Below are 57,671 nucleotides of genomic sequence, written 5' to 3'. Positions count from 1 at the left end.
GCCGTTCCTGCTGCGGGGCGACGACCGGTTCGTGCGGCTGTACGAGGCCTCGCCCGCGGCTGTGCTGCCGCGGCTCGGGGTGCCCGGGGCCGTGGCCTCGCTGGTGTCCGTGGTGGGGGCGGGGGTGGGGGTGTGGTGTGCGTGGTTGCGGTGGCGGGCCGGGGGGTCTGCTGCGGGGCGGGTCGTGGAGGCCTCGGTGGCGCTGATGCTGGCCGCGTTTCTCGTGTCGCGGCCTTCTTACGATCACTATCTGCTGGTCGTGCTGCCCCTGCTGGTGGCTGGAGGGCTGGGGGTGGAGGGCTCTGTGGTGCGGGTGCCGTGGTTCTGGGTGGCGCTGGTGCCGCAGGTGCCGGGGTTCGTGTGGGTGGGGGTGGAGGCGTTGCCTCAGCGGGCCTTCAAGGATGCGTTTACGCTCTGCTTGGTTGCGGGGGTTGTGTTCTGGGTGGCTGCCTCTCGCCTGCGGCGGGCTGGGGGTGCCCCTCCGTCCGCGACAGGGCCAGGCCGGCCGGGGCTGTGCCCACCCGTTCCGCCTCTGGCGGACCAGTTGCCCACAGCGGGGGCGGACCAGTTGCCCACAGCGGGTATGGGCCGGTCGGGGCAGCGTTTTGACCCGTACGGGGCGCGGCGGGTATTCTGCCTGTTCGTTATGTGTATTGGCTTTCTCATTCTCACGTGAGGGGCTCTTACACCGGCCCACCGGGCCGATGACCAGCGGCAGGACTCGGTTGCGTCACCGAGGTCCGCCAAGGCTGTCGTCCATCGTCCGAGGTGGCCTTGTCAGGACCCTTCCCGAGGTTCGAGCTGGACCGAGGGAAACCCCACCTCTGAAGAAGCGAAGGCTACGAACCGTGCGTACGTACAGCCCCAAGCCCGGCGATGTGACCCGCCAGTGGCACGTCATCGACGCCCAGGACGTCGTCCTGGGACGCCTGGCGACCACTGCAGCCAGCCTCTTGCGCGGCAAGCACAAGCCGATCTACGCGCCCCACGTTGACACCGGTGACTTCGTCATCATCATCAACGCCGACAAGGTGCACCTGTCCGGCAACAAGCGGACGCAGAAGATGGCGTACCGCCACTCCGGCTACCCGGGCGGCCTCCGCTCGGTCCGCTACGACGAGCTTCTCGACAAGAACCCCGAGAAGGCCGTCGAGAAGGCCGTCAAGGGCATGCTCCCCAAGAACTCGCTGGGCCGTCAGATGCTCTCGAAGCTGAAGGTCTACAAGGGTGACCAGCACCCGCACGGCGCGCAGCAGCCGCAGCCGTTCGAGATCACCCAGGTCGCGCAGTAATTCCGGCCACCCCCAAGACTGAAGAGAATCTGAGGAGCATCGTGGCCGAGACCACCCCTGAGCAGCCTGTCGACGAGACCGTCGACATCGAGCACTACACCACCGAGTCGGACGCGCCCGTCGAGGGCGAGTACACCTCGGAGTCCAACGCCGCGCGCTTCGGCGACCCGCAGCCGGCCGCCGGCCTCGGTCGTCGCAAGAACGCCATCGCCCGCGTCCGGATCGTCCCGGGCACCGGCAAGTGGAAGATCAACGGGCGCACGCTCGAGGACTACTTCCCGAACAAGGTCCACCAGCAGGAAGTCAACGAGCCCTTCAAGGTGCTCGAGCTCGACGACCGCTACGACGTCATCGCCCGCATCGCGGGTGGCGGCGTGTCCGGCCAGGCCGGCGCCCTGCGCCTCGGTGTGGCCCGCGCCCTGAACGAGGCCGACGTGGACAACAACCGCGGCGCCCTCAAGAAGGCCGGCTTCCTCAAGCGCGACGACCGTGCGGTCGAGCGCAAGAAGGCCGGTCTCAAGAAGGCCCGCAAGGCCCCGCAGTACAGCAAGCGCTAATCTTCGCTGCCTGCAGTACTTCCCGAACGCCCCGGCGGCACCCTCGTGTGCTGTCGGGGCGTTCGTTTATCAGCACCCCATGATCTGGGGTAGAAGTTCGACAGGCTGAGCGGCCGAGGGCCGCGCGGTGAGGCCGCACGGATCACAGATCGGACGTCACCGCGTCCGCAGGACCAGCCGACACTCAATGTTCGGAGGACACCAGTGGGACGACTCTTCGGCACGGACGGTGTGCGCGGTGTCGCCAACGCCGACCTGACGGCCGAGCTCGCGCTCGGGCTCTCGGTCGCCGCGGCGCATGTGCTAGCCGAAGCGGGCACCTTCGAGGGCCACCGTCCGACGGCGGTGGTAGGGCGTGACCCGCGGGCGTCCGGGGAGTTCCTGGAGGCCGCGGTCGTCGCGGGCCTCGCCAGCGCAGGCGTGGACGTCCTGCGCGTCGGTGTGCTGCCCACCCCCGCGGTGGCGCATCTCACCGGTGCGCTGGGCGCCGACCTCGGCGTGATGCTCTCCGCAAGCCACAACGCGATGCCCGACAACGGCATCAAGTTCTTCGCCCGCGGCGGCCACAAGCTCGCAGACGACCTCGAGGACCGCATCGAGTCCGTCTACGAGGAGCACCGCACCGGCGCGCCCTGGCAGCGCCCCACGGGTGCGGGCGTCGGCCGCGTCACCACGTACGACGAAGGCTTCGACCAGTACGTCGCGCACCTCATCGGCGTCCTGCCGGGCCGCCTCGACGGACTGAAGGTCGTCCTGGACGAGGCGCACGGCGCCGCCGCCCGGGTCTCGCCCGAGGCGTTCGCGCGGGCCGGTGCCGAGATCATCACGATCGGCGCCAAGCCGGACGGCCTCAACATCAACGACGGCTGCGGCTCCACCCACCTCGGCCTCCTCAAGGCCGCCGTCGTCGAGCACGGCGCCGACCTCGGCATCGCCCACGACGGCGACGCCGACCGCTGCCTCGCCGTGGACCACACCGGCGCCGAGGTCGACGGCGACCAGATCCTCGCCGTCCTCGCCCTCGCCCTGCGCGAGCGCGGCGCCCTGCGGCAGGACACCGTCGTCGCGACCGTCATGTCCAACCTGGGCTTCAAGCTGGCCATGGAGCGCGAGGGCCTCACCCTCGTCCAGACGGCCGTCGGTGACCGGTACGTCCTGGAGTCGATGAAGGAGCACGGCTACGCCCTCGGCGGCGAGCAGTCCGGACACGTCATCGTCCTCGACCACGCCACCACCGGCGACGGCACCCTGACCGGACTGCTGCTCGCGGCCCGCGTCGCCCAGACCGGCAAGCGACTCGCCGAGCTGGTCGCCGTCATGGAGCGCCTGCCGCAGGTCCTCGTCAACGTGCCCGACGTCGACAAGTCCCGGGTGCGGACCTCGCCCGAGCTGTCCGCCGCCGTCGCCGAGGCCGAGCGCGAGCTGGGCAGCACCGGCCGGGTACTGCTGCGGCCCTCCGGCACCGAGCCGCTGGTGCGCGTCATGGTGGAGGCCGCCGACATCGAGCAGGCCCGCTCGGTCGCGGGGCGCCTCGCGGACGTCGTGAAGTCCGCGCTCGGCTAGGGCAGCGCGCGTTTGCGCAGGGTGCGTTCGCGCTGCCACGCCCAGAGCAGCTTCTGGGCGAGCAGCGTGAGCGTACCGGCGACGACGATGCCGAGGAGATTGAGCAGCAGCTGCTCGGTGGAGCCCCACGCCTGCCGGTACTCGTCGTAGCTGAAGGCGACGGCCGCGTTCGCCGCGGCCGGGACCGTCGTCACCGAGATCGCCACGCCCACCAGGGCGCCCGACTTCGCGGACGTCAGCGAGAGGGTGCCCGCCGCGCCCGCGAGGACGGCCACGACGAAGGAGAACCAGTCGGGGTTGTAGATGAAGCTCGTGTTCGGCCGCTCGGCGCGCAGCTTGTCGTCGCTGAACAGGTCGACGGCGTCCATGAACTGGCTGAACCCCACCGTCACCACCATGGCGACGGCGAAGCCCACGAGCAGCGCGATCAGGGAACGCAGCGCGAGCCGCGGGGCGCGCTGTACAAGGGCCGTGCAGAACCCCGCGAGCGGTCCGAACTCCGGGCCCACCGCCATCGCGCCCACGACCAGGATCGCGTTGTCGAGGACGACACCGCACGCGGCGATCATCATGGCGAGCGTGATGAAGGCGACGTACGTGATGGAGAGCGTGGACTCCTCGTGCGTGGCGTCCTCCAGGTGCTCCCACAGGACCGCGTCGGCGCCCTCGCCCGGCGCCTCGTCCTCGGCCTTGTCGGCCCGCTCCGACAGCGACAGGTCGATGTTCTCCAGGGCGATCGAGCCCTGCTTGTCGATCTCCAGCTCCCGCAGCCGGTCGATCAGCTCGTCGCCCGCCTCCCGGGCGACGTCGCACATGACGATGTCGCCCGACGGGTTGCGGGCCGCACCCGGCACCACGGCGAGATGGGTGGCGCCGACCGTGCTCTCGATCACCCGCACCACGTCATCGGTCTTGTCGGCGGGGGTGATCAGGCGCAGATGCAGCATGCCCGCACCCTAACGCGGCCCTGACGTGCCCCTCAGAGCTTGCGCAGGCTCAGTCGCTGCACCTTGTGGTCGGGGCCCTTGCGGACGACGAGGGTGGCGCGGCCGCGCGTGGGGGCCACGTTCTCCAGGAGGTTGACCTTGTTGATCGTCCGCCAGGTCGTGCGCGCGTAGTCCAGGGCCTCCTCCTCGGAGACCTGCGTGTACTTGCGGAAGTACGAGGACGGGTCCTGGAACGCCGTGGCCCGCAGCTTGCGGAAGCGGTTCAGGTACCAGCGCTCGATGTCCTCGGCGCGCGCGTCCACGTACACGCTGAAGTCGAAGTAGTCGGCGAGACCCACGCGGGTGCGGCCGTCCTTGCCGGGCAGCGCGGGCTGAAGGACGTTCAGGCCCTCGACGATCAGGATGTCCGGGCGGCGGACGACGAGCCGCTCGCCGGGCACGATGTCGTAGATCAGGTGCGAGTAGACGGGGGCCGTCACCTCGTCCTTGCCGGCCTTGATGTCGGCGACGAAGCGGGTCAGGGCGCGCCGGTCGTACGACTCCGGGAAGCCCTTGCGCGACATCAGGCCGCGGGCCTGGAGCTCCTTGGTGGGCAGCAGGAAGCCGTCGGTGGTGACCCGCTCCACCCGCGGGTGCTCCGGCCAGCGCGACAGCAGGGCCTGGAGCAGGCGGGCGACCGTGGACTTGCCCACGGCCACCGAGCCCGCGACGCCTATGACGAAGGGCGTGCCCGTCTGGGCCGCCCGCTCGCCGGTGTTGCCGAGGAAGGTGTTCAGGGCGCCGCGCAGGCCGTCGGTCGCGCCCACGTACAGGTTCAGCAGGCGTGAGAGCGGCAGATAGATGTCGCGGACCTCGTCGAGGTCGATGACGTCGCCGAGACCGCGCACCTTCTCGACCTCGGCGGCGGTCAGGGGGAGCGGCGTCTTGTCCCGCAGCGCGCTCCACTCGGAGCGGGTGAGGTCGACGTAAGGGGTCGCCTCCGGCCGGTGCCGGTGGGCGCCCCGCGGCGGCGAGGAGACCGAAGAGATCACAGTCCATTGTTACGGCTGTTTGAACGCGGGGGCGGGTGGGGTGCGTCACGGTGCGGTGGTGGGCTGCGTCACGGTGCGGTGGTGGGGTGGGGTCGCTGCGCGGTGGTGGGGTTGGTTCGCGGCGCGCGTCGCACGCGTCGCGTGCCTGTGGTGTCACAGAGAGTCGTATTGTTCCTTTTATGTGTGGAATCGTCGGTTACGTCGGCTCGCAGTCGGCGCTCGAAGTGGTGCTGGCCGGGCTGAAGCGCCTGGAGTACCGGGGATACGACTCGGCCGGCGCGGCCGTGCTCGCGGACGGCGCCATCGCCGTCGCCAAGAAGTCCGGCAAGCTCGTCAATCTGGAGAAGGCGCTGGTCGACCGGCCGCTGCCGGCCGGTGCCACCGGTATCGGGCACACCCGGTGGGCCACCCACGGCGGGCCCACCGACGCCAATGCCCACCCCCACCTCGACGGTGCGCGGCGTGTCGCCGTCGTCCACAACGGGATCATCGAGAACTTCGCCGACCTGCGTCACGAGCTGGCCGCCCGCGGGCACGTCCTGCGCTCCGAGACCGACACCGAGGTCGTCGCCCATCTGCTCGCCGAGGAGTTCTCCGGCTGTGCCGACCTCGCCGAGGCGATGCGTCTCGTGTGCCGTCGGCTCCAGGGGGCGTTCACCCTGGTCGCCGTGCACGCCGACGTCCCCGACCTGGTCGTGGGCGCACGCCGCAACTCGCCGCTCGTCGTCGGCGTGGGCGAGGACGAGGCCTTCCTCGCCTCCGACGTGTCCGCGTTCATCGCCCACACCCGCTCCGCCGTGGAGCTCGGCCAGGACCAGGTCGTCCAGGTGCGGCGCGACGAGGTCGTCGTGACCGACTTCTACGGGCGGCCCGCCGATGTGCGGCACTACCGCGTCGACTGGGACGCCGCCGCCGCGGAGAAGGGCGGGTACGCCACGTTCATGCACAAGGAGATCGCCGAGCAGCCTCGCGCTGTGGCGGCGACCTTGCGCGGGTGGACCGGCGGTGACGATGCGCCGCGGTTCGATTCCCCGGGACTCGATGCGCCGCGGTTCGATTCCCCGGGACTCGATTCGCCGGGGATCGATTCCTCGGGACTCGATTCCCCGCGCTCCGGTTCCCTGCGGTTCGATTCCCCGTGCTCCGGTTCCCTCGGCATCTCCGACCAGGCGCTGCGCGACTTCGACAAGGTCGTCTTCGTCGCCTGCGGCACCGCCTTCCACGCCGGGCTCGTCGCCAAGCACGCCGTCGAGCAGTGGGCCCGGGTGCCCTGCGAGGTCGAGCTCGCCAGCGAGTTCCGTTATCGCGGGCCCCTCCTCGACGCCCGCACCCTCGTCGTCGCCGTCTCCCAGTCCGGCGAGACCATGGACACCCTGATGGCCCTGCGGCACGCCCGCGAACAGGGCTCATCGGTCCTCGCCATCTGCAACACCAACGGCTCCACCCTGCCCCGCGAGGCCGACGCCGTGCTCTACACCCACGCCGGGCCCGAGGTGGCCGTCGCCTCCACCAAGGCGTTCCTCACCCAGCTCGTCGCCTGCTATCTGGTCGCACTGCACCTGGCCCGGGTACGGGGCGCCGGGGCGCGCGCCGAGGTGGCCGAGGCCGCGCGGGACCTGGCGGCCATGCCCGGAGCGGTGGAGCGGGTACTCGCCGGTATGGAGCCCGTGCGCGAACTCGCCCGCTCCCTGGCCGGGGCAGGAACCGGGACCGTGCTGTTCCTCGGGCGGCACGTGGGGTACCCCGTGGCCCTGGAGGGCGCACTCAAGCTCAAGGAACTCGCCTACATGCACGCCGAGGGGTTCGCCGCGGGCGAGCTGAAGCACGGGCCCATCGCCCTCGTAGAGGAAGGGCTGCCCGTCGTCGTGGTCGTGCCCTCGCCCCGTGCGCAGCCCGTCCTGCACGACAAGATCGTCTCCAATATCCAGGAGATCCGGGCCCGCGGCGCCCGTACCGTCGTCATCGCCGAGGAAGGCGACGAGGCCGTCGTGCCGTACGCGGACCACGTCGTCCGCGTGCCCGTCGTCGCCCCGCTGCTCGCGCCCCTCGTCGCCACCGTGCCGCTCCAGGTCTTCGCCTGCGAGCTGGCCCTCGCCCGGGGCCACGAGGTGGATCAGCCGCGGAATTTGGCCAAGTCGGTGACCGTGGAGTGAGGTTCTCCGTAGGACGGGGTTCTTGTTTCATCGTGAGGAGTGGCCTTGATCATCGGGGTGGGCATCGACGTCGCCGAGATCGATCGGTTCGCCGAATCGCTCGAACGGCGGCCCGGCATGCGGCAACGGATCTTCGTCGAGGCGGAGTTGTACCTCCCCGACGGGGAGCGGCGCGGCATCGCCTCCCTCGCCGCGCGCTTCGCCGCCAAGGAGGCGCTCGCCAAGGCCCTCGGGGCGCCCGCCGGGCTGCGCTGGGTCGACGCGGAGGTGTACGTCGAGGAGAGCGGGCAGCCCCGGCTGCGGGTGCGGGGGACGGTGGCCGCCCGCGCGGAGGCGTTGGGGGTGCGGGGGTGGCATGTCTCCATGAGCCATGACGCGGGGGTCGCTTCCGCTGTGGTCATCGCGGAGGGGTAGGGCGGTCCTCGCGGGAGGGATTCCTGGCGGGGCGCGGGGCGCGGGGCGCGGTTGTCGATCCCGGGCGTCGGGTGTTGGGCGCCGGACGCCGGACGCCGGACGCCGGACGCCGGGTGTCGGGCCCCGGGCGCATGGGATGCCGGGCACGGGTGGCGGGCGCGGGTGCCTCGTGTTGAGGGGTGCGCGATCCTAGGAGGATGCGTACTGCGTACAGCGTGGACAGTGTCCGAGCCGCCGAGCGCGCGCTGATGGCCCGAGTGCCGGACGGCGCCCTGATGCAGCGGGCCGCAGCCGGGCTCGCCGTGGCCTGCGGGCAGTTGCTCGGCAGGGTGTACGGGGCGCGCGTCGTCCTTCTCGTCGGCAGCGGGGACAACGGTGGTGACGCCCTGTTCGCCGGGGCCCGGCTCGCTCGGCGCGGTGCCGGGGTGACCGCGGTGCTCCTCGCGCCCGACCGGGTGCACGGAGGTGGGCTCGCTGCTCTGCTGCGGGCTGGGGGGCGGGTTGTGGATGCCCCTGTGGGGGGCGGCGCCGATGGCTCCGCGGACGCCGATGGGTCCGCCGGTGTCTCCGAGCGGGCTCTGGCCGCGCTCGACGGGGCCCGGCTCGTCGTCGACGGGATCGTCGGCATCGGCGGCAAGGGCGGGCTGCGGGCCCCGGCAGCGCGGCTCGTGCGCGCCGCCGCCGCGTCCGGGGCCCTGATCGTCTCCGTCGACCTGCCGAGCGGAGTGGACGCCGACACCGGGCAGGTGCGCGGGGACGCCGTCCGCGCCGACGCCACCGTGACGTTCGGGACGTACAAGCCCGGCCTCCTCGTCGACCCCGGGCGGGAGTACGCCGGGGCCGTGCGGCTCGTCGACATCGGCCTCGACGGTGAACTCGGCGCGCACGACGCCGCCCTGGAGGCCCTCCAGTACGCCGACGTCGAGCGGTTGCTGCCCGTGCCCGGCGCCGAGAGCGACAAGTATCGGCGCGGGGTCGTCGGTGTCGTCGCCGGGTCCGCCCGCTATCCGGGGGCCGCCGTGCTCTGTGTCGCCGGGGCGCTGCGGGCCGGGGCCGGGGCCGTCCGGTACGTGGGGCCCGCCGCCGACGCCGTCGTCGCCCGCTTCCCGGAAGCCCTCGTCTCCGCCGGGCCGCCCGCCGCGGCCGGGCGGGTGCAGGCCTGGGTCGCCGGGCCGGGGCTCGGCGACGACGACGCGTTCCTGCGGGACGCCGTGGCCGCCGACGTGCCCGTCCTGATCGACGCCGACGGGCTGCGGCTCGTGGACGTCTCCGCCGTACGGGGGCGGGATGCCCCCACGTTGCTCACTCCGCACGCCGGGGAGGCCGCCGCCCTGCTCGGGGTCTCCCGGGAGGAGGTCGAGGGGGCCCGCCTCGAATCCGTACGGGAGTTGGCCGCGCGGTACTCGGCCACGGTGCTGCTCAAGGGGTCGACGACGGTGGTCGCCTCGCCCGGCGGGGGCGCGGTGCGGGTCAATCCGACGGGGACGTCGTGGCTCGCCACCGCGGGGAGCGGCGATGTGCTGTCGGGCCTTGCCGGGTCGCTGTTGGCGGCGGGGCTCGGGGCGGGGGACGCGGGGGCCGTCGGGGCGTTTCTGCACGGGCTCGCGGGGCGGCTTGCGGCGGAGGGGGCGCCCGTGGGGGCGCAGGATGTGGCGGAGGCCTTGCCACTGGCTTGGCGGGACGTGCGGGGGGCTTAGCACCCCTGGGGCTCAGCACCTTTGGGGCTCAGCACCCTTGAGCCCGCTCGGGCCACGCCCCTCCGCCCACGCGACGGTTGCCCGGCAGGTGGGCCGTGCCCACCCATCCCCGAGCTCTCGGCTCCGTTCGAGCAGGGGAGACCCCACTCGCCCCTGGCGGACCGGTTGCCCACGGAGGGGGCGGTTGATTCGGGGGCCATGGGCGGCTCTGAGAGACTTGGGGGCGATGACTGAGACTGCACCGCCGCGCGTCCGCGCCGAGATCGACCTCGCCGCCCTCCGGGCGAACGTACGGACCCTGCGCGCCCACGCCCCCACCGCCGCCTTCATGGCGGTCGTGAAGGCGGACGCCTACGGCCACGGGATGCTGCCGTGCGCCCGCGCGGCCCTGGAAGCCGGCGCCACCTGGGTGGGCACCGCCACCCCGGAAGAGGCCCTCGCGCTCCGCGCGGCCGGTATCGACGCCCCCGTGATGTGCTGGCTCTGGACCCCGGGCGGCCCCTGGCGCGAAGCCGTCGAGGCGGACCTGGACATCTCGGTCAGCGGCCTGTGGGCGCTGCGCGAGGTCACCGCCGCCGCCCGCGCGGCCACCCGCACCGCCCGCGTCCAGCTCAAGGCCGACACCGGCCTCGGCCGCAACGGCTGCATGCCGGACGACTGGCCCGAGCTGATCGCGGCGGCCCTGCGCGCCGAGGCCGAGGGACTGGTCCGCGTCACCGGACTCTGGTCCCACTTCGCGTGCGCCGACGAGCCGGGGCATCCCTCGATCCAGGCCCAGCTCGACGTCTTCCGGGAGATGGTGGCCCACGCTGAGGAGCAGGGCGTCCGGCCCGAGGTGCGGCACATCGCCAACTCCCCGGCCACCCTCACCCGTCCGGACACCCACTTCGACCTCGTCAGGCCCGGCATCGCCATGTACGGCATCTCGCCCAGCCCCGAGGTCGGCGCCCCGCAGGACTTCGGCCTGCGGCCCGTCATGACGCTCACCGCCTCCCTGGCCTCGGTCAAGCACGCCCCGGCCCAGCACGGCGTGAGCTACGGACACCACTACACGACCCCCGGCGCCACCACCCTCGGCCTGATCCCCGCCGGTTACGGCGACGGCGTCCCGCGCCACGCCTCCGGCACCGGACCCGTGCTCGTCGACGGCAAGCTGCGTACCGTCGCCGGACGGATCGCGATGGACCAGTTCGTCGTCGACCTCGGTGGCGACGAACCCGGCATCGGCTCGCAGGCCGTGCTCTTCGGACCCGGCGACCGTGGCGAGCCCACCGTCGAGGACTGGGCCCGTGCGGCGGGCACCATCGGGTACGAGATCGTCACGCGCATCGGTTCCCGCGTCCCGCGCGTCCATATGAACGTCGATCTGAACGTCGATCTGAACGTCGATATGAACGTCGATATGAACGTCGATATGAGCGTCGATGTGAACAAGGCCCCGAACAGCACCGACGACTGAAGAGGAGCGGTACGTGAGCGAGGGCAGCACGGGGGCGGCCGCCGCGGACGTGGTGACCGAAGTGGCCGGCGCGGCCGCCTCGGCGGCCACCACCTGGCGGCGGGCCGGGATCGCCGGCGCCGCGATAGGGGTCATCGCCGCGGGCGCCGCCGCCGGTGTCGCCCTGGAGCGGCTGACGGTCGGCCGCGGCATGCGCAAGAAGGCCCGCCTCGCCCTCGACGCCTCGGGGCCCTACGGCTCCCTGCGCGGCATGCCCGGCAAGGCCTACGCGGACGACGGCACCGAACTCGCGTACGAGGTCGAAGAGGTGGACGACCTCCACCTCCCGGCGGACGCGGAGGCGGACGCGGGTGCCGCCGGCCGGGGGCGCGGCCCGGAGGAAGGGGCCCGGGGCAGTCGGCAGTGGCGTCGGCTCTTCGGACGCAAGACACCCGCCCCCGTCACCGTCGTCTTCAGCCACGGCTACTGCCTCGGCCAGGACTCCTGGCACTTCCAGCGGGCCGCCCTGCGGGGCGCGGTGCGCTGCGTCTACTGGGACCAGCGCAGCCACGGCCGCTCCGGCCGCGGCGTGGACCAGCGCCAGGACGGCAGGCCCGTCTCCATCGACCAGCTGGGCCGTGACCTCAAGGCCGTCGTCGACGCGGCCGCCCCCGAAGGGCCCCTCGTGCTCGTCGGGCACTCCATGGGCGGCATGACCACCATGGCCCTCGCCGACCAGTTCCCGGACCTGATCCGCGAGCGCGTCGTGGGCGTCGTGCTCATCGGTACGTCCTCCGGGCGGCTCGGCGAAGTCAACTTCGGGTTGCCCGTGGCGGGGATGAACGCCGTCCGGCGCGTGCTGCCCGGCGTCCTGAAGGCGCTCGGCTCGCAGGCGGACCTGGTGGAGAAGGGGCGGCGCGCCACCGCCGACCTGTTCGCGGGCATCATCAAGCGCTACTCGTTCGCCTCCAGGGACATCGACCCGGCCGTGGCGCGGTTCGCGGAGCGGCTCATCGAGTCGACGCCGATCGACGTCGTCGCCGAGTTCTACCCGGCCTTCGCCGAGCACGACAAGACGGCGGCCCTGGAGCACTTCGCCGGGCTGCCCGTCCTCGTCCTCGCGGGCGACAAGGACCTGGTGACGCCGAGCGAGCACAGCGAGGCCATCGCCGACCTGCTGCCCGACGCCGAACTGGTGCTCGTCCCGGACGCCGGGCACCTGGTGATGATGGAGCACCCCGAGGTGGTCGTCGACCGCATCGCCGACCTGCTCGTCAGGGCCAAGGAGCAGGTGCGCGACGCCGCCATGTAGCGGTCCTGCCGCGGCCGGGCGCCGTGGCGGGGCGGCCGGAGCGCGCTCCGTGAGCGGCTAACGTGGCCGTCATGGAAGCACCGCACAGCCCGGCCCCCGCCACCACCCTCAAGATCACTGTCAGTTCGCCCGACGAGATGGGCGAGTTGGGCCGCCGCCTGGCCGAGATCCTGCGCCCCGGCGACCTCGTCATGCTCACCGGTGAGCTCGGCGCGGGCAAGACGACGCTGACCCGCGGCCTGGGCGCGGGCCTCGGCGTGCGCGGCGCCGTCACCTCGCCGACGTTCGTCATCGCCCGCGTGCACCCCTCCCTCGGCGACGGGCCGCCGCTGGTCCACGTCGACGCGTACCGCCTGGGCGGCGGCCTCGACGAGATGGAGGACCTGGACCTCGACGTCTCCCTGCCGGACTCCGTGATCGTCGTGGAGTGGGGGGAGGGGAAGGTCGAGGAGCTCTCGGACGACCGGCTGCACCTGGTCATCGACCGGGCCGTCGGCGACACCACGGACGAGGTCCGCGAGGTCACGCTGCACGGCATCGGCGGGCGCTGGGCCGCGGCCGACCTGACGGCGCTCACGGCCTGAGCGCCCCGCAGCGCGTTCCGGGGGTCCCGGAGGTCCCGGGGGTTCCGGGGGCCGCGGAGGTCCCGGGGTTTCGTAGAGTCGCCCGAACTTTCCGACAAGCCGTCGGCAAGATGTTGCGCGGCATGCGTCGCACGTGGTCACATGGATACCAGGTCCTGGTTAGGTCTACCTAACCACGTCTGCTCCCGGAGCCCCAGGAGGCGACCATGCCGGCTTCAGAACGCGATGCGCAGCCCCAGCCGTTCGCACGTCCCGAGGCGCCGTCGGCCTGGTCGATGAGCGATCTGCTGGCGTCGTGCGCCGCCGCGAGCGCGGTCTCCACGCCCCCGGCCGCGCCCCCGCACCACCCGGTGGCGGACACGGTCGACGAACGGCGGCGCGACGCGGCCTGAGAGCCGCCCGCCACGGGTGTCCCGGGGAGCAGCCCGCACCGGACTCAGGGAACGACGACGACCTTCGCGTCCATCAGCGCGAAGTCCCACATCGCGTTGCCGTCCGCGCGGGACGAGCGGATGCCGCCGGTCTTCTTCGCGGGGTCCGGCTTCTCCGTGGAGCCGTTGAGCGCGGCGCTGAACCCGATCCCTATGCCGTCGACGTCCGCGAACCGCACGACGTGCTCGATCTGCGTACCGTCGGAGCCGACGATCTGCCCGGAGCGCGAGGTGACGGTGTACGAACCGGCCGCGGGGTCCACGGTGCTCGGCGTCACCTTGTACGTGCGCTGCACCTTGTCGGAGTCGCCGACGAGCCAGACCCGGTCGCCCGCCAGGGAGTAGACGACGCGCTTGCCGGAGCCCGATCCCGCGGGCAGCGCGAGCGGGTCCTTCTTGCCCTTCTCGGGGGACGAGGGAGCCGTCGGGGACTTGTCCGGGCGGGCGCCGAGGTCGTCGGGGGCGCTGGCGGAGGCCTGGTAGGCGAGGAAGCCGACCACGGCCAGGGCTGCCGCGGTGAGGCCGGCCACGAATCCCGAGCTGCTCCTTGACACCTGCGCCACCTCCCGTGTGTACGGCTACGGGGTGACGGTAGCAGCAGGTGTGCTCATCGCCGGGGCGGCCGTGCGCGGGGCCCCGGAGCCGTAGGCTGTTTGTGTGCTCTTGCTCGCTCTGGATACCGCCACCCCCGCCGTGACCGTCGCCCTGCACGACGGCACGACCGTCATCGCCGCATCGAGCCAGGTCGACGCCCGCCGCCACGGTGAGCTGCTGCTCCCCGCCGTGGACCGCGTGCTCGCCGACGCGGGTCTGAGACTGGACGCGGTCACGGCCGTCGTCGCAGGCATCGGCCCCGGCCCGTACACCGGCCTGCGCGTCGGCCTGATGACGGCCGACACCTTCGGCCTCGCGCTCGACGTCCCGGTGCACGGCGTGTGCACCCTCGACGGCCTCGCGTACGCCTCGGGCATCGAGGAGGGCCCGTTCGTCGTGGCGACGGACGCCCGCCGCAAGGAGGTCTACTGGGCGCGGTACGAGAACGCGCGCACCCGGACGGAAGGACCCGCGGTGGACCGCCCCGCGGACATCGCGGCCGACGTCGCGGGCCTCCCCGCGGTCGGCGCGGGCGCCGCGCTCTACCCGGACACGTTCACGGACGTGCGCGGCCCCGAGCACGTGGCGGCGGCCGCCCTCGCGTCGCTCGCGGCGGAGCGCCTCGCCGCGGGCGAGGAACTCCCCGAACCGCGGCCGCTGTATCTGCGCCGCCCCGACGCGCAGGTCCCCAAGAACTACAAGGTGGTCACCCCCAAGTGACCACTGAGCCCACTGAGCCCGCAGAGCCTGCTGGACCTCCCGGAACGTTGCCCCGGGCCGTCGCCGCCGCGGTGCGCGAGATGCGCTGGTGGGACATCGACGCCGTGCTCGCCCTGGAGAAGGAGCTCTTCCCGGACGACGCGTGGTCGCGCGGCATGTTCTGGTCGGAGCTGGCGCACGCGCGCGGACCCGGCTCCACACGCCGCTACCTGGTGGCGTACGAGGGCGAGCGCCTCGTCGGCTACGGCGGCCTCGCGGTCGCGGGCAGCGACTCCGGTGACGGCGCGGCGGTGGCCGCCGACGTGCAGACGATCGCCGTCGCCCGGGACCACTGGGGCACCGGCCTCGGCGCGGGCCTGCTCACGGAGCTGCTCCGGCACGCCAGCGCCTTCGAGGCCACCGAGGTGATGCTGGAGGTGCGCGTGGACAACACCCGGGCGCAGAGGCTGTACGAGCGCTTCGGCTTCGAACCGATCGGCTTCCGCCGCGGCTACTACCAGCCCGGCAACGTGGACGCGCTGGTGATGCGCCTGTCCGACCCCTCCGCCGTCCCGGCCTCCGTGAACGGCACCCCCGAACCTCCGAGCGACGGCCAGGCGGACCCTGGCCCGCTGAACGGCGTACAAGGAACCGAGATCCATGGCTGACTCCCGTGACGAGCCCCTCGTCCTCGGCATCGAGACCTCCTGCGACGAGACGGGCGTAGGCGTCGTCCGCGGCACGACCCTGCTGGCGGACGCGGTGGCGTCCAGCGTCGACGAGCACGCGCGCTTCGGGGGCGTCGTCCCCGAGGTGGCGTCCCGCGCGCATCTGGAGGCGATGGTCCCGACCATCCAGCGCGCCCTGAAGGACGCCGGTGTCGCCGCCTCCGACCTGGACGGCGTCGCGGTGACGGCGGGCCCCGGCCTCGCGGGCGCGCTGCTCGTCGGGGTGTCGGCGGCGAAGGCGTACGCGTACGCGCTCGGCAAGCCGCTGTACGGCGTGAACCACCTGGCCTCGCACATCTGCGTGGACCAGCTGGAGCACGGCGCGCTCCCCGAGCCGACGATGGCCCTCCTGGTCTCCGGCGGCCACTCCTCGCTGCTCCTGTCCACCGACATCACCTCGGACGTGCGGCCCCTCGGCGCGACCATCGACGACGCCGCGGGCGAGGCCTTCGACAAGATCGCGCGCGTTCTGAACCTCGGCTTCCCGGGCGGCCCGGTGATCGACCGCTACGCACGCGAGGGCGACCCGGAGGCCATCGCGTTCCCGCGCGGTCTGACGGGCCCGCGGGACGCGGCGTACGACTTCTCCTTCTCCGGCCTCAAGACGGCGGTGGCGCGCTGGATCGAGGCGAAGCGGGCCGCGGGCGAGGAGGTTCCGGTGCGGGACGTGGCGGCGTCCTTCCAGGAGGCCGTCGTGGACGTGCTGACCCGCAAGGCGGTACGGGCCTGCAAGGACGAGGGGGTGGACCACCTGATGATCGGCGGCGGGGTGGCGGCGAACACGCGGCTGCGGGCCCTCGCGCAGGAGCGGTGCGAGCGGGCCGGGATCCGGCTCCGCGTCCCCCGGCCCAAGCTCTGCACGGACAACGGGGCGATGGTGGCGGCGCTCGGCGCGGAGATGGTGGCCCGCAACCGGGCGGCGTCCGACCTGGACCTGTCGGCGGACTCGTCCCTGCCGGTGACGGAACCCCACGTCCCCGGCGCCCACGCCCACACCCACACCCACTCGCACGATCACGTGCACGAGGTCGCGAAGGACAACCTGTACTCATGAGCGTCGCGCTGATGTGGGAGGCACGGGCGGAGGCCGGGCGGGGCCCCGAGCTGCTCGACTGGGCGCGGGCCCAGGCCCTGGAGCCGCCGCCGGTGCGCCGGGAGACCTTCCGGGCGCCCCAGGACCGCGTCCTGGTGATCACCTGGTGGGACGCCCCGTACGAGGCGGAGGTGCCGGAACTCCCCGCGCCGCCGCCCGAGCTGGTGTCCCGCCCTCCGCATCGCTGGCGTTTCGAGCCCGCGGACTGATTTCCGCGAGGTTGTCGATGAGGGGCCCTGCCGTTCGACGCAGAGGTAAAGGACGAGGCGAGGCACGAGAGCCCCGCCCGTCGACCACCGAAACGGAAGGCAGCACCATGCCGCGCTATCTGGCGATGATCCGCATCGACGAGAACGACACCCACGGGGGCGGCCCGAGCCCCGAACTTCAGCAGCGCATGGGTGAGCTGCTCGAAGGCATGGCCAAGGAGGGCGTGCTGCTCGACACCGCGGGCCTCGCGCCGACCTCCGAGGGCACCAGGGTGCACTGGCAGGGCGGCCGCCTGTCCGTCACGGACGGCCCGTTCACCGAGGCCAAGGAGGTCATCGGCGGCTACTCCATCCTCCAGGCCAGGGACAAGGCCGAAGCGGTCGAGTGGACCAAGCGGTTCCTGAAGACCCACGAGGACTACTGGACGCTCACCGTGGAGGTCAGGGAGATCGGCGAGGCAGGCATCCCCGGGGTGGGCCCGAACGCCTGATTCTTTGCGCAGAGAGGCCGGGGGTGCTCTGATGGATGGCTGTGGACCACGCGTCTGAGCACCCCCGCCGCACCGCGCACGGCGTCGAGCGCACCATCGAGCGGACCATCGAGACGGTCTTCCGCATGGAGGCCCCGCGAGTGATCGCCGGTGCCGCGCGGATCGTACGGGACGTGGGCATCGCCGAGGAGTTGGCGCAGGACGCCCTGGTGGCGGCCCTGGAGCAGTGGCCCGATTCGGGCGTTCCCGACAACCCGAGCGCCTGGCTCACGGCCGCGGCCAAGAACCGCGCGATCGACCTGGTGCGCCGGCGCGAGCGCTACGCGCGCAAGCTCGCGGAGATGGGCCGCGACCTGGAGACCGCTCCGCCGCACCTGGACGAGATCCCGGATCTCGTCGAGGACCCGGACGCCATCGACGACGACCTGCTGCGCCTGGTCTTCACGGCGTGCCACCCGGTGCTGTCGGCCGAGGCCAGGGTCGCCCTCACGCTCCGTCTCCTCGGCGGCCTCACCACGGCGGAGATCGCCCGCGCGGTCCTCGCCCCGGAATCGACGGTCGCCCAGCGCGTGGTCCGCGCCAAGCGCACGCTGGCCGCGAAGAACGTCCCGTTCGAAGTGCCCTACGGCCCGGACCGCGAGGCCCGCCTCGGCTCGGTCCTCGACGTCATCTACCTGATCTTCAACGAGGGGTACGCGGCGACGGCGGGCGACGACTACGTGCGTCCCGCCCTGTGCGAGGACGCGTTGCGCCTGGCCCGGCAGCTTGCCGCCCTGATGCCGAAGGAGCCCGAAGTGCACGGGCTCGCGGCCCTGTTGGAACTCCAGGCCTCGCGCACCGCCGCGCGGACGGGACCCGGCGGGGAGCCCGTGCTGCTCAAGGACCAGAGCCGGGGCCGCTGGAACCGGATGCTGATCCGGCGGGGCTTCGCCGCCCTCGAACGGGCGGAGGGGGCGTCCGGCGGAATGGCGCGCGGGCCGTACGTCCTCCAGGCGGCGATCGCCGCGTGCCATGCGCACGCGGGGTCGTACGAGGAGACGGACTGGGAGCGGATCACCGCACTCTACGGGCTGTTGGCGGCGCGGGCGCCGTCGCCGGTCGTCGAGTTGAACCGGGCGGTCGCGGTGTCCATGGCGCGGGGACCCGAGGCCGGGCTGGCGCTCGTGGACGCGCTGGCGGGCGAACCCGCCCTGCGGGGATACCACTTGCTGCCCAGCGTGCGCGGGGACCTCCTGGAGCGCCTGGGCCGCCACGCGGAGGCCCGCGGGGAGTTCGAGCGGGCGGCAGCACTGGCGCGGAACGCGCGGGAGCGCCAGCTGCTGCTGAGACGGGTGAAGGAGAGCCCGTCCGGCGTTTGAGAACGGGGCGCGGAGCGCCGTTTCGGTGGGGGCGCCCGACCAGTGCTGCTGAGGCGGGAAGAAAGCCCGTCCGGCGTTTGAGGACGAGGCGCGGAGCGCCGTTTCGGTGCGGGCAACCAACCACTGTCGCAGGAGGGAGTCGATTCAGCGCGGGTGCCCCACCAGCATGGTGGGCGCGCCCGCGACCCGGGTCAGGAAGACGGTCGCGGACCCGGCCCCCCGGGGCTTCACCTTGCGGCGGAGTTCTTCGGGCTCGACAGCCGACCCCCGCTTCTTGACGGTGAGGATGCCGACCTCTCGTTCCCGCAGCAGGGCCTTGAGCCTCTTGACGTTGAAGGGGAGCTGGTCGGTGATCTCGTAGGCGGTGGCGTACGGGGTGGAGACGGCGGTGTCGGAGGTGACGTAGGCGATGGTCTCGTCGATGAGGCCGCCCCCGACGCGGGCGGCGACCTCGGCGACGAGATGGGCGCGGATGACGGCGCCGTCGGGTTCGTAGAGGTAGCGGCCGACGGGCCGGACGGCGGGGTCGGGGAGCATGGCGGCGCGCGCGGAGACGAGGGAGTCGCCGCCGGGCAGGAGGGTGGCCCGGTGCGCGGCGGGGGTGTCGGTGCCGAACCACAGGACGGCTTCCTTGACGTCACCGCCGTCGGAGATCCACTCGGCCTCGGCCTCTTCGGGGACGACGTCGTGCGGAATGCCGGGGGCGATCTTCAGGGCGGCGCGCGGCGCCTTGCGGGCGGTCTCGACGGCCCAGGAGAGCGGCGGCGAGTAGGCCTCGGGGTCGAAGATCCGGCCGCGTCCACCGCGCCGGGCGGGGTCGACGAAGACGGCGTCGTACGGGGTGGTGTCCACGTCGGTCACATCGGCCTCGCGGACCTCGATCAGGTCGGCGAGACCGAGGGCCTCGGCGTTGGCGCGGGCGACGGCGCAGGTCAGCGGGTCACGGTCGACGGCGAGGACGGAGATCCCGGCGCGGGCGAAGGCGATCGCGTCGCCGCCGACGCCGCAGCAGAGGTCGGCGACGGACCGTACGCCGTCGGTGCCGAGGCCGCGCAGGCGCCGGGCGCGGTGGGTCGCGACGGAGGTGCGGGTGGACTGCTCGACGCCGCCGGGGGTGAAGAACATCCGGGCGGCGTCGGCGGCGCCGAACTTCACGACCGCCCGCTGCCGGAGCCGTGCCTGCGCGAGCGCGGCGGAGACGAGACCGGCGGGGTGGTCGCGGCGCAGCCGGGTGGCGACCGCCAGTTCCTGGCTCGGTTCGACGTCCCGTACGGAGGCGAGGAGGGCGCGGCCCTCGTCGGTGCGGAGCGCGGCGAAGGAGGCAAGCGGATCGTTCACGCCGCCCATTGTGGGCCAGTCGGAGGAAGGTGCGCGTGCGGTGGCGGTGTCGGTGCCGTACGGGGCGGCTGGACTGCGAGGATCCGGCGCCATGCGACTAGTACGACAAAAGGAACAATCAGGGCGCAAGTCCCGCAAGGGGACGCTCGCCGCCGGGGTCCTGAGCGCCACCATCGTGGCCACCACGATCGTCTCCGGCTGCTCCTTCGGCGGCGAGGGCGACGGCGTCGGCTGGGGCGGCTCCGGCGCGCACGGTCAGCAGCCGGAGCTCGGCCCGCCCGCCCGCGCGCTGCGCGAGTACGCCGACGGCCTGCGGGCACGGCAGGCGGCGCGGGCCGCCGCGGCCAAGCGCTGGGGGCTGAAGCGGACCCCGCTCGCGGCGCCGCCCGCGCCCGCCGTGAAGCCGCGCCTGACCACCCGCAAGGGCTTCGAGGTCAAGGGGCAGAAGAAGCTCCCGCCGGTGTTCACCACGATCCCGACCAAGGACAAGGTCGTCTTCCTGACGGTCGACGACGGCGCGGAGAAGAGCCCGGCGTTCCTGCGGATGATGAGCGATCTGAAGATCCCGTACACCGCGTTCCTCAGCGACTACCTGGTCAAGGAGGACTACGGCTACTTCAAGCGGATGCAGGACCGCGGCGTCGCACTGAACAACCACACGCTCAACCACCGCTATCTGCCGGGGCTCCCCTACAAGAAGCAGCGGCGGGAGATCTGCGGGATGCAGGACGTCATCCAGAAGCGGTTCGGCAAGCGGCCCGAACTGTTCCGGCCGCCGTACGGGAACTACAACCGGAACACCCTGCGCGCCGCCAAGTCCTGCGGCATCAAGGCGGTGCCGCTGTGGGCCTCCGAGGGATTCGCGGACCACATGGAGTGGCGGGAGTGGGACAAGGACCTGCACCGGGGCGACATCATCCTCACGCACTTCCGCGGGCGCGATGACTGGAAGGGCACCATGCCCGACATGGTCCGCACGGTCCTGAAGACGGCCACGGCCAAGGGGTACGCCATCGCGCGGCTGGAGGACTACTTGTGAGCAGCCCGGCGCGCGGCCGGGTGGCGGCAGCCGTCGCGGCGGGGGTCCTGGCCCCCGCCCTGCTGCTGACCGGTTGCGCGCAGTCGGTCGACCCGATCGAGCGGCTCGGCCGGAAAGCGGCCGAAAAGATGCCCTCGAAGCGGGCGGATCCGGACCGGTCCTGCGGCCGGACGACCGCGCCGCCGCGCACCGGGCGCCCCGGTGCCGTTCCGCCGCCCGCGAAATCCGGGCCCACGGACCCGGACCCGCACCCGGACCCGGACCCGGCCACGGACCCGTACGCGAGCCCGTACGCGAGCCCCGCGACCGGGGAACCCGAGGCCGGGCCCGGACGTTGTCGGGACGCACGGCCGGATAGGGGCACCGGTGCACCGGGTCCCGCCCCGGAGACGCGCGTGCCGAAGACGCGCGCACCGGAGGCGCCCGTGCCGAAGACGCGCGCACCGGAGGCGCCCGTGCCGAAGACGCGCGCACCGGAGACGCGCGCACCGGAGGGGCCCGCACGGGAAAATCCCCTCCCGGGGACCCGTCCCACTCGCCCGTAAGCCACGTCCATTGGCACTCCGCTTGACCGAGTGCTAATCGCCGTCCTAGTCTCGGGCCTGGCACTCCCCACTGGAGAGTGCCAACAGCGACGGGCAGGTCCGGCACCCGCGACGACGGATCGACCTGGTCGCCACCTCTAGATCAGTTAACCCCGCGAGATCTCCGAAGGGGGAGGTCGGATCGTGACGACCGCCAGCTCCAAGGTTGCCATCAAGCCGCTTGAGGACCGCATCGTGGTCCAGCCGCTCGACGCCGAGCAGACCACGGCCTCCGGCCTGGTCATTCCCGACACCGCGAAGGAGAAGCCCCAGGAGGGTGCTGTCCTCGCCGTGGGACCGGGCCGTTTCGAGAACGGTGAGCGCCTGCCGCTCGACGTGAAGGTCGGCGACGTCGTGCTCTACAGCAAGTACGGCGGCACCGAGGTGAAGTACAACGGCGACGAGTACCTCGTCCTCTCGGCCCGCGACGTGCTCGCGATCATCGAGAAGTAATTCACCTGCTTCACCAGTTTTTCTTTTGAGCTGCGCCCCTGGTCACCCCGCTGATTGCCGGGCGGCGAGGGGCGCAGCCCGTTGAACCCGAGTTTCCGAGAGGGCTGAACCGCTCCCATGGCGAAGATCCTGAAGTTCGACGAGGACGCCCGTCGCGCCCTCGAGCGCGGCGTCAACAAGCTTGCCGACACGGTCAAGGTGACGATCGGCCCCAAGGGCCGCAACGTCGTCATCGACAAGAAGTTCGGCGCCCCCACCATCACCAACGACGGTGTCACCATCGCCCGCGAGGTCGAGGTCGAGGACCCGTACGAGAACCTCGGCGCCCAGCTGGTGAAGGAGGTGGCGACCAAGACCAACGACATCGCTGGTGACGGCACCACCACCGCCACCGTGCTCGCCCAGGCCCTGGTCAAGGAAGGCCTGCGCAACGTCGCCGCCGGCGCCTCCCCGGCCGCCCTGAAGAAGGGCATCGACGCCGCGGTCAAGGCGGTCTCCGAGGACCTCCTCGCCACCGCCCGTCCGATCGACGACAAGTCCGACATCGCCGCCGTGGCCGGGCTCTCCGCCCAGGACCAGCAGGTCGGCGAGCTCATCGCCGAGGCGATGGACAAGGTCGGCAAGGACGGTGTCATCACCGTCGAGGAGTCCAACACCTTCGGTCTCGAGCTGGACTTCACCGAGGGCATGGCCTTCGACAAGGGCTACCTGTCGCCGTACTTCGTGACGGACCAGGAGCGCATGGAGGCGGTGCTCGAGGACCCGTACATCCTCATCCACCAGGGCAAGATCTCCTCCATCCAGGACCTGCTCCCGCTCCTGGAGAAGGTCATCCAGGGCGGCTCCTCCAAGCCGCTCCTGATCATCGCCGAGGATGTCGAGGGCGAGGCCCTGTCGACCCTGGTCGTGAACAAGATCCGCGGCACCTTCAACGCCGTCGCGGTGAAGGCCCCCGGCTTCGGCGACCGCCGCAAGGCGATGCTCGGCGACATGGCCACCCTCACCGGCGGCACCGTCGTCGCCGAGGAGGTCGGCCTCAAGCTCGACCAGGTCGGCCTGGACGTGCTCGGCAGCGCCCGCCGCGTGACGATCACCAAGGACGACACGACCATCGTCGACGGCGGCGGCAACGCCGGTGACGTCGAGGGCCGCGTCAACCAGATCAAGGCCGAGATCGAGGCCACGGACTCCGACTGGGACCGCGAGAAGCTCCAGGAGCGCCTCGCGAAGCTGGCCGGCGGCGTGTGCGTCATCCGTGTCGGCGCCGCCACCGAGGTGGAGCTGAAGGAGAAGAAGCACCGTCTGGAGGACGCCATCTCCGCGACCCGCGCCGCGGTCGAGGAGGGCATCGTCTCCGGTGGTGGCTCCGCCCTGGTGCACGCCGCGAAGGTCCTGGAGGGCAACCTCGACAAGTCCGGCGACGAGGCCACCGGTGTCGCGGTCGTCCGCAGCGCCGTCGTCGAGCCGCTGCGCTGGATCGCCGAGAACGCCGGCCTCGAGGGCTACGTCATCACCACCAAGGTGTCGGAGCTCGACAAGGGCTTCGGCTTCAACGCCGCGACCGGCGAGTACGTCGACCTGGTCAAGGCCGGCGTCATCGACCCGGTCAAGGTGACGCGCTCCGCCCTGGAGAACGCCGCCTCCATCGCCTCCCTGCTCCTCACGACCGAGACCCTGGTCGTCGAGAAGCCGGCCGAGGAGGAGCCCGAGGCGGGCCACGGTCACGGTCACTCGCACTGACCCGAGCCTGCGCCTGACCCGAGCGGTCGGCTGACCTGAGCGGTCGGTTGACCTGAGCGGTCGGCCGGCCCGAGTGGTCGCTGAGGCCCGACTTCCCGTCGCGGGGGGTCGGGCCTTTCGCGTGTGCTCCGCTTCGCGTCTGCCTGGTGCGCTCGCGTTGCCGGGCGCCGGTCGTGGTCCGTCCTCGCGCAGTTCCCCGCGCCCCTTTCGGGGCGGGCCCCGCGAGGACTACTGCGGGCCGTACTTGCGGCCCGTACGGGACGTCACGCCGCCCAGCAGGGCCCTCGGCGTCACCTTCACCACGCCCATCAGGGCCTTGTACCGCGGGTCCGGTACGGACAGGGACTTGCCGCGGGCCAGGTCGGCGAGGGCCGCTGCGACCAGTTTGTCGGCGTCGAGCCACATCCAGTTGGGGATGTTGTCGGTGCCCATGCCGGCCCGCTCGTGGAACTCCGTACGGACGAAGCCGGGGCACAGCGCCATCAGCCGCACCCCGGTGCCCGCCAGGTCCCGCGCGGCGCCCTGCGTGAACTGCACGACCCACGCCTTGGACGCGCCGTACGTGCCGCGCGGCACGAACGCGGCGACCGACGCGACGTTCACGACGCCGCCGCGGCCGCGCTCGCGCATGGCCTCCGTCGCCGCGGACGTCAGCCGGAGCACCGCCTCGCAGTGCACCTTCAGCATCGTCAGTTCGTCGGCGAGGGAGACCTCCAGATAGCGGCCCTTGTTGCCGAAGCCGGCGTTGTTGACGAGCAGGTCGACGCCGTCACGGCGACGGCCGAGCCGCTCCTCGACGGCCGCGATGCCGTCCTCCGTGGCGAGGTCGGCGGTGAGGACCTCCGCCTCGATGCCGTGCCGGTCGTGCAACTCGGTCGCCTGCTCCCGCAGCCGCTTCGTGTCGCGCGCGACCAGGACGAGGTTGTGCCCGTCGGCGGCGAGGCGGCGCGCGAAGGCAGCGCCGATGCCCGCGGTCGAACCCGTGATGAGAGCCGTAGTCATGGACCAAGGCTAGTGAGGCCCGGGGCGTGCGTCTGCCATCGGCCCGGCGCCGAGGAGCCCCCGTGGGCGGTGCGCCGGGCCGAGTGGTCGTCAGCTTCCTTGTGCCTGGCGCTGCTTGACGAACTTGAGCGCCTTCTCCCGGGACTCCGGATGCAGCGCGTCACCGGCGGCGAGCAACTCGGGCAGCAGGGTGCGCTCCGTGGTCACGGCCCGGAACTGCAGGGACACGGTGACCGTGTGGTCGGGGCGGTGCACGATCTCGACCGGGTCGCCCGCCTGGATCGTGCCCGGCTCGACGACCCGCAGATAGGCGCCGGGCAGCACGGCCTGCGTGAAACGCCGCACCCAGCCCCGCTCGCCCAGGTGCCCCTGGAACGTGCGGCACGGAATGCGGGAGGCGGTCACTTCGAGGAGCAGGTCGGGGCCGACCCGCCAGCGCTCGCCGATCAGCGCGCCGCTCACCTCGACGCCGGACGTCGTGAGGTTCTCGCCGAAGCCGCCGTTGGCGAGCGTCCGGCCGAGGCGGCGCTCCCACTCGTCGAGGTCCTCGCGGGCGAAGGCGTACACCGCCTGGTCGTTGCCGCCGTGGTGGCGCAGGTCGCAGACCGTGTCACCGGCGAGGCCGCTGCCCCCGGTGCCCTTCGGGCCGGGCGCGGTGACGCGGACGGGGCCTTCGGTGGGCTGTTTGTCGATTCCGGTGCGGCCTCCGGGGGAGTCGGTGTAGTCGACGGCCTTGGCCCGGCCCGCGTTCACGGAGAGAAGCTTCATCCGGTCAGGCTAAGCGAGCGGACACGAACTCCCCTCAAAGTTTCCGCGCGATATCGGGCTCCGCTCCCAAGAGTCCCTTATGCTCGACTTATGATCGAGGCCCGTCATCTCCGTGTCCTGCGCGCCGTGGCCGCCACCGGCTCCTTCTCGGCGGCGGCCCGCGAGCTCGGCTGCACCCAGCCCGCCGTCAGCCAGCAGATGAAGGCCCTCGAAGGGTCGGTGGGCACGCCGCTGCTCATCCGCACCGGCCGCGAGATGCGGCTCACACAGGCCGGGGAGTCCCTGGTCCGGCACGCCGCGGGCATCCTCGCGGGGCTGACCGCGGCCGAGGAGGAGGTCGCCGCCATCGCCGGGCTGCGCGCGGGCCGGGTCCGCCTCGTCTCCTTCCCGAGCGGTTCCTCCAGCCTCGTCCCGGGCGCGCTCGCCGCCCTGCGCGCCGCGCATCCCGGCACCCGCGTCTCCCTGGAGGAGGCCGAGCCGCCGCGCTCGGTGGAGATGCTGCGCGAGGGCGACTGCGACGTGGCGCTCGCCTTCCGGTACGCGGGGGCAGCGGGCGCGGAGGAGTGGGACGACCTCGTCGTGCGGCCCCTCCTCGACGACCGGCTCGTCGGCCTCGTACCGGAGGAGCACCCGCTGGCGAAGGCCGAGAGCGTCACCATCGGTGAGCTGGCCGACGACTCCTGGATCGCGGGCTGCCCGCGCTGCCGCCGTCAGCTCGTGGAGGTCTGCGAGAGCGCGGGCTTCGCGCCCCGGATCGACTTCGCCACGGACGACTACCCGGCGGTGGTCGGCCTGGTCGGGGCGGGTCTCGGCGTCGCCGTGCTGCCGGAGCTCGCCATCGAGTCGGTACGTCCCAAGGGTGCCCGCGCGATCACGGTGGAGCCCCCCGTGCGACGGGAGATCGTCGCGCTCACGCTGCCGGATCTGGCGCAGGTGCCTGCGGTGGCCGCCACTCTCGACCACCTGGCGCGGGCCGCCGCGCGCTGAGCGGCCGGCGCGGGCCGGGCGGCGCGCTCGGCCGTGCGGGCCGTCGCGGCCCGCCCAGGGAACCGTGTGCCTGTCCGAGCAGGCCTGCCACGGCCCTGAAGAAACGTTCCTTCAGAAGGTCAGGACGTGCCGCCGCTGCCCGCCGTCACCAGGCGGTTGCGGGCGCGGCCCATCAGCTCCTCACGTTCGTCCTCGGTGAGGCCGCCCCACACGCCGTACGGCTCGCGGACCGCGAGCGCGTGCGCTGCGCACTCCGCGCGCACGGGGCACCGCATGCAGACCTCTTTGGCCGAGTTCTCGCGCGCGCTCCGAGCCGCGCCGCGCTCGCCCTCCGGGTGGAAGAAGAGTGAGCTGTCCACCCCGCGACAGGCCGCGAGGAGCTGCCAGTCCCATAGATCTGCGTTCGGTCCGGGAAGGCGGGAGAAATCTGCCATTGCGTGTCTCCTGGTAGCCGTTCTGACGCGGATACGGTGCCCATGACAGTACATCTACTGTCTAAGGAGATGAAAATATGACTCATTGCGAATCTAGCCGCAGACACCAATAAATGGAAAGAAAAGCCGCTAAATGGGGCATAGGTCCTGGGGGCTGTACGTCACACCCGCCCCGCGCGTCGCGGCCGACGGCCTGTCGGTGACCGGCGGGAAGGCGCATTGGCACGCGCTGCCTGTGCCGTGTCCGCGCCCTCACGTAGAGTGCCGAAGGTGCCTGACTGCCCCGTAACTCTTTCGAGTGACCGTCGTTGAGAGTGCGGAAGCGGTTGAAAGAACAAGCGCTCGGGCAGGTGTCCGAGTGCGTCAATCGCACAGGTGACGACTTGTACCAGCCTGGAGGCTCAAGGTGACGCGCATCAGCTGCGGAGGACGGCCATGACATCCGTCCTCGTCTGCGACGACTCCCCGCTCGCCCGAGAGGCGCTGCGCCGCGCGGTCGCGACCGTGCCCGGCGTCGAGCGCGTGACGACAGCGGCCAACGGCGAGGAGGTTCTCCGCCGCTGGGGTGCCGACCGCTCGGACCTGATTCTGATGGACGTACGCATGCCCGGTCTCGGCGGTGTGGAGACCGTACGGAGACTGCTCTCGGCCGACCCCGGAGCGCGCATCATCATGCTCACGGTCGCCGAGGACCTCGACGGCGTCGCGCTCGCCGTCGCCGCGGGCGCCCGCGGATATCTGCACAAGGACGCCTCGCGCGCCGAGCTGCGCGCGACCGTCACACAGGCGCTCGCCGATCCGACCTGGCGCCTCGCCCCGCGCCGGCTGCGCTCGGCCGAGATGGGCGCGGCCCCGACGCTCACCGCGCGGGAGATCCAGGTCCTCGAAGGGATGAGCCACGGCCGGTCCAACGCCGAGATCGGCCGCGAGCTCTTCCTCTCCGAGGACACGGTGAAGACGCACGCCAGGCGCCTGTTCAAGAAGCTCGGTGCCTCGGACCGGGCGCACGCGGTGGCGCTCGGCTTCCGCTGGGGTCTGGTTCGCTGAGTGGGCCCCGGCGGGGGCATGGTGTCTCCCGCCCGCCGCGCGGCGGGCGGGGCCATGGAGTTCCGCCGGAGCCCTCCTGAGGAGCGGCTTGTGGCGCTTCGCCGCCGATGCCGCATCCTTGAGGTGTGGAGTTCCTTGGGGACGAGTCGGCCGAGCGGGAGGGGAGGGTGCGGGAGATGAGTTCCGGCGCACCCGCTCATAACGCTTCGGTGCACAACTACGGACGCGGTGCCACGGATCAGTCGGCGCCAAGGCACCATGGACCGATGCGCGATGACAAGACGACGGTGATCGGTGCCCTCGTCCTACGCGCCGTGGAGGGGGACGAGCAGGCCACGCACGACCTGTTGGCCCACGTCCACCCGCTCGCGCTGCGGTACTGCCGCACCCGCCTGTCCCGACTTCCCGGTGACGCACGGCACTTCGTGGAGGACCTCGCGCAGGAAGTCTGCGTCGCGGTGCTGCTCGCGCTGCCGCGCTATCGGGACACCGGGCGGCCCTTCGAAGCCTTCGTCTTCGCGATCGCCGCGCACAAGGTCGCCGATCTCCAGCGGGCCGCGATGCGCCATCCCGGGTCGACCGCCGTGCCCTCGGACGAGATGCCCGAGCGGCCCGACGACTCGCTCGGGCCCGAGGAGCGGGCGCTGCTCAGCAGCGACGCCGAATGGGCCAAGAAGCTTCTGGCCAATCTGCCGGAGAACCAGCGGGAGCTGCTGCTGCTGCGGGTGGCTGTCGGCCTCACGGCCGAGGAGACCGGGCAGATGCTCGGGATGTCGCCCGGGGCGGTGCGGGTCGCTCAGCATCGCGCTCTGAGCCGCCTGCGGGCGCTGGCCGAGCAGTAACTTTTCCCCACCCTCCGCCCTTTTCCCCACCTTCCGCCCTTTTCGCCGCGCTGACGTGCTTGTCCTCAATCGCCGGACGGGCTTTGTCTGTGCCGCGCCGGGCCGGGGGAGACATTCGCCACTCCGTAAGGGCTCCGGGCTGCTCCGTGCGACGGTGAGCGTCGCCCGGCGGAGCCGGAGGTGGTCCTTGTCCGCCGCAGCGGCGAGCAACCCCGACGACGCATCCCGGCGATGCCGAACCGGGACAAGCCCCCTGCGCGGTGAAGCCGGAGCACCCGGTGTCCGCGGCGACTGCGGCGGCGGCGCCCAGCCGAACGCCACCGCGAGCCGCCCCACAGCGCAGCTGTAGAAACCTACGAACCCGCAGCCCCACGGGCACCGTGGAATGAGAGAGCCATGCTTCCCGTTAGCATGGACATCCGCACCGATCAAGGCCATTTGGGGAAGGTGTCATGACTGCAAACGTCGACGGAGTGCCCGAGAAATTCGCGACACTCGGGCTGACCTACGACGACGTGCTGCTGCTGCCGGGCGCGTCCGACATGGCGCCGGGTGACATCGACACCGCCTCGTACATCTCGAAGAACGTCCGCGTGAACGTCCCGCTGCTCTCGGCGGCGATGGACAAGGTCACCGAGTCCCGGATGGCGATCGCCATGGCCCGGCAGGGCGGCGTCGGCGTGCTGCACCGGAACCTGTCGATCGCCGACCAGGCCAACCAGGTCGACCTGGTGAAGCGGTCGGAGTCCGGCATGGTCACGGACCCGATCACCGTGCACCCGGACGCCACGCTCGCCGAGGCCGACGCGATCTGCGCCAAGTTCCGCATCAGCGGAGTCCCGGTGACCGACGGCGCGGGCAAGCTGCTCGGCATCGTCACCAACCGTGACATGGCCTTCGAGGCGGACCGCTCCCGCCAGGTGCGCGAGGTCATGACGCCGATGCCGCTGGTCACCGGCAAGGTCGGCATCAGTGGCGTGGACGCGATGGAGCTGCTGCGGCGCCACAAGATCGAGAAGCTGCCGCTGGTCGACGACGCCGGTGTCCTCAAGGGCCTCATCACGGTCAAGGACTTCGTGAAGGCGGAGAAGTACCCGAACGCCGCGAAGGACGCCGAGGGCCGCCTCCTCGTCGGTGCCGCCGTCGGTGTCGCCGGGGACGCCTTCGAGCGCGCGCAGGCGCTGATCGAGGCGGGCGTCGACTTCATCGTCGTCGACACCGCGCACGGCCACTCCCGGCTCGTCGGCGACATGGTCGCCAAGATCAAGTCGAACTCCGGCGGCGTGGACGTCATCGGCGGCAACATCGCCACCCGCGACGGCGCGCAGGCGCTGATCGACGCCGGTGTCGACGGCATCAAGGTCGGCGTCGGACCGGGCTCCATCTGCACCACCCGTGTCGTCGCCGGCATCGGCGTACCGCAGGTGACGGCCATCTACGAAGCGTCGCTCGCTGCCAAGGCGGCCGGTGTCCCGGTGATCGGCGACGGCGGTCTGCAGTACTCCGGAGACATCGCCAAGGCGCTCGTCGCCGGCGCGGACACGGTCATGCTGGGCTCGCTGCTCGCGGGCTGTGAGGAGTCCCCGGGCGAGCTGCTCTTCATCAACGGCAAGCAGTTCAAGTCCTACCGCGGCATGGGCTCGCTGGGCGCCATGCAGTCGCGCGGCGAGACGAAGTCGTTCTCCAAGGACCGCTACTTCCAGGAGGGCGTCGCCTCCGACGAGAAGCTGGTGCCCGAGGGCATCGAGGGCCAGGTGGCGTACCGCGGTCCGCTGTCGGCGGTCGTGCACCAGCTGGTGGGCGGTCTGCGCCAGTCGATGTTCTACGTGGGCGGACGCACGGTGCCAGAGCTCCAGGAGAACGGCCGCTTCGTACGGATCACCTCCGCGGGCCTCAAGGAGAGCCACCCGCACGACATCCAGATGACCGTCGAGGCGCCGAACTACACCAACAAGCGCGGCTGACCCCAGCCGTTTCGAGGCCCGTGAACGTGTGACGCACGTGCGCGTGGGGGCGGCCCGGGATTCCCGGGGCCGCCCCCACGCGCGTGTGTCGGTGATACTGGACGGGCAGACCGAGTGCCGTACGGCGGGCCGACGCAGTGCCCGACGACGGAGCGAGTGAGTGCCCGAGACGGGCCGAGTGAGTGCGGAAGAAAGCTGAAGGGCCACACACGTGACTGAGATCGAGATCGGGCGCGGCAAGCGCGGCCGCCGGGCGTACGCCTTCGACGACATCGCCGTCGTACCGAGCCGGCGCACCCGGGACCCGAAGGAGGTCTCGATCGCCTGGCAGATCGACGCCTACCGCTTCGAGCTGCCCTTCCTCGCCGCCCCCATGGACTCCGTGGTCTCGCCCGCGACGGCCATCCGCATCGGTGAGCTCGGCGGCCTCGGCGTGCTGAACCTCGAAGGCCTGTGGACGCGCCACGACGACCCGCAGCCGCTGCTCGACGAGATCGCCGGGCTGCCCTCCGAGTCGGCCACGCGCCGCCTCCAGGAGATCTACTCCGCGCCCATCCGCGAGGAGCTCATCGGCCAGCGCATCAAGGAGGTGCGCGACTCCGGCGTCGTCACCGCCGCCGCCCTGTCGCCGCAGCGCACCGCGCAGTTCTCCAAGGCCGTCGTGGACGCGGGCGTGGACATCTTCGTGATCCGCGGTACGACGGTCTCGGCCGAGCACGTCTCCGGTGCCGCGGAGCCGCTGAACCTGAAGCAGTTCATCTACGAACTCGACGTCCCGGTGATCGTCGGCGGCTGCGCCACGTACACGGCGGCGCTGCACCTGATGCGCACCGGCGCGGCCGGTGTCCTCGTCGGCTTCGGCGGTGGCGCCGCGCACACCACGCGCAACGTCCTCGGCATCCAGGTGCCGATGGCGACGGCCGTGGCCGACGTCGCCGCCGCCCGCCGCGACTACATGGACGAGTCCGGCGGCCGCTACGTCCACGTCATCGCCGACGGCGGCGTCGGCTGGTCCGGCGACCTGCCCAAGGCCGTGGCCTGCGGCGCGGACGCCGTGATGATGGGCTCCCCGCTCGCGCGCGCCACCGACGCGCCCGGCAAGGGCCACCACTGGGGCATGGAGGCCGTCCACGAGGACGTGCCGCGCGGCATGAAGGTCGACCTCGGCACGGTCGGCACCACCGAGGAGATCCTCACCGGACCCTCACACATCCCCGACGGTTCCATGAACTTCTTCGGCGCGCTGCGCCGGGCCATGGCGACGACGGGCTACAGCGAGCTCAAGGAGTTCCAGCGCGTCGAGGTCACGGTCGCGGACTCGCAGCACAGCCGCTGATCCCTCCGGGACACCGAACAGCGAGGAGCCCGGGCCGCCTGACAGGCGGCCCGGGCTCCCGTGCGTCGTGGTGCGTTCCTGCGCGTGGCGCGCTACTGCGCGGCCCGCTTCGCGCCGCCGAACGCCGCGATGGCGGCTATCGCGAAGAACACGAAGGTCATCGCGTCGGCGTCGTTGGACCAGGCCTCCTGGAGCGCGTCGAAGTGGTCGAAGAAGATGTCCGAGAACGCCATGCCGGTCTTGTCGGCGATGACCATCGCCGCACCGATGAGCTGGCCGAGGTAGACCGCGCCCAGCGAGAACACCGCGCTGAGGGCTCCGAGCGCAGGGTTGGGGCCGCCCGTCTTGCCCGCCGCCAGGCCCACGACGAAGCCGACACCGACCGCGGCCCAGCCGATCTCGTGCTCGGTGGCGCCGATGATCGCTCCGTAGATGCCCGCGGCGACCAGGGCGGCCACCAGGGCGACGGCCACGCCGAGGCCGATGTTGTTGCGGGCGGCGGGCGCCGGTGGGGGCGGGAAGCCGCCCGGCTGCGGCTGCTGCGGGAACGGCGCGTAGGGCTGCTGGCCGTAAGGCTGCTGCGGCTGCTGCGGGTAGCCGTAACCGGGCTGGCCGCCGTAGGGCTGCTGCTGGCCGCCGTAGGGCTGCTGTCCGTACGGCTGCTGCGGCTGACCGTAGGGCTGGCCGCCCTGGCCTGGAGGCGTGGGCTGCGTCATGTGGATTCCCCCTGATATCTGATGCCTGATACCTGATACGCGGGCGCACTGGTGTGCGGTGCGTGACTGGATCGGCACGGTAGCACCCGTGTGCCAGGGGCCCCAGGGGATGGGGAGGAGGCTTCACAGACGGTGTGCGGCGCCCGCCGGGGTGGCTCCTCTGGTGTCGAGCAGGAGCTGGGCCTTCACGGCCAGGCCCTGGAGATCGTAGGTGCGGTGGTGCTGGAGCAGGATCGTCAGATCGGCGTCGGCGGCCGCTTCGTAGAGGGTGTCCGCGCGGGGCACGGGATGGCCGAGAACGTTCCAGTGGCCTACGTACGGGTCGTGGTAGCTGACGGCCGCGCCCAGCTCCCGGAGGCGGACGGCGATCTCCTGGGCGGGGGCGCCCGCCTGGTCGGCGACGTCCGGCTTGTAGGTGACGCCGAGGAGCAGGACGCGGGCGCCGCGCGCGGACTTGCCGTGTTCGTTGAGCAGGGTCGCGGCGCGCTGGATCACATAGCCGGGCATGCGGTCGTTGACCTGCTGGGCGAGTTCGACCATGCGCAGCGGGCGGGTGCCGCGCGCGGGTCCCGGCACGTCGAGGGGGACTCCGTGGCCGCCGACGCCGGGTCCTGGCCGGAACGCCTGGAAGCCGAACGGCTTGGTCTCGGCGCAGCGGATGACGTCCCACAGGTCGATGCCGAGGTCGTGGCAGAGCACGGCCATCTCGTTGACCAGGGCCATGTTCACGTGCCGGTAGTTGGTCTCCAGGAGGTGCACGGTCTCGGCCTCCCGCGGCCCGCGCGCGCGGACGACCTTGTCGGTGAGGCGGCCGTAGAAGGCGGCCGCGGACTCCGTGCAGGCGGGGGTGAGGCCGCCGATGACCTTCGGGGTGCCCGCGTAGCCGTGGGTGCGGTTGCCCGGGTCGATGCGGCCGGGGGAGTAGGCGAGGTGGAAGTCGCGTCCGGCGCGCAGGCCCGAGCCCTCTTCGAGGAGGGGGCGCAGGAATTCCTCCGTGGTTCCCGGGTACGCGGGTGACTCCAGGATGACCGTGGTGTGCGGGCGCAGGCGCCCGGCGAGAGCGCGGGCGGCCTCGGCGACCTGGCCGAGGTCGAGGGACCCGTCCGCGGCCGGGGGCGTGGGCGCGCAGATGACGGCGGTGCGGACGCGGCCGAGCTCGGCGGGGTCGGTGGTCGGCCGGAAGCCTCCCGCGAGCATCCGGCGGACGTCGGCGGCGGTGAGCGTCCCTTCGGTGCCGTCGCCGGGGAGGCGACCGCAGGCCAGGTCGCGGGCGCGGCCGGGGTCGTAGCCGACGGTGGCGACGCCGCCCGCGGCGGCGGCCTGGGCGAGGGGGAGGCCGAGGTGGCCGAGGCCGATGACGGCGAGGTCAGCTGGCATGGCGGTGAGCCGTCCTTCCCAAAAGCCGAGCGGATATAGCCAAAGCGGGTCGATCGCGCAAGTCCTGTGGACAGAACGGGCGACCGCAATGTCAGACTAGGAGTAAATATGACCGATTTGCGGGATTGGCCTGCCCGAAGCGTCGGAGTGTTGGCGGCTCCTGGGCCTGTACTGGCGCCGGGGCTTTCCGGGTTTTCCACAGGCGGCGCCCTCGTCCGGCGGACCTGGCGCGAATCTGGGCATGATGTGAGCGCGACCACACCCGAACAGCACGGGAGGCAGCGGTGAGGACAGCGACTCTTGGCCCGGCGGAGCGCGCCGAGGCACTGGCGGGCATGGCCGAGCGCGAGCTGGACGTCCTCGTCGTGGGCGCGGGCGTGGTCGGAGCGGGCACGGCCCTCGACGCGGTCACCCGCGGCCTGAGCACGGGCCTGGTGGAGGCGAGAGACTGGGCGTCGGGCACGTCGAGCCGGTCGAGCAAGCTGATCCACGGCGGCCTGCGCTATCTGGAGATGCTGGACTTCGCCCTGGTCCGCGAGGCCCTCAAGGAGCGCGGCCTGCTGCTCGAACGGCTCGCACCCCATCTGGTGAAGCCCGTCCCGTTCCTGTATCCGCTCCAGCACAAGGGCTGGGAGCGGTTGTACGCGGGCTCGGGCGTCGCCCTGTACGACGCCATGTCGATGGCCCGTGGCCACGGCCGAGGCCTGCCGGGCCACCGCCACCTGACCCGGCGTCACGCCCAGCGCGTGGCCCCTTGTCTGAAGAAGGACGCCCTCGTCGGCGCCCTCCAGTACTACGACGCGCAGATGGACGACGCCCGCTATGTGGCCACCCTGGTGCGCACCGCCGCGGCCTATGGGGCGAAGGCCGCCAACCGCGCCCGGGTCACGGGGTTCCTGCGCGAGGGCGAGCGCGTCGTCGGCGCCCGCGTGCAGGACGTCGAGGCCGGCGGGGAGTACGAGGTCCGCGCGAAGCAGGTCGTGAACGCCACCGGCGTGTGGACCGACGACACCCAGGCGATGGTCGGCGAGCGCGGCCAGTTCCACGTCCGCGCGTCCAAGGGCATCCACCTGGTGGTCCCCAAGGACCGCATCAACTCCTCCACGGGCCTGATCCTGCGCACGGAGAAGAGCGTCCTCTTCGTCATCCCCTGGGGCAGGCACTGGATCATCGGGACCACGGACACCGACTGGGACCTGGACAAGGCCCACCCGGCGGCCTCCAGCGCCGACATCGACTATCTCCTGGAGCATGTGAACTCGGTGCTCGCGGTCCCGCTCTCCCGCGACGACGTCCAGGGTGTGTACGCGGGCCTGCGGCCCCTCCTCGCCGGCGAGTCGGAAGCCACCAGCAAGCTGTCGCGCGAGCACACGGTCGCCCACCCCGCGCCGGGCCTGGTCGTCGTCGCGGGCGGCAAGTACACGACGTACCGGGTGATGGCCAAGGACGCCGTGGACGAGGCGGTGCACGGCCTGGACCAGCGTGTCGCGGAGTGCGTCACGGAGGACATCCCGCTCGTCGGCGCCGAGGGGTACCGCGCGCTGTGGAACGCCCGCGCAGGCATCGCCGCCCGCACGGGACTGCACGTGGTCCGCGTGGAACACCTCCTGAACCGGTACGGGGCACTGGCGGAGGAAGTGCTCGAACTGGTCGCCGCCGACCCGTCCCTGGGCAGTCCGCTCGGCGGCGCCGACGACTATCTGCGCGCCGAAGTCGTCTACGCCGCGTCCCACGAGGGCGCCCGCCACCTGGACGACGTGCTCACGCGCCGCACGCGCATCTCCATCGAGACCTTCGACCGCGGCACCCGCAGCGCCCGGGAGTGCGCGGACCTGATGGCCCCGGTGCTCGGCTGGGACAAGGACCAGATCGAGCGGGAGGTGCAGCACTACGAGAAGCGGGTGGAGGCCGAGCGCGAATCGCAGCGCCAGCCCGACGACCTGACGGCGGACGCGGCGCGGCTCGGGGCGCCGGACATCGTGCCGCTGTGACCCCTGGCGCGACCCGTGGGACCCGTGACCCGTGGAGCCCGCGGGGCACGGCCCGCGGGCCCCGAGGCCGGGTGACACGCCCGGGTTGCGCCTGTCAACAAGTAGGAAGGTTGTCAGCAAGCAGTCAAGGAGTGGTCAGGGGTTCTGGGTGGTTTGACCCGAGGAGGGCGGTCAAGGGGGTTATGGCCAGGGTGGTTTGAGGTGGTGTGGAGGGGCGGGGCGGTCCTTCATGTCCATGATGTGGGACGGCGGACCCGCGGCATTGACCGGTCCCGGGGTGAGGGACAATGAAGGCTCTGTCAGGGCGGGTTGTGCGGGTAGTTGAGGGGACGCATGTCGGAGGCGGAGCAGGCGGGCGAGGCCCGTCAGGATCAGAGCGCACGTCTCCTCGCGGGGCGGTACCGGCTCGGTGACGTGCTCGGCCGTGGCGGCATGGGCACCGTCTGGCGGGCCAAGGACGAGACGCTCGGCCGCACGGTCGCGGTGAAGGAGCTGCGCTTCCCGTCCAGCATCGACGAGGACGAGAAGCGGCGCCTCATCACGCGCACGCTGCGCGAGGCCAAGGCGATCGCCCGGATCCGCAACACCAGCGCCGTGACGGTCTACGACGTGGTCGACGAGGACGACCGCCCCTGGATCGTGATGGAGCTCGTCGAGGGCAAGTCCCTCGCCGAAGCCGTCCGCGAGGACGGGCTCCTGACGCCGCGGCGGGCCGCCGAGGTCGGCCTCGCCGTGCTCGACGTGCTGCGCTCGGCGCACCGCGAGGGCATCCTGCACCGCGACGTGAAGCCGTCCAACGTGCTCATCGCCGAGGACGGCCGCGTCGTCCTCACGGACTTCGGCATCGCGCAGGTCGAGGGCGACCCGTCCATCACGTCGACGGGCATGCTCGTCGGCGCCCCCTCGTACATCTCGCCGGAGCGTGCGCGCGGCCACAAGCCGGGCCCCGCCGCCGACATGTGGTCGCTCGGCGGTCTGATCTACGCGGCCGTGGAGGGCGCGCCCCCGTACGACAAGGGCTCGGCCATCGCGACCCTCACCGCCGTGATGACCGAGGCGGTCGAACCGCCCCGGAACGCGGGGCCGTTGCTGGAGAAGGTCATCTACGGCCTGCTCGCCAAGGACCCCGAGCAGCGGCTCGACGACGCGAGCGCGCGGGCGATGCTCCAGGACGTCATCAACGTGCCCGACGCCCCCGAGCCCAAGCCGCAGGACGAGCCGATGGACGCGACGAAGGTCGTGCCCCTGCCGCCGATTCCGCCGCAGACGCCGAAGGGGCGCCGGCAGGGCTCCGCGGGTTCGGCGGGCGCGGCAGGTCCGGGAGATCCGGCGGGATCCACCGGCAGCCGTAAGGGCGAGGAGGCCGCGGAACGGCTGAAGGGCGCGTTCCGCTCGGTCCGCAAGAAGGCGGCTGCGGCGACGGCTCGTGGCGCGGGCGCTGGGACCGCGGGCGCTGGCGCCGCGGGCACGGCGGGTGCTGTCGGTGGGGCCGGTTCCGGTGGTTCCGGTGGTTCCAGTGGTGGCGGTGGTGCCGGTGCTGCCGGTGGTGGCGCGGCGGGCGGTGCTGGGAGCGGTGGTTCGGCGCCGGGTGCCTCGCCCGCGGGGGCCGGTGCGGCGAGCGGGTCCGGGGGGACGGGGTCCGGGGCCGTGGGCTCCGGGGCGGCTGCTGCTTCCGGGGCGGTCGGCGTGGGCGACCGCGCGGCCGGTGCGGGGGAGCGCGGCGGCGATCGTGGTGCTGGTGCTGGTGCTGGTGCTGGTGCTGGTGCTGGTGCCCGGACGGGTGCCGGTACAGGTGCGGGTGCGGGCGCGGCCCTGGGGGTCGGCTCGGGTGTGGGCTCGGCTCCGGGTTCGGGCACCGGTGCGGGTTCCGGTTCCGGCTCGGGCTCGGGTGCGGGTTTCGGCTCGGCCTCGGGTGCCGGGGCGGCCGGTGCGGGGGCCGCGCGGCCGGGTGGGGTCGGTGTGAACTCCGCGAGCACCGGTGCGGGTGCGCACGGTGGTGCCCGGGTTCCGGCGCAGCCCGTCGGCCCGCCCAAGCCGCCCGTGCGGGCGCCGCTCACGGACGTGGTGCCCCGGCGCACGCTGGTGATCATCGCGGTGGTCGTCGCGCTCGCCGTCCTCGGCACGGTCCTCGCCTTCGCCCTCAGCGGCGACGACAGCGGGAGCGGCGGGAAGAGCGACAAGGGCGGCGACGCGTCCTCGTCCAGCGGCGCCACCGCGGGCGGCGAGGGCAAGGACAAGGACTCCGGCTCGGGCTCCGGCGACGACAAGGGCAAGGACGACCAGGGCGGCCAGGGCAAGGAGAAGGAGGACGGCTCCGGCGCGGACTCCGGCAAGGACGGCTCGGGCAAGGAGGACTCCGGCAAGGACGGTTCCGGCAAGGACGACTCCGGTCAGGGTTCGGCCATCGGCGGCGGCAACGGCTCGGGTGACGGCGCCGAGGAGACGTACAAGCACGCCCAGGGCTTCTCGATCGGGCTTCCGAAGGGCTGGAAGTTCCGTTCGACCGACGGCGCGGGTGCCCGCTTCACCGGACCGGACGACCAGAAGCTGCTGATCGGCTGGACGACGACGCCCAAGAGCAACCCGGTGGCGGACTGGAAGAACCAGGAGTCGGCCATGCGCCGCGCGCAGTACGACCGCATCCGCATAGAGAAGGTCGGCTTCCGCGGCTGGAACACGGCGGACTGGGAGTTCACCTACGTGGACGGCGGCACCAAGTACCGGTCGGTGGACCGCGGCTTCGTAGTGAACGGCGGCCTGGGCTACGGAATGATGTACACCGCGAAAGCGGAAGACTGGGGCAGCGACCAGCGCCGCGACGCGTGGCAGACCTTCACCCGGACCTTCGAGCCCAAGAAGTGAGGGCGGGGCGGGACCGGTGAGATCTCGCATCCCCTCAATACGGTTCGGTTGTGGCACGTATCGTGAGTGCTTGCGGAGGGTAAGCAGCCGCAACGAGCCGTAAGACGAACGGAATTGACCGCCGGGCGGATTGGGGGAGGTATCGTGGACGACTATGCGGGACGGGTACTCGCCGACCGCTACCGCCTGCCCCTGCCCCCGACCGACGAGTACGAACTCGCGGAGACCCGCGCCTTCGACACCTACAGCGGTCAGGAAGTCCTGGTCAGGCAGGTGCCGCTGCCCGAGATCGTCGACGCCGAGGTGCTCGGGGACGAACTGCCCGGCGACGAGGTGTACGGCGACGGGGACCTGAGCGACGTCCTGCCCGGCGGGCTGCCGGAGGGGTTCCGCGCACGCGGGAGCGCGGCCCAGGGCGGCGCCCGGCGCGCGGGGTCGCGCGCGACGCGCAGGCCGAGCGATCCCGCGGTGCTGCGTGCCATAGAGGCGGCACAGGCCGCCGCGCGCATCCCCGACCACCCCCGGCTCGACCAGATCTTCGACGTGTTCGCCGAGGACGGGTCGTTGTGGATAGTGAGTGAACGGGTGGCGGCCCGTCCGCTCGCGGCGTTACTGGCCGACAAGCCGCTGGACCCGTTCCGCGCGGCGGAGCTCGCCGCCGATGTCGTCACGGCCCTGCGCGTGCTGCACGCACACGGCTGGGTGCACCGGAACATCACCGCGCGGACGGTCCTCGTCTGCGACGACGGCCGCGTGATGCTGACGGGCCTCGCCGCGGGCGCAGCCGAGGAGGCGCTGTGCGGGTACGACCCGCGCCCCGAGGAGGACGACTTCGCGGGCTTCACGGACCCCGAGGGGGGCGGCCCGGTGGAGCGGGCGCCGGATCACTCTCCCGAGGGCGAGGAGTACGGCGACCGTGACGAGTACGCGGACGGCGCGTACCGGGACGACGAGTACGGGGACGACCAGCACGGGGACGACCGGTACGACGATGGCCAGTACGGCGACGGCCAGTACGGCGACGAGGAGTACGGAGACGGCGCGTACGAGGGGCGTGCCGGTGAGCGCCGTGCCGGTGAGCGCGGTGCCGATGAGTACGACGGGTACGACGGGTACGACGGCGCGGACGAGTACGAGCGCCGCGACGACGACCACGGCGACGGCCGTGACGGGTATGGGTACGGGAACGGCGGGCCTGGCGAGGGCGGCGGGTCGCGTGGGCACGCCGCGATCGAGGCGGCGCGGCGCGCGGACGGCCCCTATGGCGGGACGGAGGCCTACGCCGGGGCCGAGCCCCACGGCGGGCTCGGCGGGCTCGGCGGGCCAGGACGCTATCCCGGAGTCGAGGCCGACGCAGGGACCGGGGCGTACCCCGGAGCCGAGCCCGACGCAGGTTCCGAGGCGCAGTCCGGTACCGAGGCGTACCCGGGGCCCGAGGCGTACTCCGGGTCGGAGGCGTACTCCGGGTCGGAGGCGTACCCCGGGTCCGACGCGTACGGCCCCTCGCAGTCGTACGGCCCCTCCCAGCCGTACGGCGGCGCCGGTTCGTACGGCACGGCCGAGCGGGATCTGCGGGCGGCGCGGGCCGGGGCCATCGCGGCGTACCGTGCGGGTGCCGCGCGGGCCGCGGCCCGGGTGAGCGAGGCCGAGCGCGCCGCGGAAGCGGCGCCCGTGGAGGCCTCGGACAGCGGCGCCGGTGCTCATGCGGGGCACATCGCGGACCCTTACGGCGTCCGGGAGCGGCAGCAGAAGCCGTGGCACGGAGCCGTGCCGCGCACCGAGAACGCCCCCACCGTGCCCGCGCAGGGCACCCCGGGTGCCCGCGAGGCACACGACCCCCAGCAGGCGCACGAAACCCGGCACACGCCGGGCGTGCGCCCGCCCCAGGCACCGGCACCCGCGCAGACGCAGACGCAGGCACTGGCCAAGCAGCTCCCGCCCGCACGGCAGCCCGCGCGCCTCGCGCCCCCCGCGCAGGCGCCGCAGACCGCCCCCGCTGCCCCTGCTGTCCGTGCTGCCCCTGCTGTCCCTGCCCCCGTGGTTCCCGACGGCGACGACGCCGACGGCCACCCGCGCGAAGGCGGCTGGGGCGACCCCGCGGGCGAGCGTCGGCCCAGGCGCGGTCCCACCACCGCGCTGGCCGCCGAGCGGGCCCGGCACGCGCGGATGACCGTCGTCGGCGCCGTCACCGAGCGCTGGGCGCCGGAGCAGGCGGGCCCCGTGCACGAGAACTGGCAGCTCGCCGCGCCGATCGGCCCCGCGACCGACCTGTGGGCGCTCGGCGCGCTGCTCTTCCGCGCCGTGCAGGGCCACGCGCCGTACCCGGAGGACAGCACGGCCGAGCTGGTGCAGCTGGTGTGCGCGGAGCCGCCCGCGTTCGCGGAGGAGTGCGGTCCGCTGCGGCCCGTCGTCGAGTCGCTGCTGCGTCAGGACCCGACCGAACGCATCGACTTCGAGGAGCTGAGCGGCTGGCTGCGCTCTCTCGTGCGGTCGGCGCCGGAGCCGGAGGCGGGCACGCATGTGGTGCCCGCGCCCCCGTACGACGGCGGCAGGCTGCCCGTCGTACGCCGCCGGGGCGAGGTCGTCCGCAAGCGCCGCCCGCCGGCCCCCGTACCGACGGGCAACGGCACCACGCACGGCCGTCACAAGCGCGGCCGGGAGCGGGACAAGGAACGCGGCCGGGAGCGGGGCAAGGAGCGCGCCGCGGAGCGCGGGCCCGACACCAGGCCGGTGCGTGCGCCGCGCCCCGAGCGCGCGCCGCGGCCCGCGAGCGGCCCCCGTTCGCTCGGGCGGCTGCTGCTCGTCGTGATACTCGCGGGTCTTGTGGCGGCTGTCGCGTACGCGGCCCTGTTCATGCCCAAGTCCGACGAGAACGAGGGCGCGGGACGCACCGGCAACGCAGGCGAGGCCGGCGCGGAACCCTCCGCGGGGCGGCCGAGTCCGGACGGCGAACCCGGAGGCGACGGCTCCGGCGGAACCGGCGGTTCCGACGGTGAGGCGGGCAAGTCGCCCGCGCCGGACAAGACCCCGGGCTCGCAGGAGCCGCAGACCACCGACCCCGATGTCGCGGCGGGCTTCACGGTGCGCAAGGACGCCGAGGGCTTCCGCGTCGCCGTGGCCAACGGCTGGGACCGGCACCCCAAGAACGGCCGCGGCCAGGTCGTGTACACGCACGGGAGTTTCGAACTGCTCGTCGTCCCCGGCCGCGACAGCACCGGCGACCACGGCACGGACCCGATGAAGTATCAAAAGGAGGACGAACGCGAACTCCAGCCGTTCCGCGACTCGTCCTGGGCCACTTCGAGCGGTCTGCGCCGCGTCGACGTGGGCGGCCGCTCCATGGCCGAGGGCCAGTTCACCTGGCAGGGCACCGACGGTGTCGAGGTCTACGTACGCAATCTGGCGATGGTCGTGGACGGGAAGTACCACGTGTTGCAGGTGCGCGGACCGGAGGCCGAACGGGACGAGGTGTCACGGCTGTACGAGCAGGCGTCGAGTTCGTACCGGGCCACTGGCTGACCGTTCCCCGCTCGCGGCGGGCCCTGTATCGAACCGGCCGTGTCGTACCGACCGTACTGACGGCACTGACGGCACTGACGGTATCGACCGTATCGGCTCATGATCTGTCGTGTACCGACCGCGTTCGGCCGGTGCCGTGCCGTCAAATGTCCACGTCAGGACGGTGTCCGACACCTCGTCGGACCCGCGAGCGGCCCCCGTCAGCGTCACAGTGCTGTCTCCGATCACCCCCTCCCTTTCCCTGTACGCGGACGGCTCCTTAATCTGGGCACTGGGAATCTCCAGGAACTTGGCCCTGTCAATACCGACTGCGGGGGAACGTGAATCAGATGCAGGGCCTGCTCCTCGCCGGCCGTTACCGGCTCGGTGAGTCCATCGGCAGCGGCGGCATGGGTCGTGTATGGCGTGCGCATGACGAAGTCCTCCATCGCGTCGTGGCCGTCAAGGAGCTGACGGCGGCCCAGTGGGTGCAGGAGGCCGAACGCGAGGTCCTGCTCACCCGCACGCAGACGGAGGCCCGCGCCCAGGCCCAGATCAACCACTCCGCGGTCGTCACGGTCCACGACGTGGTCGAGTACGACGACCGGCCCTGGATCGTGATGGAGCTCGTTGAGGGGCGCTCGCTCGCGGACGCCGTCCGGGAGCAGGGCCGCATCGAGCCGCGCGAGGCCGCCCGCGTCGGCCTGTGGGTCCTGCGGGCCCTGCGCGCCGCGCACGGCGCCGGGGTCCTGCACCGCGACATCAAACCCGGCAACGTGCTGCTCTCCGAGGACGGCCGGGTGCTCCTCACCGACTTCGGCATCGCCGCGATCGAGGGCGACTCGACCATCACCCGCACCGGGGAAGTGGTCGGCTCCGTCGACTACTTGGCGCCCGAGCGGGTCAGCGGCGCGAATCCGGGGCCCGCCGCCGACCTGTGGGCGCTCGGCGCCACGCTGTACACGGCCGTCGAGGGCAACTCGCCGTTCCGGCGCACCTCGCCGCTCGGCACCATGCAGGCCGTGGTGACCGAGGAGCCCGCGCCCTCCACGTACGCGGACGCGCTCGGGCCCGTCATCTCCGCGCTGCTCCGCAAGGATCCGGACGCGCGGCCTTCGGCGGCCGAGGCGGAGCGGATGCTGGCCGAGGCCGCGGAGGGGCGGTACCCGGGGGCGCCGCAGGGGTACGTGCCCACGCGGGTGCACGAGGAGACCCCGCAGTCGGGCCACACCCCGGCCCCGCACCCGGCCCCGCACCCAGCTCCGCATCCGGCGACGCCGCCGTACTCCCAGCCGACGCAGTCGCCCCAGACACCGCACGCATCCCAAGCACCGCACGCGTCCCAGGCGCCGCATGCATCCCAGACATCGCATACGCCGCACACCCCCGCTCCGCACCTTCAAGCCCCGTACGGCACGGCCCCGACGCACAGCGCGGCGGTCACGCACGGCGCAGGGGCCCCGTACGCCACCACCGCTCCCACGGCCACCGGACCGGGAGCCGGACGCCGTCGCTGGCCCCGGGCGCTCGCCCTGGTCGTCGCGGCGGCGCTGCTCGGGGGTGGCGCGGTGTTCGGCTATCTCCAGTTCGGCGCCGATGACGGCGACCGCAAGGAGGTGAGCCAGGGTCAGGACGACAAGGGCAAGGACGGCAAGGGGGACGACGGCGGCAACGTTGTCGGCGGCGTGCCCAAGGACTGGGTCCGTGTCCGCGACGTGGAGGGCTTCAGCCTCATGCTGCCCAAGGGCTGGGAACGGCGCGTGGACGGCAGCCAGATCGACTTCACGCCCGACGGCGGCCGCCACTTCGTACGCATCGGCGTGGACCGCAGCCCGGACTTCCCCAATGCGTACCAGCACCAGCTCGCCCTGGAGAAGCAGGTGAAGGGGTACGCCGGCTACCGGCGTCTGCACATGAGCTCCAACATGTTCCTCGAACGGCCCGGCGCACTGTGGGAGTTCGCCTGGAACGGGGGTTCCAGTGACACCACGAAGGGACCGCGGCGTGCCGTATCGCAGGCGTACGTCACTCAGGACGACGTCGAATACGTGATCTACATGTCGGGACCGGAGAGCGACTGGGACGAGACCCGGCAGCAGTTCGACGCGGTGCTGCGCAGCTGGCGCGTCTGACACCGGCCGCTCACCGTCGCTTACGGGCCTGAACTGGCCGCTTTCCCGGACGGAGAGGATCCGCGACCTGACCTGTGGGGCATGATGGCCGCATGGGGAGCCTGGGTGACCACACCCGCGTCATCGCCGGCCGGTACCGCTTGGAGGTGCGGATCGGCGGGGGTGGCATGGGCGTCGTGTGGCGCGCGACCGACCAGCTCCTCGGCCGTCGCGTCGCCGTGAAGGAACTCCCCTACAGCGAGACGCTCTCCGAGGAGGAGGCCGCGGAGCAGCGTGAGCGCACGCTGCGCGAGGCGCGTGCGGTCGCGCAGCTCCAGCATCCGCACATCGTCGTGGTGCACGACGTCGTCGTTCATCGGGAACGCCCCTACATCGTCATGGAGTTGATCGAAGGCACCTCGCTGGCTCTGCGGATCGCCAGGTCGGGGCCGCTCGGTCCGCAGGCCGCCGCCCGCGTCGGCCTCGACCTGCTCGGTGCCCTCGGCACCGCGCACGCCGCGGGCGTCCTGCACCGCGACCTCAAGCCCGCCAACGTCCTCCTGGAAGAAGCCACGGGCCGGGTCGTGCTCACGGACTTCGGCATCGCGCAGGTCTCCGGCGCGACGACGCTCACGGAGAGCGGTACGTTCGTCGGTTCGCCGGAGTACACCGCGCCGGAGCGGATGTCCGGCGAGGGCAGCGGTCCGAAGTCCGACCTGTGGTCCCTCGGCGCGCTGCTGGTGGCCGCGGTCAGCGGTGAGTCGCCGTTCCGGCGCGATTCGATCGGCGGGGTGCTGCACGCCGTCGTCCTCGCAGACATACAGCCGCCTCCCGGCGCGGAGCCGATCGCACCCGTCGTCCGCGGCCTCCTCGAACGCGACCCGGTGCGGCGCTTGGACGCGGCGGGCGCGGAGCGGTTGCTGCGGGAGTACGTCGACACCGGGGTCATGCCGCCGCTGCCCGGCGAGGCTGCCGGGGCGGGGCGGAGGTTGCCTGTGCTGCGTGCGGGGCGCTCGGGGCGGCCGGGGCGGCCGGGGCGTGGTGAGCGCGCGGGCCGCGGCGGGCGTTCGGCCCGGACCGGCCTGCCGCGGCTGCCCGGCTTTCCCGGCCGCCATCCGGCGTCCCGGGGCGGGACGCCCGCGAGTGGTGAGTCGCATGGCTACAGCGCCCAACCCGGCGACGGCGCCCCACCCGGCCACGGCACCCAGCCCGGCTACGGCGTCCCGCCGGATCCGGGCGCTTCGCCGGGGCAAGGTGCTCCGTCCGGTCACGGTGCCCCGCCTGGTCGAGGCGTCGAGCCCGGTTACGGCGTCCTGCCGGGGCAAGGTGCCTCGCCGGATCCGGGCGCCTCGCATGGGCAAGGTGCCTCGCCGGGGCAAGGCGTCCCGCCAGGTCAAGGTGTAGAGCCCGGCTACGGTGTTCAACCGGGCTATGGCGCCTCGTCGGGCCAAGGCGGCTCGTCCGGTCACGGCGTTCAGCCGGGCTACGGCGCTTCGCCCGAGCAAGGCGCTTCGTCTGGCCCAGCTATCTCGTCTGGCGAAGGCGTCCCGCCCGCCCAAGGCATCTCATCCGGCCAAGGCGTCCCGCCAGACCAAGGGGCTTCGCCGGGCCGAGGCGTCCCGCCAGGTCAAGGTGTCGAGCCCGGCTATGGTGTCCAGCCGGGCTATGGCGCCTCGCCTGAGCAAGGCGCTTCGTCTGGCCCAGCTATCTCGTCTGGCCAAGGCGTCCCGCCCGCCCAAGGCATCCCGTCCGGCCAAGGCGTCCCGCCAGACCAAGGGGCTTCGCCGGGCCGAGGCGTCCCGCCAGGTCAAGGTGTCGAGCCCGGCTACGGCGTCCAGCCGGGCTACGGCGCCTCGCCCGAGCAAGGCGTCCCGTCTGGCCCAGATATCTCGTCTGACCACGACGTCCCGCCTGGCCAAGGTGCTCAGTCGGGCTACGGCACCGCGCCTGGCCCAGGCGCCCCGCCGGGCCAAGGCATCCCGCCTGCCCAGGGCGCCCCGCCAGGTCAAGGCATCCCGCCTGCCCAGGGCGCCCCGCCAGCCCAAACCGCCCCACCGGCAAGTGAGCCCCAGCCCGAGGGCGCCGCCCCGCCGCCCCGGCACGGGCCCGGGCACGGGTACGGGCCCGGGCCCGAGCAGAACGGCACCCCCGTCGCGCCCCGCCCGCGCGCCCCGCGCGCCCCGCGCGCCCCATTCCCCGTACCCCCGTTACGACGCCCCCAGGGCCGCACCATGCTCATCGCCGCCGCCCTGGTCGCCGCCGTCGCGGTCGGTGCCGTGTCGGCTGCGGCGCTGCTGCTCGGGCGGGACGGTGACGGGGACGGGGTGCGGACCGTGCCGCCGAGTTCGGTGTCCCCGGACGGGTCCGACGACTCGGTGTCGCGGCCGACGGCGACCTCGACGGTCACCAGGACCCCGGACACCGGCCGCCCCTCCACCCCCGAGGCCCCGAAGAACTACCGCATAGCCAAGGACACGCGCGGCTTCGCCCTCGCCGTGCCCAAGGGGTACGTCAGGGAGACCGACGGTCCGCGTACGTACTACAGCTCACCGGGCGGTGTCGTCCGCATCGGCATCGACGAGGGCGCGTCCGAGCCGGGCGGCCCCCTCGCCGCGCAGCGGCGCTCCGACGCCGCGGGCCCCCGCGACCTGCGCGGCTACCGCGACGGCGAGGTCACGGAGACCACCCGCAACGGCAGGCCCGCCGCCCTGTGGCAGTACACGTGGGACGGCTCCGGCGCAGACGGAGGCGCCCGGCACACCTTCGACCTGTGCTGGGAGGAGAACGGCCGGATGTATCACGTCTGGGTGTCCGCACCGGTGGACCGGACGCGCGAGGCACGCCGGTACTTCGACACGGCGGTGGACACCTTCGTACGCCGCTGACGTGTGGGCTCTGCCCGAACGCCACCTTGTGCCGCCGTACGTCGCCGAAGTTCCCGGATCGTGCATCGTCCCGGTCACAACCAAGGGCCCTGGCTGGAACCCGAGGTGTCCCGCACGGTAGGCATGGGGCCATGAGCAACGACGGGGGAGCCACCTACGGCCCGAACGAGACCACCAGCTACGCGCTGCAACCGCCGCAGCCCCCACCCCAGGCGGGGCAGCCGGGGCAGCCGGTGCAGCCGGTGCGGGCCACCCAGGACGCGCGGGCCGAGCCCGGTTCCGGCCGGCTCGTCGGCGGGCGCTACCGCCTGCTGTCGAAGCTGGGCCACGGCGGCATGGGCACGGTGTGGCGGGCCAAGGACGAGACGGTGGACCGCGAGGTCGCCGTCAAGGAGCCGCGCGTACCGGACCATCTGCCGGAGCGTGAGCGGGCCAACGCCTTCGAGCGGATGCGCCGCGAGGCGCGGGCGGCGGCCCGGCTCGACCACCCGGCGGTGGTCAACGTGCACGACGTCGTCGTCGAGGACGGCCGCCCGTGGATCGTGATGGAGTTCGTGCAGGGCCGTTCGCTCGGCGCGGCACTGCGGGACGAGGGCACGCTCGGCGCGCGGGACGCCGCCCGGGTCGGCCTCGAAGTGCTCGGCGCCCTGGAGGCCGCGCACGCCGCGGGCGTCCTGCACCGCGACGTGAAGCCGGACAACGTACTGCTCGGCAGGCACGACCGGGTCGTGCTCACCGACTTCGGCATCGCCCAGATCGAGGGCGAGACCAATCTGACCGACACCGGCGGGTTCGTCGGCTCGCCCGAGTTCATCGCCCCGGAGCGGGTGCTCGGCCAGCGCCCCGGCCCCGCGTCCGACCTGTGGTCGCTGGGTGTCGTGCTGTACGCGGCGACCGAGGGCGTCTCCCCGTTCCGCCGCAACAACACCCCCGCGACGCTCCAGTCCGTCCTGAACGCGACGCCCGCCGCACCGGCGTCCGCGCAGGGCCCGCTGGCCGACGCCATCAACGGCCTGCTGCACAAGGATCCCGCCCACCGCCCGAACGCGGCCCGGGTGCGCGCGCTCCTGGAGGACGCCGTCAAGCCGCCGGTGCCGCCGCAGCCCCCGGCCACGCAGCTCGTGACCGGGTTCTCCGGAGCAGGGGGACCGGGCGGCGCGGCGCCGGACCGCGGCAAGGGCGTGTTCCTGAGCCGCAAGGCGCTCGCCGTGACCGGTGCCGCCGTGGTGGTGGCGGTGGCCGCGGGCGTGGTCCTCGCCATGGACCCGTTCGGCGGTGCGTCGGCCACGGACGGCTGGAAGCAGCACGAGGAGAAGGCACTCGGGGCCACGGTGTCCGTGCCCGAGGGCTACCGCAGGACGACCAACGACGCCACGCCCAAGGAGCACTGGGTCACCTACACGGACACCAGCGGCAGCCTCTTCGTCTCGCTCCAGCTCAACAAGAAGTCCGAGGACGACCTGAACTACATCGCGGGCACGTCGATGGCCGAGGCGTACGAGGACATGAAGGACCTGGACGGCGGCAGTTCGGTGCTCGGTTCGCTGAGCCCGGACCAGGTGGGGGCCGGCAAGAGGACGACACAGGGCGAGTACAAGGGCAGACAGTCCGCGGAGAACCTCATCCCGTACACCAACAAGGAGTCCGAGACCGTCTATCCGCGCGAGGCCAAGGTCTTCTACTACAAGACCGAGGCGGGCGACATGTACAAGCTGTGGATCGACTACCCGGCCAGGAGCGACTTCACCGAGCGCGGGCGCGAGGTCGCGAAGACGGCGATCGACAACTTGGAGATCGCCGAGCCGTGAGCCCCGAACAGCTCGCCACGGTCCCGGGAACCCCCTGATCAGCACCTTTGTCGCCAGCAGGCACTGGCAACGTACGAACGGAGGCGCGGCGCCGTGTGCGGGCGAGGTGAAACCTCGTTACCCACGGGTACCCAAAGTGTCCGCCCAGGCATACGCTCACCGTCATGACGGACTCGCAGGCCCCCGCAACGCCCCTCGGCACCAACCCGGTCGCCCCGGCACCCAGCGGCGCACGCACCGCAGCCGACGTGGTCACGCCGGAGCTGGTCGCCCAGCTCACCCGTGAGGTGATCGGCTCGGGCAGGACCGCCAACCACACGCCGTTCACCGGCGAGAAGCTGGCCGAACTGCCCGAGGCCACCCCGCAGGACGTGGTGACCGCGTTCGAACGGGCCAGGGTCGCGCAGGTCGCGTGGGCGCGCACGCCGGTGCGGCAGCGCGCCGCCGTGCTCCTCCGCTTCCACGACCTGGTCCTCCAGCGGCAGGCCGAGATCCTCGACCTCATCCAGCTGGAGACCGGCAAGGCGCGGCTGCACGCGCACGAGGAGGTCCAGGCCGTCACCGTCGCGGCCCGGCACTACGGCCGCCGCGCCGCCGCCTATCTGAACCCCAAGCGGCACACCGGCGTCGTACCGACCCTCACCAAGGTCACCGAACTGCGCCAGCCGCGCGGCGTCGTCGGCCAGATAGCGCCGTGGAACTACCCCCTCGAACTGTCCGTCGGCGACGCCCTGCCCGCGCTCGTCGCGGGCAACGCGCTGGTGATGAAGCCCGACACCGAGACCGCTCTGACCGCCCTGTGGGCCAGGGACCTGATCATCGAGGCGGGGCTTCCCGCCGAGGTGTTCCAGGTGGTGCTCGGTGAGGGGCCCGTCATCGGCCCCGAGATCGTCAAGCACGCCGACTACGTCTCCTTCACCGGCTCCACACGCACCGGCCGTGAGGTCGCGACGGGCGCCGCGGCCCGCCTGGTCGGCGTCTCGCTGGAACTCGGCGGCAAGAACGCCATGCTGGTCCTGCACGACGCCGACGTGGAGAAGGCCGCCGCGGGCGCCGTGCGGGCCTGTTTCTCCTCCGCCGGGCAGCTCTGCATCTCCATCGAGCGCCTCTACGTGCACGAGGCCGTCGCGGACGCCTTCGTCGAGCGCTTCGCCCAGAAGACGAAGGCGATGCGGCTCGGCCGGTCCCTGGCCTACGGCGCCGAGATGGGGTCACTCGTCGGCGAGCGGCAGCTCGACGCCACCCGGCGCCACGTCGACGAGGCCGTCGCCAAGGGCGCCACCCTCGTCGCGGGCGGCGTCGCGCGTCCCGACATCGGCCCCTACTTCTACGAGCCGACCATCCTTGACGGCGTCGAGGCGCCGATGGCGGTGTGCACCGAGGAGACCTTCGGACCGGTCGTCGCGATCTACCGCTTCACCGACGAGCACGAGGCCGTCGAACTCGCCAACTCCACCCCCTACGGACTCAACTCCTCCGTCTGGACCAAGGACGGCAGGCGCGGCCGCGCCCTCGCCGCCCGGCTGCGCACCGGCACCGTCAACATCAACGAGGGCTACGCCCCCGCCTACGGCAGCGTGCAGTCACCGATGGGCGGCATGAAGGACTCCGGCCTCGGCCGCCGGCACGGCGCCGAGGGCATCCTCAAGTACACCGAGGCGCAGACGGTGGCCCACCAGCGGATCCTCCCCCTGGCGCCGTCCTTCGGCATGGACGACGAGAAGTACGCGGCGTTCATGACCACCAGCCTGAAGGTCATGAAGGCGCTGCGCTTGCGCTGAGCCAGGCCTGCTCAGCGGACCCGTTCCCGACAGGAGAGTCGATGTCACAGGAGAGCTCTGCCCACAACCCGGGCGACGACGGCCGTGCCGACGAAGGGTACGACTACGACGTCCTCGTCATCGGATCCGGCTTCGGCGGCTCCGTGTCCGCGCTGCGGCTCACGGAGAAGGGCTACCGCGTCGGCGTCCTGGAGGCGGGCCGCCGCTTCACGCGCGCGGAACTGCCCAAGAACTCGTGGGACATCAAGAACTACCTGTGGGCCCCGGCGCTCGGCCTCTACGGCATTCAGCGCATCCATCTGCTCGGCAACGTGATGGTCCTGGCGGGAGCGGGCGTGGGCGGCGGATCGCTGAACTACGCGAACACGCTCTACGTACCGCCTGCGGCGTTCTTCAACGATCCGCAGTGGAAGGACATCACCGACTGGCAGGACGAGCTGCGGCCGTACTACGAGCAGGCCAAGCGCATGCTCGGTGTGCGTCTCAACCCCACGACCACCCCCTCCGACATTCATCTGCAGGCTGCCGCACGGGCCATGGGAGTGGGCGACAGCTTCCACATGGCGCCGGTCGGCGTCTTCTTCGGTGACGGGCGGGACGCCACCGATCCCGGCGATGGACGGGACGCCACCGACGAGCTGTCCGACGTGTCGTCGGCCGGGACCTCGGGCGAAGGTGCCGTGACCGCCGACAACAAGTCAACGGCCGACCCCGGCAGGGAAGTTCCCGACCCGTACTTCGGCGGTGCGGGACCCACGCGCCGCGCCTGCAACGAGTGCGGCGAGTGCATGACGGGCTGCCGTCACGGCGCGAAGAACACCCTCACCGAGAACTACCTCCACCTCGCGGAGAAGGCCGGAGCCGTCATCCACCCGATGACGTCCGTCGTGGCCCTCACGGAGGACTCACGCGGCGGCTACGCCGTGGGGACGCTGCCCACCGACGACAAGCGCAAGGGCAGGGGCCGCACCTTCCGCGCCCGCCGCGTCGTCGTCGCCGCGGGCACCTACGGCACCCAGACCCTCCTGCACCGCATGAAGGACAACCATCTGCTGCCCCGCATCTCCCCGCGCCTCGGCGAGCTGACCCGTACCAACTCCGAGGCCCTGGTGGGTGCCCAGACCACGGACCGCCGCTACCGCAAGCGCCACGGCGGCGCCCTCCTCGCCCCGGGCGGCAAGGTCGACTTCACCAGGGGCGTGGCCATCACCTCGTCCATCCACCCGAACGCCACGACCCACATCGAACCCGTCCGCTACGGCAAGAAGTCCAACGCGATGGGCGGCATGACGCTGCTCCAGGTCCCGTACACCCTCAAGGGCGGCAGGGACCGCGTCGCGGGCTGGCTCGCGAACTCCGTACGCCACCCGGTCCTGACGGCCCGCTCGCTGTCCAACCGGCGCTGGTCGGAGCGCACGATCATCGGCCTGGTCATGCAGACCCTGGACAACTCGCTCACCACGTACCGCAAGGAGAAAGGCATCGGCAAGGGCCTGCTCACCGCCCGGCAGGGCCACGGAGCGCCCAACCCCGGCCAGATCCCCGAGGCCACCCGCGCCGCGAGCCTCATCGCCGAGGAGATCAACGGCTTCCCCGGTTCCAACGTGGGCGAGCTGATGGGCACGCCGCTCACCGCGCACTTCCTCGGCGGCTGCCCGATCGGCGACAGCGCCGCCACCGGCGTCATCGATCCCTACCACCGTTTGTACGGCCACCCGGGCATCTCCGTCGTCGACGGCGCTGCGGTCTCGGCGAACCTGGGCGTGAACCCTTCGCTGACGATCACTGCGCAGGCGGAGCGCGCCATGTCGTTCTGGCCCAACAAGGGCGCCGAGGACCCGCGTCCGGCGCAGGGCGCCGCGTACAAGCGGATCGCGCCCGTCGAGCCCGTGCGCCCGGCCGTTCCCGACCACGCCTTCGGCGCGCTGCGGCTGCCGTTCCTCGGGGTGCCTGCGGTGCCGCCGAAGAAGTAGCGCACTCGGCCCGCGGGGCGCGGGCGGTACGCGAAGGGACCTGCACCCCCCTCCGAGTGCAGGTCCCTCGCGTTCTCGGCGGGTACGGCGCCTTGAGGCGCGTACGCCGCCGGTGGACGTCGCCGCTTACGCGGTGCCGTCCGAGTGGGCGCGACGGCGCACGGCAAACACCGCGCCCGCGCCCGCGACGACGGCGATGCCGCCGACGATGCCGATGGTCGGCAGCATGGAGTTCGAACCGGTCTGGGCGAGGCTGCCGGTGGGCGCGCTGTCCTGCACGGTCGTCTTCTTCACCGTCTTGACTGTCTTGACCGTCTTGACGGGCTTGGTGACGATGCCCTGCGGCCGCATGTGCGGGGGCTCGGTGACGTCCGGGTCGGGCTTGGCCTCGCCCGGGTCCTCATTGTGGCTGCCGGCCTTCAGGACGGTGAACTCGTACATCGTGAACGCGTTGTGGCGGCAGTTCAGCTCGGAGTCCACGTAACCGCCGAGGCCGAGCGCGTAGCCGTCGCCCGCGGGAGCCTTGGCGCTGATGTCCAGACGCAGCCGGATCTCCACCTGCTCCTTGGCGGCGAGCTTCGTCCTGCCGAAGGCGACACCGCTCTCGACCTCGTCGGCGATCGACTTCCAGCCCTTGGCCTCGGGGTCGTAGAACTGGATGCGCGCGTAGGTGCTCAGCCAGTCCTTCTCGTTCTCGCTGTCCGAGAAGTTGTCGGTGGCGGCGAGCCACTCGACCTCGCCGAGTTCCTCGTCGCTCGGGTTGGCGGCGGTCAGCTCGAACTCGTGCCAGCCGCTGCCCGCGGTGATCTTGCCGGGCAGGCCGGTCAGCGCCAGCTCCAGCTTGCTCTCCGCGTCCTCGCCGGTGTCCGGGTCGGACGGGCACTCGGTGGGCTCCGCCGTGGGCTTGCCGTTCTCGCCGGGCTCGGTGCCCTTGTCGCCGGGCTTCGTGTCGTCGCCCGGCTTCGTCTCGTCCTTCGGCTCGGTGTCGTCCTTGGGCTCGCCGCCGCCGGGCTTGGTGTCGTCACCGGGCTTGGCGTCACCCGGCTTGCCGCCGTCGCCGGGCCTGGTGTCGTCACCCGGCTTACCGCCGTCCCCGGGCTTCGTGCCGTCGCCCGGCTCGGTGTCGTCCCCGGGCGCCGGGGGCTGGTCGCCGGAACCGGGGGCGCCGGGCTTCGTCGTGTCTCCCGGAGCGGGCGTGACGGCCGGAGGCGTCTCGCCGGAACTCACGGACGGCGCGTCGTTCGCGTCCCCAGTTGCGAACGCGGCCGGGGCCGAGAGCAGTGCGAGCGGCGCGATCGCGGCCGTCGCGGCAGCGGTGGCCAGAACACGGCGAAGCTTCATGAAGACCTCAGGGAGTCCGGCGCACCGCGCGCCGCGCGGTACGGAGGTGGAGGCCTCCGCGGCGGGCGCGGAAGTGGCCGTTGATACGCATGCATGACCTGCGTCGTCAGGAAATGGTTGCGCTTGGACTCACGTAATTTTTATGTGGCTTGAGTCACATGTCCGATGCTCGGGGAGGTGGTTGGCTTGTGCGTCCGCCGTGGGGTGTCGTAGAACTTCCCCCGTTTGCAGGCGAGATGGGGCTCGTGCGAGCGGGATGCGGGCAGGGGGTCTCGCCGCGCCGGGATTGGATTCGAAAAAGGGGGCACAGTGTCCGTGCAGTCGCCGCGTGAGCCCGACGACGAGGCGTCCATACCCGACGAGGTGTGGCGCAGGTTCGAGCAGGACAGCGAGCGCGACATCAGGGCGTCGGCGCCCAAGGAGCCGTCCGCGCGGGCGCGCATGGTCGCGGAGCGGCTGCGGCGCCTGGACCAGGAGGCGGCGCGGCAGCAGGCGCAGGGGGTCGTGGGCCGCAAGCGGCGCAAGCGCAAGGAGGAGTCCGCGCAGCCCTGGCGCCCCGACGAGTGGCGCGCGGCACCCACGGGTTCCGTGCGCGGTGGCGGATCCGGGCGGTGGCGCCAGGTGCGCAGCGTGGTGATCGTGGCCGGCTGCATGGTCGTCGCGATCGCGCTGCTGAGCCCGTACCGGTTCTGGACCTGGGGCTGAGGGGTCGCGTCCACGCGCGCGGACGACGGCTCGGGCCCCAGGGAGTACGTCCCGGGAAACGGGCTCGGGGGCAGGTGTCCCAGGGCACGCGCTTCGTACGGAACCGCTGACGGCGATCTTCAGTCGTAGAAACCGTAGAAGTCGTAGAAGTCGCAGAAGGGGTGCGGGTGACTCCGCATGGCCGTACGCGGCGTGGGCGTGCCGGGTTGCTTGTGGTCGGTGCGGCGGCGCGAAGGCAAGTGAGCGGCGCGAAGAAAAGTGAGTGGGGGAACGTGAAGACAGCTGTGTCGCGCGTGGTGGTGTCCGTCTCGGCCGTGGCCGCGCTGGGCCTGACGGCCGCGTGCGGTGGTGGCGACGGCCGTCACAGCGACGGGGGATCGACGTCGCAGGCGAAGCCGAAGCCGGCGGCGAAGGGCCCTCACGGCGCTGAGGCCGGTGCCGAGTCTCCGACGGGCGGGAAGTTGAGGGCGTCCCTCGTGGCCGAGGGCGACCTCAAGGGGTACTCCGTCGGGCACAGGGAGCGGTCGGAGCCGGCGGCCGCGTCGGACGGTGCCCCCGCGAGCCCGGCTGTCTGCCGTCCACTTTCGGACATGCCTGCGGCGGTCACCCCGCCCAGGGCCGTGGCGCACGCGGGGAGCACGGTGGCGCCGAGGAGTCCGCGCGCCGAGGGCGGGGCGACGGACGTCGAGCTGTTCGCGTACGACAGCGCGGACGACGCGCGTGCCGCGCTGCGGGACCTGCGGTCGGCGGCGAGGACGAAGAAGTGCGCGGCGTTCCGCGCGGGCGGCATGCGGTACACCGGGGTCGCGCCCCGCCCCGCCCCGGACAAGGGCGACGAGGCGGTGGCGTACAAGTTCGGCAGCCGCGAGGAGTCGTACGTGCGACGGCACTCCATGGTCGTGGTCCGCGACGGCTCGACGCTTCTCTCCTTCGCCGCGAACAACTTCTACGACCCGCAGGCGGTGGCCGACGGCGACGAGTCCCGCGAGGCGGGAGGCGGGGATGCCCCTGGCTCGGCCAGGGCGGACGAGGAGCCGGTGGTGCCGATGGCGGTGGTGGACGCACAGCTGAGGAAGCTGGGCTAGAGGCAGCTGGTCCGGCCCCGCCGGTTTTTGAAGAGCAGGGGTCTGGGTCCCGGTCGGATACGGCCTGGGGAGCCCGCGGCCGCCCCGCCCACAGTCCCTAGGGGTCCTTAGGGGTCTTTAGGGATTCGTAGGGGTTCCTAGGGGTTCCTAGGGGTTCGTAAAGGAGCGAAGGGCCCCGCGGGACGGATCCGCGGGGCCCTTGGCTGTCAGCACCGACGTCAGGGCAGCGTCGGTGCCTCAGGGCGGCGCCGGGGGGAGTGCGCCGCTGGCTGCACAAGCCGGTGGCCTACCCGGCGCGCCGGGGGAGCACGACTGGTTTAGACCAATGGTAATGGAGTTGTGAAGAACGGGGCCTCGAACCCCTCTCCTCTACGCATCGTGGAGGATGGCCCGTTCTCCGCGCAACCGTTTCGACGACATCTCGACGCGAGGGGCTGAGAATGGCCGGGGGCTGCGAAGACGGCGGGCTACGGGACAGCGGTGAGAACGGATGGACGGGCGGTGGGGAAGCGAGGAGTCCGGGGGATTCCGGGAGAAGCCCGGGGGAAGTCCGGGGGGTTGCGGGGGATTCCGGATGGACCCGCGGGGATCTGGGAGCAAAGGTCGGGGCGATGGCGGAGGTGATGGGCGGGACTGGGCCGACCGGCCCCGGGCGTCCCCGGAGCCGACCGTTCCCTGGGTGACCGGGCTGCTGTCCCCTGCCGTCCGGTCACTTCTCTGGGACGAGGTCCCACGGCGTGCACATGATGCGAACGCCTCATCGCCCCAGCGGAGCCACGCGTGGTTTTTGCGGCCCGCCCCTGGCTGGCACGGACACCGGGACCAACGAAGACCGTCGGGAACCGGTCACGCGCCGTACGGGTGAGACCGGATCCGAACTCAGTTCCGTGGCGCAGCGGTTCCGTGTGCGCCGACGCCTCCGTGGTTCCCGGGCCTCCCGCCGGGATCGGCTGGGCGCTCAGACACGCCCCCGGCACAGTCAGACACGCCCCCGGCACAGTCAGACACGCCCCCGGCACAGTTCGAGGAGCGTCATGGCGAGCTGCGTGCCGGGCTTGCCGAGGGCGTCCCGGTAGTGGCTGAGGACCTCCATCTCGCGGGCGAGGTGCACGCGCCGCCCGCCCGAGCCGATGCGGGCCTCCTGGACGACGGCCGATACGGCCATGCGTTCCTGGACGAGCCCGATGATCCGGTCGTCGAGCGCGTCGATGCGCTCGCGGGCACCCCCGATCACTTCGGCGGCCTCGGGGCTGCGGGCACCGGAGTCGACCGGCGCGGTGGCGGCACCGGGACTGGCGCCGGTAGCGGGAGTGGCGGTTTTGATGGTGCCCGTGCCGGTGGCGTTGGCGTTGGTGCTGGCGGCGGCGGTGCTGCCGGTGGCTGTCGCGGTGCTGCTGGCATTCATGTGGCGGG

Annotated in this window: 46 protein-coding genes and 1 pseudogene (1 of these 47 running past the window's edge); 36 read left to right on the top strand and 11 right to left on the bottom strand. The window is 72.4% G+C overall.

Translation table 11 applies throughout. The features are described 5' to 3' along the window. The 4 genes from GPA10_RS02675 to glmM form a co-directional block, all read left to right on the top strand. Nucleotides 1-676, top strand: the 3' end of a protein-coding gene (locus tag GPA10_RS02675) for a glycosyltransferase 87 family protein (RefSeq protein ID WP_157164006.1). Its footprint begins 701 nt before the window's first position; 676 of the gene's 1,377 nt are visible here — the last part of the coding sequence; its start codon lies beyond the left edge, outside the window; it ends in the stop codon at nucleotides 674-676. Between the two features lie 172 nt (nucleotides 677-848). Continuing rightward, a complete protein-coding gene (gene rplM / locus GPA10_RS02670; protein ID WP_058848133.1) occupies nucleotides 849-1,292 on the top strand; it encodes a 50S ribosomal protein L13 in 444 nt (147 codons plus the stop codon). A 41-nt stretch (nucleotides 1,293-1,333) separates the two neighbouring features. Beyond that, nucleotides 1,334-1,849: a 30S ribosomal protein S9 gene (gene rpsI / locus GPA10_RS02665; RefSeq protein ID WP_058848134.1), complete on the top strand. Its 516-nt coding sequence runs from the start codon at nucleotides 1,334-1,336 to the stop codon at nucleotides 1,847-1,849. Between the two features lie 204 nt (nucleotides 1,850-2,053). After that, nucleotides 2,054-3,412 (top strand): phosphoglucosamine mutase, encoded by a 1,359-nt coding sequence (gene glmM / locus GPA10_RS02660; RefSeq protein WP_058848135.1) that lies wholly within the window; start codon nucleotides 2,054-2,056, stop codon nucleotides 3,410-3,412. Here the strand turns inward: glmM and GPA10_RS02655 are convergent. Both GPA10_RS02655 and coaA read right to left on the bottom strand, forming a co-directional pair. After that, nucleotides 3,409-4,359, bottom strand: coding sequence for a DUF389 domain-containing protein (locus GPA10_RS02655; RefSeq protein ID WP_157164005.1), 951 nt, complete (start codon nucleotides 4,357-4,359; stop codon nucleotides 3,409-3,411). The genes glmM and GPA10_RS02655 overlap by 4 nt on opposite strands. Nucleotides 4,360-4,391: 32 nt before the next feature. Next, nucleotides 4,392-5,390: a type I pantothenate kinase gene (gene coaA / locus GPA10_RS02650; protein WP_058848137.1), complete on the bottom strand. Its 999-nt coding sequence runs from the start codon at nucleotides 5,388-5,390 to the stop codon at nucleotides 4,392-4,394. A gap of 179 nt (nucleotides 5,391-5,569) precedes the next feature. On the opposite strand from coaA, the gene glmS reads away from it, so the two are divergent. The 7 genes from glmS to GPA10_RS02615 all read left to right on the top strand — a co-directional run bounded on the left by glmS (nucleotide 5,570) and on the right by GPA10_RS02615 (nucleotide 13,380). Beyond that, a complete protein-coding gene (gene glmS / locus GPA10_RS02645; RefSeq protein WP_157164004.1) occupies nucleotides 5,570-7,543 on the top strand; it encodes a glutamine--fructose-6-phosphate transaminase (isomerizing) in 1,974 nt (657 codons plus the stop codon). Between the two features lie 45 nt (nucleotides 7,544-7,588). Then, nucleotides 7,589-7,957, top strand: a complete 369-nt coding sequence (locus GPA10_RS02640) for a holo-ACP synthase (RefSeq protein ID WP_058848339.1) — start codon at nucleotides 7,589-7,591, stop codon at nucleotides 7,955-7,957. 197 nt (nucleotides 7,958-8,154) lie between these two features. Next, on the top strand, nucleotides 8,155-9,654 hold the full coding sequence (locus GPA10_RS02635; protein ID WP_157164003.1) for an NAD(P)H-hydrate dehydratase: 1,500 nt from the start codon (nucleotides 8,155-8,157) through the stop codon (nucleotides 9,652-9,654). A gap of 226 nt (nucleotides 9,655-9,880) precedes the next feature. After that, on the top strand, nucleotides 9,881-11,113 hold the full coding sequence (gene alr / locus GPA10_RS02630) for an alanine racemase (RefSeq protein WP_157164002.1): 1,233 nt from the start codon (nucleotides 9,881-9,883) through the stop codon (nucleotides 11,111-11,113). Nucleotides 11,114-11,126: 13 nt separating this feature from the next. Beyond that, entirely contained in the window at nucleotides 11,127-12,404 is a 1,278-nt protein-coding gene (locus GPA10_RS02625) for an alpha/beta fold hydrolase (RefSeq protein ID WP_343040220.1), read from the top strand. Between the two features lie 71 nt (nucleotides 12,405-12,475). Further along, complete coding sequence (tsaE, locus tag GPA10_RS02620) at nucleotides 12,476-12,988, top strand: tRNA (adenosine(37)-N6)-threonylcarbamoyltransferase complex ATPase subunit type 1 TsaE (RefSeq protein WP_058848140.1); 513 nt, start codon at nucleotides 12,476-12,478, stop codon at nucleotides 12,986-12,988. Nucleotides 12,989-13,194: 206 nt separating this feature from the next. Then, nucleotides 13,195-13,380, top strand: a complete 186-nt coding sequence (locus tag GPA10_RS02615) for a hypothetical protein (protein ID WP_058848141.1) — start codon at nucleotides 13,195-13,197, stop codon at nucleotides 13,378-13,380. Nucleotides 13,381-13,424: 44 nt separating this feature from the next. On the opposite strand, the gene GPA10_RS02610 is transcribed toward GPA10_RS02615, so the two are convergent. Next, nucleotides 13,425-13,973: a hypothetical protein gene (locus GPA10_RS02610; RefSeq protein ID WP_058848341.1), complete on the bottom strand. Its 549-nt coding sequence runs from the start codon at nucleotides 13,971-13,973 to the stop codon at nucleotides 13,425-13,427. Nucleotides 13,974-14,076: 103 nt separating this feature from the next. On the opposite strand from GPA10_RS02610, the gene tsaB reads away from it, so the two are divergent. The 6 genes from tsaB to GPA10_RS02580 all read left to right on the top strand — a co-directional run bounded on the left by tsaB (nucleotide 14,077) and on the right by GPA10_RS02580 (nucleotide 18,591). Then, nucleotides 14,077-14,733 carry a tRNA (adenosine(37)-N6)-threonylcarbamoyltransferase complex dimerization subunit type 1 TsaB gene (gene tsaB / locus GPA10_RS02605; RefSeq protein WP_343040219.1) on the top strand — a complete coding sequence of 219 codons (657 nt, stop codon included), beginning with the start codon at nucleotides 14,077-14,079 and terminating at the stop codon, nucleotides 14,731-14,733. An 80-nt stretch (nucleotides 14,734-14,813) separates the two neighbouring features. Continuing rightward, entirely contained in the window at nucleotides 14,814-15,380 is a 567-nt protein-coding gene (rimI, locus tag GPA10_RS02600; RefSeq protein WP_157164212.1) for a ribosomal protein S18-alanine N-acetyltransferase, read from the top strand. Next, nucleotides 15,373-16,494: a tRNA (adenosine(37)-N6)-threonylcarbamoyltransferase complex transferase subunit TsaD gene (gene tsaD / locus GPA10_RS02595; protein WP_157164001.1), complete on the top strand. Its 1,122-nt coding sequence runs from the start codon at nucleotides 15,373-15,375 to the stop codon at nucleotides 16,492-16,494. Before rimI ends, tsaD begins: the two co-directional genes overlap by 8 nt. After that, the gene (locus GPA10_RS02590) at nucleotides 16,491-16,742 is read left to right on the top strand and encodes a hypothetical protein (protein ID WP_058848144.1); all 252 of its coding nucleotides are present in this window, start codon (nucleotides 16,491-16,493) and stop codon (nucleotides 16,740-16,742) included. The genes tsaD and GPA10_RS02590 overlap by 4 nt, the downstream gene beginning before the upstream one ends. Nucleotides 16,743-16,849: 107 nt before the next feature. Next, a complete protein-coding gene (locus GPA10_RS02585; protein WP_157164000.1) occupies nucleotides 16,850-17,233 on the top strand; it encodes a YciI family protein in 384 nt (127 codons plus the stop codon). Nucleotides 17,234-17,358: 125 nt separating this feature from the next. Continuing rightward, nucleotides 17,359-18,591, top strand: coding sequence for an RNA polymerase sigma factor (locus GPA10_RS02580; protein ID WP_246258725.1), 1,233 nt, complete (start codon nucleotides 17,359-17,361; stop codon nucleotides 18,589-18,591). Nucleotides 18,592-18,735: 144 nt separating this feature from the next. On the opposite strand, the gene GPA10_RS02575 is transcribed toward GPA10_RS02580, so the two are convergent. Continuing rightward, on the bottom strand, nucleotides 18,736-19,938 hold the full coding sequence (locus GPA10_RS02575; protein ID WP_157164211.1) for a class I SAM-dependent methyltransferase: 1,203 nt from the start codon (nucleotides 19,936-19,938) through the stop codon (nucleotides 18,736-18,738). Between the two features lie 82 nt (nucleotides 19,939-20,020). Here GPA10_RS02575 and GPA10_RS02570 point away from each other — a divergent pair, with 82 nt between their 5' ends. The 3 genes from GPA10_RS02570 to groL all read left to right on the top strand — a co-directional run bounded on the left by GPA10_RS02570 (nucleotide 20,021) and on the right by groL (nucleotide 23,745). Further along, complete coding sequence (locus GPA10_RS02570) at nucleotides 20,021-20,968, top strand: polysaccharide deacetylase family protein (protein ID WP_157163998.1); 948 nt, start codon at nucleotides 20,021-20,023, stop codon at nucleotides 20,966-20,968. Between the two features lie 728 nt (nucleotides 20,969-21,696). Then, nucleotides 21,697-22,005 (top strand): co-chaperone GroES, encoded by a 309-nt coding sequence (gene groES, locus GPA10_RS02565; protein WP_004955293.1) that lies wholly within the window; start codon nucleotides 21,697-21,699, stop codon nucleotides 22,003-22,005. A 117-nt stretch (nucleotides 22,006-22,122) separates the two neighbouring features. Then, nucleotides 22,123-23,745, top strand: a complete 1,623-nt coding sequence (gene groL / locus GPA10_RS02560; protein ID WP_157163997.1) for a chaperonin GroEL — start codon at nucleotides 22,123-22,125, stop codon at nucleotides 23,743-23,745. A 228-nt stretch (nucleotides 23,746-23,973) separates the two neighbouring features. Here groL and GPA10_RS02555 read toward each other — a convergent pair whose 3' ends face one another. Together GPA10_RS02555 and GPA10_RS02550 are read right to left on the bottom strand one after the other, a co-directional pair. Beyond that, on the bottom strand, nucleotides 23,974-24,747 hold the full coding sequence (locus GPA10_RS02555) for an SDR family NAD(P)-dependent oxidoreductase (RefSeq protein WP_058848147.1): 774 nt from the start codon (nucleotides 24,745-24,747) through the stop codon (nucleotides 23,974-23,976). Nucleotides 24,748-24,837: 90 nt separating this feature from the next. After that, nucleotides 24,838-25,515 carry an MOSC domain-containing protein gene (locus tag GPA10_RS02550; RefSeq protein WP_157163996.1) on the bottom strand — a complete coding sequence of 226 codons (678 nt, stop codon included), beginning with the start codon at nucleotides 25,513-25,515 and terminating at the stop codon, nucleotides 24,838-24,840. Nucleotides 25,516-25,605: 90 nt separating this feature from the next. Between GPA10_RS02550 and GPA10_RS02545 the strand changes: the two genes are divergently transcribed. Beyond that, nucleotides 25,606-26,502: a LysR family transcriptional regulator gene (locus GPA10_RS02545; protein WP_058848149.1), complete on the top strand. Its 897-nt coding sequence runs from the start codon at nucleotides 25,606-25,608 to the stop codon at nucleotides 26,500-26,502. Between the two features lie 119 nt (nucleotides 26,503-26,621). Here GPA10_RS02545 and GPA10_RS02540 read toward each other — a convergent pair whose 3' ends face one another. Beyond that, nucleotides 26,622-26,936, bottom strand: coding sequence for a WhiB family transcriptional regulator (locus tag GPA10_RS02540; RefSeq protein WP_058848150.1), 315 nt, complete (start codon nucleotides 26,934-26,936; stop codon nucleotides 26,622-26,624). 435 nt (nucleotides 26,937-27,371) lie between these two features. Here GPA10_RS02540 and GPA10_RS02535 point away from each other — a divergent pair, with 435 nt between their 5' ends. The 4 genes from GPA10_RS02535 (at nucleotide 27,372) to GPA10_RS02520 (ending at nucleotide 32,125) form a co-directional block, all read left to right on the top strand. Further along, nucleotides 27,372-27,983: a response regulator transcription factor gene (locus GPA10_RS02535; protein ID WP_003948568.1), complete on the top strand. Its 612-nt coding sequence runs from the start codon at nucleotides 27,372-27,374 to the stop codon at nucleotides 27,981-27,983. A 266-nt stretch (nucleotides 27,984-28,249) separates the two neighbouring features. After that, a complete protein-coding gene (locus tag GPA10_RS02530) occupies nucleotides 28,250-28,825 on the top strand; it encodes a sigma-70 family RNA polymerase sigma factor (RefSeq protein ID WP_016642708.1) in 576 nt (191 codons plus the stop codon). A gap of 452 nt (nucleotides 28,826-29,277) precedes the next feature. Continuing rightward, nucleotides 29,278-30,789: an IMP dehydrogenase gene (guaB, locus tag GPA10_RS02525; protein ID WP_058848151.1), complete on the top strand. Its 1,512-nt coding sequence runs from the start codon at nucleotides 29,278-29,280 to the stop codon at nucleotides 30,787-30,789. A gap of 211 nt (nucleotides 30,790-31,000) precedes the next feature. Continuing rightward, a complete protein-coding gene (locus GPA10_RS02520; RefSeq protein ID WP_058848152.1) occupies nucleotides 31,001-32,125 on the top strand; it encodes a GuaB3 family IMP dehydrogenase-related protein in 1,125 nt (374 codons plus the stop codon). A 92-nt stretch (nucleotides 32,126-32,217) separates the two neighbouring features. On the opposite strand, the gene GPA10_RS02515 is transcribed toward GPA10_RS02520, so the two are convergent. Continuing rightward, nucleotides 32,218-32,841, bottom strand: a complete 624-nt coding sequence (locus GPA10_RS02515; protein WP_157163995.1) for a hypothetical protein — start codon at nucleotides 32,839-32,841, stop codon at nucleotides 32,218-32,220. Nucleotides 32,842-32,964: 123 nt separating this feature from the next. Continuing rightward, nucleotides 32,965-34,218, bottom strand: a complete 1,254-nt coding sequence (locus GPA10_RS02510) for a nucleotide sugar dehydrogenase (RefSeq protein WP_058848154.1) — start codon at nucleotides 34,216-34,218, stop codon at nucleotides 32,965-32,967. A gap of 284 nt (nucleotides 34,219-34,502) precedes the next feature. Here GPA10_RS02510 and GPA10_RS02505 point away from each other — a divergent pair, with 284 nt between their 5' ends. The 9 genes and pseudogenes from GPA10_RS02505 (at nucleotide 34,503) to GPA10_RS02470 (ending at nucleotide 53,127) form a co-directional block, all read left to right on the top strand. After that, nucleotides 34,503-36,209: a glycerol-3-phosphate dehydrogenase/oxidase gene (locus tag GPA10_RS02505; RefSeq protein ID WP_343040216.1), complete on the top strand. Its 1,707-nt coding sequence runs from the start codon at nucleotides 34,503-34,505 to the stop codon at nucleotides 36,207-36,209. A gap of 333 nt (nucleotides 36,210-36,542) precedes the next feature. Next, entirely contained in the window at nucleotides 36,543-39,071 is a 2,529-nt protein-coding gene (locus GPA10_RS02500; protein WP_157163994.1) for a serine/threonine-protein kinase, read from the top strand. A gap of 144 nt (nucleotides 39,072-39,215) precedes the next feature. Continuing rightward, nucleotides 39,216-42,590, top strand: coding sequence for a protein kinase (locus GPA10_RS02495; RefSeq protein ID WP_343040215.1), 3,375 nt, complete (start codon nucleotides 39,216-39,218; stop codon nucleotides 42,588-42,590). A gap of 329 nt (nucleotides 42,591-42,919) precedes the next feature. After that, complete coding sequence (locus tag GPA10_RS02490) at nucleotides 42,920-44,701, top strand: serine/threonine-protein kinase (protein ID WP_157164208.1); 1,782 nt, start codon at nucleotides 42,920-42,922, stop codon at nucleotides 44,699-44,701. 92 nt (nucleotides 44,702-44,793) lie between these two features. Beyond that, nucleotides 44,794-45,951, top strand: a pseudogene (locus GPA10_RS02485) (serine/threonine-protein kinase); the annotation flags it as partial. A 960-nt stretch (nucleotides 45,952-46,911) separates the two neighbouring features. Then, entirely contained in the window at nucleotides 46,912-47,565 is a 654-nt protein-coding gene (locus GPA10_RS41585; protein WP_198351501.1) for a hypothetical protein, read from the top strand. A gap of 131 nt (nucleotides 47,566-47,696) precedes the next feature. Next, nucleotides 47,697-49,373, top strand: coding sequence for a serine/threonine-protein kinase (locus tag GPA10_RS02480; RefSeq protein ID WP_157163992.1), 1,677 nt, complete (start codon nucleotides 47,697-47,699; stop codon nucleotides 49,371-49,373). A 164-nt stretch (nucleotides 49,374-49,537) separates the two neighbouring features. Continuing rightward, a complete protein-coding gene (locus tag GPA10_RS02475) occupies nucleotides 49,538-51,154 on the top strand; it encodes a succinic semialdehyde dehydrogenase (RefSeq protein WP_058848161.1) in 1,617 nt (538 codons plus the stop codon). Between the two features lie 41 nt (nucleotides 51,155-51,195). After that, complete coding sequence (locus tag GPA10_RS02470; protein WP_157163991.1) at nucleotides 51,196-53,127, top strand: GMC family oxidoreductase; 1,932 nt, start codon at nucleotides 51,196-51,198, stop codon at nucleotides 53,125-53,127. 126 nt (nucleotides 53,128-53,253) lie between these two features. On the opposite strand, the gene GPA10_RS02465 is transcribed toward GPA10_RS02470, so the two are convergent. Further along, a complete protein-coding gene (locus GPA10_RS02465) occupies nucleotides 53,254-54,468 on the bottom strand; it encodes an LPXTG cell wall anchor domain-containing protein (protein ID WP_246258754.1) in 1,215 nt (404 codons plus the stop codon). 315 nt (nucleotides 54,469-54,783) lie between these two features. On the opposite strand from GPA10_RS02465, the gene GPA10_RS02460 reads away from it, so the two are divergent. Both GPA10_RS02460 and GPA10_RS02455 read left to right on the top strand, forming a co-directional pair. Next, the gene (locus GPA10_RS02460; RefSeq protein WP_107450250.1) at nucleotides 54,784-55,173 is read left to right on the top strand and encodes a hypothetical protein; all 390 of its coding nucleotides are present in this window, start codon (nucleotides 54,784-54,786) and stop codon (nucleotides 55,171-55,173) included. Nucleotides 55,174-55,763: 590 nt separating this feature from the next. Continuing rightward, nucleotides 55,764-56,258: a hypothetical protein gene (locus GPA10_RS02455; protein ID WP_157163990.1), complete on the top strand. Its 495-nt coding sequence runs from the start codon at nucleotides 55,764-55,766 to the stop codon at nucleotides 56,256-56,258. 1,000 nt (nucleotides 56,259-57,258) lie between these two features. Here the strand turns inward: GPA10_RS02455 and GPA10_RS02450 are convergent. Next, on the bottom strand, nucleotides 57,259-57,582 hold the full coding sequence (locus tag GPA10_RS02450) for a chorismate mutase (RefSeq protein WP_425505661.1): 324 nt from the start codon (nucleotides 57,580-57,582) through the stop codon (nucleotides 57,259-57,261). Nucleotides 57,583-57,671 lie beyond the last annotated feature (89 nt).

The organism is Streptomyces typhae, from assembly GCF_009755605.1.
GTDB lineage: Bacteria > Actinomycetota > Actinomycetes > Streptomycetales > Streptomycetaceae > Streptomyces > Streptomyces typhae.
Note: the sequence above shows the minus strand (reverse complement) of the source record. Positions and strands in the feature narration are given on the sequence as shown.

What these genes read in the sequence shown, in the direction of transcription:
- GPA10_RS02655 (WP_157164005.1), bottom strand. Translation starts at nt 4,359, where the DNA reads ATGCTGCATCTGCGCCTGATCACCCCCGCCGACAAGACCGATGACGTG.
- glmS (WP_157164004.1), top strand. Translation starts at nt 5,570, where the DNA reads ATGTGTGGAATCGTCGGTTACGTCGGCTCGCAGTCGGCGCTCGAAGTG.
- GPA10_RS02635 (WP_157164003.1), top strand. Translation starts at nt 8,155, where the DNA reads ATGCGTACTGCGTACAGCGTGGACAGTGTCCGAGCCGCCGAGCGCGCG.
- alr (WP_157164002.1), top strand. Translation starts at nt 9,881, where the DNA reads ATGACTGAGACTGCACCGCCGCGCGTCCGCGCCGAGATCGACCTCGCC.
- tsaE (WP_058848140.1), top strand. Translation starts at nt 12,476, where the DNA reads ATGGAAGCACCGCACAGCCCGGCCCCCGCCACCACCCTCAAGATCACT.
- GPA10_RS02615 (WP_058848141.1), top strand. Translation starts at nt 13,195, where the DNA reads ATGCCGGCTTCAGAACGCGATGCGCAGCCCCAGCCGTTCGCACGTCCC.
- rimI (WP_157164212.1), top strand. Translation starts at nt 14,814, where the DNA reads ATGCGCTGGTGGGACATCGACGCCGTGCTCGCCCTGGAGAAGGAGCTC.
- tsaD (WP_157164001.1), top strand. Translation starts at nt 15,373, where the DNA reads ATGGCTGACTCCCGTGACGAGCCCCTCGTCCTCGGCATCGAGACCTCC.
- GPA10_RS02590 (WP_058848144.1), top strand. Translation starts at nt 16,491, where the DNA reads ATGAGCGTCGCGCTGATGTGGGAGGCACGGGCGGAGGCCGGGCGGGGC.
- GPA10_RS02585 (WP_157164000.1), top strand. Translation starts at nt 16,850, where the DNA reads ATGCCGCGCTATCTGGCGATGATCCGCATCGACGAGAACGACACCCAC.
- GPA10_RS02580 (WP_246258725.1), top strand. Translation starts at nt 17,359, where the DNA reads ATGGAGGCCCCGCGAGTGATCGCCGGTGCCGCGCGGATCGTACGGGAC.
- GPA10_RS02575 (WP_157164211.1), bottom strand. Translation starts at nt 19,938, where the DNA reads ATGGGCGGCGTGAACGATCCGCTTGCCTCCTTCGCCGCGCTCCGCACC.
- GPA10_RS02570 (WP_157163998.1), top strand. Translation starts at nt 20,021, where the DNA reads ATGCGACTAGTACGACAAAAGGAACAATCAGGGCGCAAGTCCCGCAAG.
- groL (WP_157163997.1), top strand. Translation starts at nt 22,123, where the DNA reads ATGGCGAAGATCCTGAAGTTCGACGAGGACGCCCGTCGCGCCCTCGAG.
- GPA10_RS02555 (WP_058848147.1), bottom strand. Translation starts at nt 24,747, where the DNA reads ATGACTACGGCTCTCATCACGGGTTCGACCGCGGGCATCGGCGCTGCC.
- GPA10_RS02550 (WP_157163996.1), bottom strand. Translation starts at nt 25,515, where the DNA reads ATGAAGCTTCTCTCCGTGAACGCGGGCCGGGCCAAGGCCGTCGACTAC.
- GPA10_RS02545 (WP_058848149.1), top strand. Translation starts at nt 25,606, where the DNA reads ATGATCGAGGCCCGTCATCTCCGTGTCCTGCGCGCCGTGGCCGCCACC.
- GPA10_RS02540 (WP_058848150.1), bottom strand. Translation starts at nt 26,936, where the DNA reads ATGGCAGATTTCTCCCGCCTTCCCGGACCGAACGCAGATCTATGGGAC.
- GPA10_RS02535 (WP_003948568.1), top strand. Translation starts at nt 27,372, where the DNA reads ATGACATCCGTCCTCGTCTGCGACGACTCCCCGCTCGCCCGAGAGGCG.
- GPA10_RS02530 (WP_016642708.1), top strand. Translation starts at nt 28,250, where the DNA reads ATGCGCGATGACAAGACGACGGTGATCGGTGCCCTCGTCCTACGCGCC.
- guaB (WP_058848151.1), top strand. Translation starts at nt 29,278, where the DNA reads ATGACTGCAAACGTCGACGGAGTGCCCGAGAAATTCGCGACACTCGGG.
- GPA10_RS02515 (WP_157163995.1), bottom strand. Translation starts at nt 32,841, where the DNA reads ATGACGCAGCCCACGCCTCCAGGCCAGGGCGGCCAGCCCTACGGTCAG.
- GPA10_RS02510 (WP_058848154.1), bottom strand. Translation starts at nt 34,218, where the DNA reads ATGCCAGCTGACCTCGCCGTCATCGGCCTCGGCCACCTCGGCCTCCCC.
- GPA10_RS02500 (WP_157163994.1), top strand. Translation starts at nt 36,543, where the DNA reads ATGTCGGAGGCGGAGCAGGCGGGCGAGGCCCGTCAGGATCAGAGCGCA.
- GPA10_RS02490 (WP_157164208.1), top strand. Translation starts at nt 42,920, where the DNA reads ATGCAGGGCCTGCTCCTCGCCGGCCGTTACCGGCTCGGTGAGTCCATC.
- GPA10_RS41585 (WP_198351501.1), top strand. Translation starts at nt 46,912, where the DNA reads ATGCTCATCGCCGCCGCCCTGGTCGCCGCCGTCGCGGTCGGTGCCGTG.
- GPA10_RS02480 (WP_157163992.1), top strand. Translation starts at nt 47,697, where the DNA reads ATGAGCAACGACGGGGGAGCCACCTACGGCCCGAACGAGACCACCAGC.
- GPA10_RS02475 (WP_058848161.1), top strand. Translation starts at nt 49,538, where the DNA reads ATGACGGACTCGCAGGCCCCCGCAACGCCCCTCGGCACCAACCCGGTC.
- GPA10_RS02470 (WP_157163991.1), top strand. Translation starts at nt 51,196, where the DNA reads ATGTCACAGGAGAGCTCTGCCCACAACCCGGGCGACGACGGCCGTGCC.
- GPA10_RS02465 (WP_246258754.1), bottom strand. Translation starts at nt 54,468, where the DNA reads ATGAAGCTTCGCCGTGTTCTGGCCACCGCTGCCGCGACGGCCGCGATC.
- GPA10_RS02455 (WP_157163990.1), top strand. Translation starts at nt 55,764, where the DNA reads ATGCCTGCGGCGGTCACCCCGCCCAGGGCCGTGGCGCACGCGGGGAGC.